This is a genomic window from Ruegeria sp. BG5 (assembly GCF_056538425.1).
Map to the genome: position 1 here is coordinate 55,854 of NZ_JBQFTC010000002.1, position 54,275 is coordinate 110,128.

The window sequence follows — 54,275 nt, forward strand, 5'->3', positions numbered from 1 at the left end:
GGATGCAACCGGGGCCGGAGATCAGTTCGCCGCAGGCTTCCTGTTTGGCATGGCGACAGGCCGTGATTACGAGACCTGCGCCCGCATCGGCAATGTCTGCGCCCGCGAAGTGATCAGCCATATCGGCCCGCGTCCCGAGGCCAACATGCAGGACCTGCTGCGCAGCGAGGGGTTGCTATAGCCGCGCCTTTATGACCCCGCCGCGGCGTCGTTCAGCGCCCAGTCGTATCTATAAGCCTTAACGCGTCGGACTTCTTGCAATCTGGCGCGCAATTCAGGGGCGGCTGCGGTCTGGATATAGGTCAGCACATCCTGCTCATTCGCTCCGAAATCCTCGCGGAACCAGATATAGATCTTGGACAGGATCAGCCCCCCGCGATCATCAAAACGCACGCCGCGCGGTTCGTTGATATAGGCCCGTTCGGCTGCGGCGAGGTCTTGTTCCAGGGTTCTGGCCTCCCACGCCCGATCCATCAGGTTCGGGCAGCCCACGGCGGCGCAGTTCAGCGCGTAGTGGATGCGCGGCTCATCAAATCCGGGGCGGATGATCCGGTGTTCGATGTCGTTCAGCGTCAGCCTCTGCCCTGCGACCGTGGCCAGGGGGCGATCCCATGGGCCAAAGGACAGCGGCCCGTCGGTGATGTCGCGGATCGAGTCGACCGGATAAGCCTCAAGGACCACATCCACGGTCAGCGCGTTATAGAGGTTGATCCAATAGGCCAGTTGCTGATCGCGTGTCAGGCGTGCCGGGTCAACGGATTGCAGTTGCCCCAGATACCCCTCCAAACGGTCACGATCAGACGCGGTGACGCTGGCATAGGCGACGCGGTTCACCCCCTGCGCATCGGGCGCGACATAGCGGGACAGGAACGCGCTCCAGTCGCTGTGATCCACGCGCTGCCCCGGCGGCGGGGCACTGCGGGTCAGGGCATTGCCCGGCAAGGCCTCGGCAGGTGGCAGCGCCAGCCGTTCGACACTGGCGCAGGCCGCCAGCAAGGGCAGCAGCAAGACGATCAGCAGCTTTTTCACGAGGCATCCTTTCGGTCCCGGCGGGTCAGACGCATCTGCCCCTTCAATCGCTTCAGCGGCGCATGGGCCGGGTCGCCCAGCGCAGGAATTTCCGGCCGCGACGACAACCCTCGCATCGCCGCGTTCCACCAATAGGTTCCCATCGGGCTGTCGATCCGATCCGGGGCGGCCAGATGCTGATCGCGCTGGGCATTGTGGACGCACATGGACAAGGGTCCGTTCCCGGTCGCCACCATGAACACGCATGAGGCGCAGCGATCCGCCTCTAACGCATCTGCCGCCATGAAGTTGTGGATGAACACCGCCTGCCGCCGCACCCGACCGCGGAGCAAGCCCGTGCCAAGCCGGGCGACCGAGGCCACCAAATGCGCCACCGACCGCATCGCCAAAACCGGATGCCGCAGCACCAACCGACGGACCGTGGACCGGATCACAAGATGCGCCTCGCGCCCCGTGTCCAACTGTTCCAACGCGGCGATCACCTGCTGCACCAGCTTAGCGTTCGACAGCAAAGAGACCGCTCGCCCCCCGGCGGTCAGGACGCTGGCGTAGCGGTTGCATGCAGAATGACCGACGGAAGCCGCATCAAAATCCAGCGTCGTGCCATATCCACGCTCGATCGCGCGCATGACACTGTCCTGCGTGATGGCATCCGGGCGGGCGCGCAGCACGCCGCGCCCTGTATCGGCCTGCATCTGGAACGAGACAAAGGCAACCTCGGGCTGGTCCCGGAAGAACCGCGCCAGATCGAGCAGATCGCCAAAGTTGCCGCCAAACACCGTCGTGTTGAACAGGACCCGCACACCCAAGCCACGGGCGCGGGCAAGGTATTTTTCGCGCACAGTGTTCAGTTCAGCCTCTGATCCGAACCCGTTGCGGTCCTGAGTCATATCGACATGGAACGCCACATCATCCAGACCGGCCGCCGCCAGACGGGTCAGAAACGCCCGGCTGGCGCGGATGCCGTTTGTCATCAGGCAGGACCGCATGCCCAACCGCTTGATCTCGCGGCACAGCGCCTCAAGATCTTCAAGCTTGCGCAGAGTCGGGTCGCCGCCGGTCAGCTGTACCGATGTACCCCGGCCATAGTGGCTGTGGATTGTCGCAATCCGCGCAAACAGGACCGACAGCGGCGGATCATAGGTCATCTCGGCCCGGTCCGAGAGGTAACACAGCGTGCAGTCCAGATTGCAGCGCTGCGTCACTTCAAGCGCAACGCAGGCCATCGGATAGAACCGGCCTGCTGTTTGAGTGGCCCCAAACTCACCGCACCCTTTCAAACCGTCGCGCAAGGGCGCGCGTCGGTCTGGGCCTTCAAATCGGCGTCCGGCGGGTTTGGCTGTGATCGGTTCGGGTAAGGTGTCTTTCATGGACCCCAAGCTAAAGGGGGTCTCAGGACGCGACTACGCCCCCTCACGCCAACGTGCGGGGCGGTGATCAGCCGAGGTGATCGGAAAACGCAGCCACCACCTGTTCATAGACGTCACGCTTGAAAGGCACGATTTCTTCAATCAGCCGGTCCGGGTCCTGCCACTTCCACTTGGTGAACTCAGGGTGTTCGGTTTCGATGTTGATCTGATCGTCGCGACCCGTGAAGCGCAGCAGGAACCATTTCTGCTCTTGCCCGCGATAGCGGCCTTTCCAGATCTTGGGCACGATGTCATGCGGCAGATCATAGGGCAGCCAGCCATCGGTTGCGGCCACAACCTCGACCAGATCAGAGGTGACGCCGGTTTCCTCCCACAGCTCGCGCAGCGCCGCATCGCGGGGGTCTTCGCCCTTGTCCACACCCCCCTGCGGCATCTGCCAGGCGTCCTTGTGGCGATCGTTGCGCTGACCGACAAAGATCTGCCCATCGGCGTTCATCAGCATCAGACCAACGCAGGGGCGATAGGGCAGTTTGGCGATCTGATCAGGGGTCATGCACGGCCTCGCAAGGTTGTTTTGCCCACCTCTAACAAGCGCCGCCACGGTAGCATAGGGGGTGACGTTAGGTTTCGCGTGACAAAGTTGACGTGCACGTCAATTTAAAATGCGGAGACGGGAGGGAGAGTTTCACCATGACTGCGTACCCAAACATGCTGGCCCCGCTGGATCTGGGCTTTACCACGCTGAAAAACCGCGTGCTGATGGGCTCGATGCACACCGGGCTGGAAGAGACCGGCGACTGGAACCGGGTGGCCGAGTTTTATGCCGACCGGGCGCGCGGTGGCGTGGCGCTGATGGTGACGGGTGGCATTGGTCCGAATCTGGAAGGCTCGGTTTTGCCGGGGGCGTCGATGATGACCAACGACAAAGAGGTGGCAAACCATTCCATCGTGACCGAACGTGTGCATCAGGCGGGCGGCAAGATCGCCATGCAGATCCTGCACGCGGGCCGCTATGCCTATGGCCCGAAATGCGTGGCCCCCAGCCCGGTGAAATCCCCAATCTCGCCCTTCCCGCCGCATGAGCTGGACGAAGAGGGTATCGAGAAACAGATCAGCGACATCGTGAATGCGGCCCGAATGGCCCAGAAGGCAGGCTATGACGGGGTCGAGATCATGGGGTCCGAGGGCTATTTCCTGAACCAGTTCCTTGTGACCCACACCAACAAGCGCACCGACCGCTGGGGTGGCTCGTATGAGAACCGCATGCGCCTGCCAATCGAGGTCGTGCGCCGCACGCGCGAGGCGGTGGGAACCGATTTCATCATCATCTACCGCCTGTCGATGATCGATTTGGTCCCCAACGGCTCGACTCATGACGAGGTGGTGCAACTGGCGCAAGAGATCGAAAAGGCCGGTGCCACGATCCTCAATACCGGCATCGGCTGGCACGAGGCGCGGATTCCGACCATTGCCACCAGCGTTCCCCGCGCGGCCTTTGCCTGGGTGACGAAAAAGCTGATGGGCAAGGTGTCGATCCCAGTTATCACCTCGAACCGGATCAACACGCCGGAAGTGGCGGAAGAGGTCCTGTCGACCGGCTGCGCTGATATGGTCTCGCTGGCGCGGCCGATGCTGGCGGATGCGGAATTCGTGAACAAAGCCATTGCCGGTCAGTCCGCGCAGATCGCGCCGTGCATCGCCTGTAATCAGGCCTGTCTGGACCACACGTTCAGCGGCAAGCTGACCACCTGTCTGGTCAACCCGCGCGCCTGTAACGAAACCGAACTGGTGATTGCTGCGGCTGATACCGTGAAAAAGGTCGCCATCGTCGGCGCAGGTCCGGCTGGCCTGTCCACCGCAATGACCGCTGCCCAGCGCGGCCATGACGTGACCCTGTTCGACCGCGCGTCCGAGATCGGCGGGCAGTTGAACATGGCCAAACAAGTGCCGGGGAAAGAGGAGTTCTGGGGCCTCGTCGACTGGTACCGCACCATGATGGACGAGCTGGGCGTGAACGTGGAACTGAACCGCGAGGTTGGTGCCGACGACTTGACCGGCTTTGACGAGGTGGTCATCGCAACCGGCGTCACTCCGCGTGATCCGCAGATTCCGGGACAGGATGGGGACAATGTCCTCAGCTATATCGACGTGCTGCGCGGCAAGGCCGAGGTTGGTAAATCCGTCGCCGTTGTCGGCGCGGGCGGCATCGGCTTCGACGTTTCCGAGTTTCTGCTGGAAGACGGCCACAGCGCCACCACCGATCTGCCGCTGTGGATGAAGGAATGGGGCGTGACAGACCCGGAAGACCACCGCGCGGGCCTTGCGCCCGAAGGCCCGCAGCCCGCGGCCCCTGCCCGTCAGGTCACCTTGTTGCAGCGCAAGAAACAGGCGCATGGCAAGGGCCTGGGCAAGACGACCGGCTGGATTCACCGCGCGACGCTGAAGATGAAAGATGTCAATTTCGTCGGCGGCGTGAACTACGAACGCATTGACGAAGACGGCCTGCATGTCAGCTTTGGCGAGGAACGCGCTGACCCGACCTTGATCGCAGCCGACAACATCGTGCTGTGTGCCGGTCAGGTCCCCGAGCGCAGTCTGGCAGACGCGCTGATCGAACGCGGCATCACTCCGCACGTGATCGGCGGCGCGGATGTGGCGGCGGAACTGGACGCCAAGCGGGCAATCAATCAGGGCACACGTCTGGCGGCCGGACTTTAGGCCCGGTCAGTCAGACAGCGCAAGCTTCACCCCAAGCGCGCCATAAGCCATTGCAAAGCAGCGTTTGATCCAAGCCATCACAGATGGGCGATGAATGATGTAATCCCGCGCCAGCGCGGCGCAGGCCCCGTAAGCGATGAAAACAACAAAGGTCATCGCCATAAAGGCAAGCGCCAGTTGCACCAGCGCCAGACCCGCATGCGCCGTGTCCGTGGGCAGGAATTGCGGCAGGAACGCAAGGAAGAACAGCGACAGCTTGGGGTTCAGCACGTTGATCAGCGTGCCGGTCGTCGCGATCTTCAGGTAGCCTGTGGTCGATTTCTCGGCACTCACTTCCATCGCGCCGCCCGCGCGGATGATGCCCCAGGCCATATAGAACAGATAAAGCACACCAAGGTATTTGAGCACCAGAAACGCCAGCGCACTGGTGTGCAGCAGCGCGGCCAGCCCGATAATGCTGGCCACAGCGGCGGGCACGATCCCAAGCGTGCAGCCTGCCGCCGCCGCAACGCTTGCGCGAAACCCCCGACCAAGCCCGATGGCCAGCGTGTAGATCACGCCTGTTCCCGGCAACAGCACGACGATCAGCGATGTAAGAAGAAACTCAAGCGACATGAAACCCTCCGATCACACGCCGGAGAGTTCCGTACATCAGCGTGAAAGTAAACAGGCGTATCTGGGCGTCTACTCGACCGTAATCGTAATCACCTCGGACACAATCGGCGGGTTGTGCGGTACATGACCCGCATCGCCCAGCACCAATTGCAGAGTGTGCTGGCCTGCGGGCAGGTCCAGCGTCACCTCGGTCTGGCCGCCGCCGAAATGCATATGATTGTCGTCAGCGGGCAGGCCATAGGCCAGCTCATCCGCACCGTCCTCGCCTTCGCCAATCGGCGGGCGGTTGATCAGCAGATGGTGATGGCCGGTATTCTCGGCCTCGGTCCCGGCTGGCGCGACGCCCATACCGCTCAGGCCAAAGACCACCGTCACCGGCGATTGAACCGTGTCCCCATCCGCAAGGTTCACGAAATAGACCTTGGCGTCAGGGCTGGATGGGGTCTGCGCTTGGGCCAGGGCCAGACCAGCGGACAGACAAAACGCGACAATGGCAAATAGTGATTTCATGATCTCCTCCCAGGACACAAAAATGCCATTCTCAGCATAGCACAAATGAAAAAATGTCCAGAAATCACCGTTTGACCGGGGTGTTATTGGATCGGAAACCATTGTTTCAACGTTTCTGAACTGCAAACGATCCGATTCAAAACCCTGATATTATCCCATGTCTGCCCCGTTTCCGCCCAGATTGAGCGTCAAAACTGACGTCGAACGTAAGACCTGGGGAACGAGTATGGATCGATTGACCGAAATGGAAGCCTTCGCCAACGTGGTGGACCAGGGTGGCTTCACCGATGCGGCCAAGAAGATGGGCATCTCCAAATCGGCCGTGTCCAAGCACGTCTCGAGCCTTGAGGCGCGTCTGGGTGCGCGGCTGCTGAACCGCACAACGCGCCGGGTGTCCCCAACTGAAATCGGATTGGCCTATTACGACCGCGCGCGCCGCGTTCTGAATGACGCGGGCGAGGCGGATGCACTGGTTACCTCGATGCAATCGGCCCCGTCAGGCCTGTTGCGGATCAGCGTCGCGACGGATTTCGGGGTCAATCACCTGTCCCCCGTTCTGTCCGAGTTCCTGTCCGCTTACCCGGATATCACCGTCAACATGGTGCTGAACAACCGCTATGTTGAGTTGATTTCCGAAGGGTTTGACGTGGCCGTGCGCATTGGTGAGCTGGAGGACAGCACCCTGCGCGCGCGCAAACTCACGGAAACCGTCAAACGCATGGTTGCGGCCCCCAGCTATATCGAGAAATTCGGACGTCCGCAGAAGATCGACGACCTGAACGAACACAAGTTGCTGCATTATTCCAGCCAGTCTTCGGGCAATGTCTGGAAACTGACCGCGCCATCGGGCGAAAAGCGTCAGGTGCGCACCGCCGGTTGGCTCAGCGTCAATGACGGGCAATCCCTGCTGAATGCTGCGATCTCGGGCCTCGGGATCGCTTATCTGCCCAGCTATCTGTATGCGGATGCGTTGAAATCCGGCCAGGTGCTGGACGCGATGCCGTCGCTGCCGGATGAGGTTCAGGGTGTTTACGCCGTCTACCCCCCCGGGCGTTTCACGCAGCCGAAAGTGCGGGCTTTCATTGATTTTCTGGTCGAGTCCTTCAACGAAAAGGGCCCGATGGATTGGTAAATTCTCCCGGTGAACTTTAGCGACCCGCGCTTTTTTGGTGCGGGTCTTTTTTTATGCGTCAGTTGACCAGCAATACAGCCTCGACCCGGCGATTGACATCGCGGCCCTCGGCGGTGGCGTTTGAGGTGATGGGGGCCAGATAGCCGACGCCCTGCGCCTCGATCCGGTCGGCGGCCACGCCATGCGCCTCGATCAGACGGGTTCGAACGGCCTCGGCCCGGCGCTTGCTGACTGCGATATTGGCCTGCAAGGCGCCGGTATCGTCGGTATGCCCCACAAGCGCCAGCCGCGTGTCCGGCTTATCCGTCAGGAACCCGGCCAGCAACGCGAGCGAGGCAAAGGGGCCTTCGCCCAGCGCAACCTCGCCGGTGCGAAAGTGCAGGTCGTCCAGAATGACATGACCGGTTTGCTGGAATTCAGCCAGCAAACCGCCGGCCCCATCCACACTCTGATCGATCACGACAGGTGCCGGGGCCGGCGCATCAACCGGAGTTACCCGGATCATCTGCACATAGCCATCCGGCGGATTCCGGCTGACCAGCAGGCTCAGCACCTCGGATCCCTTCTGCGCGGACAGAAACCGATAGTCCTGAATGGCGACATACATATCCGGCGTTGGCACCACTTCGGTGCCGAACCTAAAATCGAAGCCGCCGCAAATGCGGGCCTCGCATTCGTACAGAATGTCATACCCCTGCGCTTCGATCTGGTCGCGCAACGGGGCAAGCAATTGCAGCGTCGTGCTGGACCCGGCCTGCAACCGCCATGTGACCCTTTCAACCTGCCCCTCGACCGTTCGGGCCGGAACCGCTCCATCTGCGAATGGCCCGGTTGGCAGATCATAGCTGTCCAGCGGTGAAATCCGCTGACTGATCTGCTGTGCGGATTGCGGCAGCGTCAGTTCCTGCGCAACCAGCGGGCTGGCCAGGATCACGGTCAAAAGGCTTAGCGTTCGGATCATCTGTACTGTGCGTGATACTCGGGGTTTGGAACCATAGCCGTGGCGCTGGCCACGCGGTTGGACATGTTGAAGAACCCGGTCACGTTGGCAATGTCCCAGATATCCCGGTCAGAGAACCCGACATCGCGCAGACGCTGGCGGTCGGGCTCTTCAATTTCGGTACTGGCTTTGGTCATCCGGGCAGCGAAATCCAGCATGGCGCGTTGGCGGTCGTCCAGCGGCGCGACGCGGTAATTCATCACCAGCATCTCACCCAGCTTTGGGTCGCCCGACAACTGCCGCACGGCAGCCCCGTGGGCCACAAGGCAATAGAAGCACTTGTTGATGGATGAGACGACCACTGCAATCATCTCGCGTTCCAGCTTTGACAACCCGCTATCTGCCAGCATCAGGTCGTTATACATGGTGGTAAAGGCGTTCAGCTTGTCGATGTCAAAGGCATAAGCCTTCAGCACATTTGGCACCATGCCCAGTTTCTCGACGCAGATATCAAAGTATTTCTGCGTCTCGGGCGGCAGCGGGTCTACCATGGGCAGGTCCAGCGCGGTAGGCATGTCTTGATGTGTCACGAAAACCTCTGTGTTAGATAAGCTGACGGTAATGGTATTCGCCCGCGATCTCCATCCCGAGCGCTTGGTACAGGCCATTTGCCCCGTCGTTCACCTTGGTGCAGATCACGCTGAAGGTTTCGGCACCATGTTCGCGCGCCCAGATCGCGGCACCCCGCACCGCCCACTGGCCCATGCCCTGACGGCGGTGATCGGGCAGAATTTCCAGCGCATGAAGCATTGCAACACCGTCATGAATAGCAACAAAAGCGACCCCGCAGGGTTGATCCTGATGCCGCAACAACAGGCCGATCTTGGGGCCTTTGACGCGCTCCATCACGGCGATGCGTTCCGGCCCTATACCCCCGGTCGCCCAGAGATCCCGCATGATCGCAAGCGGCTCCCAGACGGTGAACACCATGACACGCGGGATCGGCTGGTCGGTCAGATGGGATACCGGACAGGAATAGATGTTGACCGGATCCAGCACCTCGTACCCTCGTGCGGCAAGCTGCGCGTCAAGCGCCTCGTCCCCCGGACGCAGGCAAAAGATGCGCTTTTGCCCCATCGCCAGCATCGCCTGTTCGGCTGCTTCAATATCCGTGTCGCTGACAGGGCCAAACGCATTGGCCGCCGACACCCGCGAGCCACCGCCCTGCCCTTCGCGCAATTGAAACGGGCCCAGCCGTTCATAGCGGGCCGCGGGCCAGGTGCCGTCGACAATGTCGGCCCAGTTGACGTTCACAACTCCAGCTCTTTCGCCAGTTGGGTCATGGCGGCGTCGATCCGGGTGCCCTCGGTACCGCGAATGACGACATTTGCGCCAAAGACACCGTTGATCTGGAACGGGTAGCACCCGATTGTCAGGTCATCATAGGTTTCGGCCAGCGCGGAGAGGGTCGCTGCGATATCGCCCTCGCCCCGATTCACCCGCAGGGTCTGCGACAACAGGGGGCTGCCACCGGTCAGCTTGGGCAAAACACTGGCCACCATGGCCTGAAACACCGACGGCACCCCGGCCATCACATGCACGTTTTCGATGGTAAAGCCCGGCGCGGTCGAGACCGGGTTGTCGATCAAAATCGCCCCGTCCGGGATGCGTGCCATGCGCAGGCGGGCCTCGTTCAGTTCAAGGCCGGATTTGTCGTAATGCGCCTGCAACAGCGCCCGCGCATCATCGCGAATGTCGATATGCGCCCCAAAGGCCCGCGCGATGCAATCGGCGGTAATATCGTCATGGGTCGGGCCAATGCCACCGCTGGTGAACACATGATCGTACCGGTCGGACAGCGCCTTTGCGGCCCCTTCGATCTCGGGCGCGTCGTCGCTGACGATGCGGACCTCTTTCAGGTCGATGCCCTGTTTGGTCAACTCTCCGGCGAGATAGTGCATATTCGCGTCGCGGGTCCGGCCCGAGAGAATCTCATCCCCGATCACCAGCATTGCAGCGGTTGGATTGGCCATGGCGCTCTTCCTCTTGATCGACCCCTGGGGCAGGTATAGGCCGTGGGGCATGCGATTTGAAACCCCTCTTGTCCCCGCCCGCCTGATCCGCCGCTACAAACGCTTTCTGGCCGATTGCACGCTGGAGGACGGGCGCGAGGTTACAGCCCATTGCGCCAATCCCGGCTCGATGATGGGGCTGGCCGAGCCGGGCCAGAAAATCTGGCTGGAGCCCAATGACGATCCGAAGAAAAAGCTGAAATATGGCTGGCGACTGGTCGATCACGAAAACGGGCATTTCACCGGGGTCGATACATCGGTCCCGAACAAGGCCTTGCGTGCGGCGTTGGAGGCGCGTGAAATCCCCGAACTGGCCGCCTATGAAACCGTCCGCCCCGAGGTGAAATACGGCGAAAACAGCCGCATCGACTTTCTGCTGAGCGCGCCTGGCCTGCCCGACGCCTATGTCGAGGTCAAAAGCGTCACCCTGTCCCGCCAACCCGGTCTGGCCGAGTTCCCCGACAGCGTAACCGCGCGCGGCACCAAGCATCTGGGCGAACTTGCGGCGATGGCCGCGCAGGGGCACCGGGCGATCATGCTGTATCTGGTGCAGCGCACCGATTGCGACCGATTTGCGCTGGCCGCGGATATCGACCCGGCCTATGCGGCGGCGTTTGAGGCAGCACAGGCGAAGGGCGTTGAGCGGTTGGTCTATGGGACACGGATTACGCCGGAAGGTGTTTGGGTAGTTGCCAACAAACACCTAACTGCTCCATCCAATTAAATGAGATCAAACAGCGTACAAAGGTAATTGAAGATGAAAATTTGGACAATTAGCTATTTGTTTTTCAACGTATTATTGGCAACCGAGCTTTCTGCTGATAGTGCCGCACCTTCTTCGATTTTGGACGATCCGATTGCACGGTATACAAAGGAAAACTTGGAAGTTGATCAGTTGAGTTTCTGGTCGGAGGAAATTGTCATGCAAATTGCAGGGCAAGTTTCTCCAGATACGGCATTCTACTCAGCCTCTTTGGCTAAGATACTTGCTGACAATGCCGGTAGCGATCTGCGAATGATGGGAGACCCTGATACATGGTTTCTTTCCCAAAACTCACTGAGTGGAGGATCGAACCTGATTTTGATATTCCAAAACCTCGAAACCGAAAATCGCGAGGTGAAGGATACACTATTCCCGCAAGACATTGATGTAGATTTTACCAACTCCGCGCTTCAGGTTCGTCGTGCAGTCGGCAACGGTCTGAAGATGAGTAGACCTGGTTGCTATGGGAATTGGTCAACCAGTAGCAGCAACGTCATTGAAGCAACTGTGCAAGTCATCGATGTCAATTTATCAAACGATGAACAGAAACGGTGTGCAAATACTCTTATGCACGCGTCTTTTGGAGTCGCACCGACTTTTACAACACTTACATTTTCGGATATTCCCGGTATCGACAGCGACAAGGTTTTTGTAGACTCTACTGAACCAACATTATTGTTGAGGATGTTGACGTTTTGTCGGGAAGAATTGAACACCACAACAATTCAGTGTCCAAAGGACATATTGGAAAACCTGTATATGGTGCATGCGAAACGCTTGGCCAATCAATAGCGCTTCAGTTTGATCCGTAAACTCTTCCCGCGACCCCGCACCCTCTGGAACTTTCTGCGCAAGCAGCGTAAGTAAGGGGCTGCGCGAAACATTTGGAGCTTAGCGTCGATGAAAGACCATCGTGGCCGTCTGACAAAAGACGGTATCCGCATCTACGAACAGGGTGACTTTGCCGGCATGCATGCGGCAGGGGCCTTGGCTGCGCGGATACTCGACGATATTGCCCAGCATGTGTTTCCCGGTCAGACGACCGGCGCGATTGATGAGCTGATTACCCAAATGGTCGAAGACGCGGGCGCGACCTCGGCGACCATCGGCTACAAGGGCTATCAGCACGCAAGCTGTATCAGCGTGAATCACGTGGTTTGTCACGGCATTCCGGGTGAGAAAAAGCTCAAGGATGGTGACATCCTGAACATCGACGTGACCGTCATCGTTGACGGCTGGTTCGGTGATACCTCGCGCATGTATGTTGCGGGCAAGCTGCCACGCAAGGCTGAACGTCTGATCCAGGTCACCCATGACGCCTTGTTCAAGGGCATCGAGATGGTCAAGCCGGGCAACACTTTCGGCGATATCGGTCATGCGATTCAGGCTTATGTCGAAGCGCACCGGATGAGCGTTGTTCGCGATTTCTGCGGTCACGGGCTGGGCCGGGTGTTCCACGCCCCGCCCAACGTCCTGCACTATGGCCGCCCGGGCACCGGGGCCGTGTTGGAAGAGGGTATGTTCTTCACCATCGAGCCGATGGTCAATCTGGGCCGCCCCGAGACCAAGACGCTGGCCGATGACTGGACCGCCGTGACCCGCGACAAGTCGCTGTCGGCGCAGTTCGAGCATTCGGTGGGTGTAACGGCGGATGGGGTCGAAATCTTTACCCTGTCACCCGGCGGCAAGTTCCACCCGACCTATTCTTCGTGATCGGCGGCCTGGTCGCGCAGCAGTTTCAGCAGCAGGGTTTCGTGACCCCAGGGCGTTAGCGCGTCGTTGATAAAAACCGGCGCGCGCATCGGCCTGCGCTCGGGGGCCGGGGTGGCGTCGGCATCCTGTGAGAATGCCCAGATCGAAGGGGTCAGTGCGCGGTCGATGCCCGCGACCCTAGCACGGATGGATCAAATTCCCAAAAGGCGCGGCACTTCCGCCATGTCGGTGAAGACCTCTGCGCCAATCTCTGCCAGTTTGGCGCCACCCCCTTCGGGCGCAAAGCCAAGACACCGCATGCCCGCGCGCATCGCGGCGGTAACGCCGTTATGGCTGTCTTCGATTACAACCGGAGCGGATGCGCCAAAATGCTGCGCGGCCAGCAGAAGCATCTCGGGGTCCGGTTTTGCCGTTCCCAGTTGGTGGGCCGAGAACATGGCACCCTGAAACCGGTCCCAAAGCCCGTTCTGGCCCAGCGTGATCGCCATTTTGTCCGGGCTGCCGTTCGAGGCCACGCAGAACGGGATGCCGTGATGATCAAGCCAATCCAACAGGTCCCGGATACCGGGCATCAATGCCACGCCCTGACGCAAACGCTCGTAGGTTTCCGCATAGACCTCATTGATCCAGTCATCCGGCAAATCGGCCCCCAACGCACGCGCCTTGTCCCGCACGCCAGCCATTGTCCCACCGAGGAAAAACCCGACGCTGTCTTCCAGTGTCAGGTCCAGGCCGTACCGGCCCAGATTGTCCACCAGAACCTTATTGGACAGCGGCTCGCTATCGACCAGAACGCCGTTGCAATCGAAGATGACCAGATCGTGCATGAAGCCTCCGCGGATTTTGCGCCCGGCTTAACCCAGTGCAGGCCCCTGCGCAAATCCACGCTCAGCAGCAATCCGCGCGCGCCGTTTCAATCTGAAACAGTCCGCCTTGTCAGAGTGTTGGGTCAAGTGCACCGAACCGGTCACAACCCGTTCAGGATGCCGAGCATGTGCCCCTGTCAAATTGCTGCCCCGCCCCTTTGACCATCATGTCATATTCCATGCTGTGATAATCGACGACAAAGGTGATCACTCCGGTCTCCTGCATCAGCAGGAATGTCATGCTGTCCAGGCCGGGGTAAATATCCGCCTCGCCCTGCACGTCAGTTGTCATGATGTAGCCCTTGTCGGATCCACCCGAACGCACCAGCGTCACACCCTCGCTGTTGACGTCTGAGATGCAGTTGACGAAGAAATCATCCATGTCGATCTGGGTTTCGGCCACACTGGCCGAGGCGGCGGCACAGCCGATCAGCAGGGCTGGAAGGGTCTTGGAAAACATTCAGGTACTCACTGTCCGGGTTGCTAAACTCAATTTCGGCTACCGGCGATTCTGGCCCAAAATGTGTCCCCAACCTCCGCAAAATAGGGCATTAACCATTCGGCAGGGTCGATCACGGGAATGTGAATCCAGCCTTGCTGCGGATCAGCGTCAGTTTTCCGGGCTGCGCCACATCAGCGAGATATGCGTGTCGCCATACTTGCGGGCGCTGTGCAGATCGAACCCGTCCGGCGCGGCCATGGGGGCGTTTTCCTCCCACACGATCAGCGCGTCCGGGGCGATCCAATTGCCCTCGACCGCCCTGGCGAGGGCCTTTTGACCCATGCCCTTGCCGTATGGCGGGTCCAGAAAGATCAGATCGTAAGGGGCATCCGGGTTGTCGCCCAGCCGCGTTGCATCGCGGCGGATCAGATCGGTACGGTCCGTGCTGCGGGTCAGGTCGATATTCTTGCGGATCAATCCCTGCGCCACCCGCCCGTCATCGACAAAGCTGACATGGGCCGCTCCGCGCGACAGCGCCTCAAGCCCCAGCGCGCCGGTGCCTGCGAACAGGTCCAGCACGCGCAGGCCGTCGAAATCGATCTGATGGGTCAGGACGTTGAACAGGCTCTCGCGCACCCTGTCCGTGGTGGGACGCAGATGCGCGCCTGCGTCCCCCTTGCCGACCGAGGCCAAAGCCCGGCCCCGGAATTCTCCGGCAATGATCCTCACGCCTTGAGCAGCGGTTTCAGGTTCGCATCCGGGTCGGCCACAATGGCCGGATCGGCGGTTTTTCCCATTTCGATCAGCCGTTTGGCGACCATATAGGCGCGCGGATCGTTCATCGCGTCCACGGCAATCAACCGGTCTCCGTCATAATACCAGAAGGACACACTCTGGCCTTCGCCCTGCCGGGTCACCACGCGGTCATAGCCGGTGTTCAGGCCCGCGATCTGCAGTTTGACGTCGAATTGATCCGACCAGAACCACGGTGTTGCCACATAATCCCTGGCCGCGCCCATCATGTTCTGGGCTACGATCTCGGCCTGATCGATCGCGTTGGGCACGCTTTCCAGACGGATACGCGTGTCGCCATGCGGGAAGGACGCGCAATCCCCGGCGGCCCAGATCGACGGGTCCGAGGTGCGGCCATGGGCATCGGTCTTGATCCCGTTGTCCAGCTCCAGCCCTGCCATCTCGGCCAGTTGGGTCGAGGGGGCGATACCAACGCCCACCACCACAAAATCCACCTCAAGCTCGGTTCCGTCGGTCAGAACAGCGCCAACCACCTTGCCATTGTCACCAACCAGACGATCCAGCCCGACGCCTTCGCGGATATCGGCACCGTATTCCGTATGCAGCGCGCGGAAATAATCGCTGGTCTCGGGGGCTGCGACCCGTTGCAGGATGCGGTCGGCCATTTCGACCAGAGTCACTTTCACGCCGCGCTTGGCGCAGACGGCTGCGGCCTCAAGCCCGATATAACCGCCGCCCACGATCAGGGCACGCGCACCGTCCGTGACGCGAGGCTCCATCTCATCGATATGGGCCAGATCGCGCACCACATGCACGCCCTGCAAATCGCCACCGATGGCAGCGGGCAGGCGGCGCGGGTCCGATCCGGTGGTCAGCGCCAGTTCGTCATACGAGATGACATCATCACCCACGGTCACGGTTTTGGCCTGCGGATCAATCGCCGTCACAGGCTGGCCCAGACGCAGGGTGATGTTGTTGTCGGCATAGAAGCTTTCGGGCCGCAGGAACAGGCGCTCCAGCTCCATCTCACCCAGCAGATAGGCCTTGGACAAGGGCGGGCGCTGATAGGGCAGATGCGGCTCGGCCCCGATCAGGGTGATGTCCCCGTCAAACCCATCATTGCGCAGACGCGCAACCAAAGATGCCCCGGCCTGCCCGGCACCGATCACGACAATATGGCTCATGTTCCTCCCACCCTGTCGAATTCCCGTGGTCTCATCCACGTGGTCACCTATATTGCGGCTGAACCCGACTCTGCAAATCCAATCAACAGGAGTGCTATAAATGATTTCGACAGGTGACCAGCTACCAGATGCGACTCTCACTCAACTGGGTGCGAACGGCCCGGAAGAGGTGCGGATTTCAGACAAGACCAAAGGCCGCAAAGTTGTGATCTTTGCCGTACCCGGCGCGTTCACTCCGACATGCCATTCAGCGCATGTGCCCAGCTTCATGCGCACCAAGGACCAGTTCGACGCCAAGGGCGTGGATGAGATCATCTGCGTGTCCGTCAACGACCCGTTCGTGATGAAAGCATGGGGTGAAGCCACCGGCGCGACCGAGGCGGGCCTGACCCTGCTGGGCGATGCAGCGTCCGAGTTCACCAAGGCGATCGGGATGGATTTCGACGCCCCGCCTGCCGGGCTGATCGCACGCTCCAAACGCTATGCCATGCTGGTCGAAGACGGCACCGTCACAGCCCTGAATCTGGAAGACAACCCCGGCGCGTGCGAGGTTTCCGCGGGCGAGGGGCTGCTGGACGTGATCTGAACCCTGACGGCCCCGGCATGGTCGGGGCCAGATGAACCCAAATTAACTTGATACAACGCCCCGTTGCGCGAATACTTGGCGCATAGAACACGGGAGTTGATTTATGAGCCTCAGATTTATTTCCCTAATTGCCGTCAGCGCGGGCGTTTTGGCCGCCTGCGGTCCGGCACCCACCCCGCAACAACAGGCCGCGCGCCAGCACGAGATTGCCTGCCTCAGTGGCACGTTGGGCGGCGCATTGATCGGCGGCGCAATCGGCAACCAGTTCGGCGGCGGGTCTGGCAAGACAATCCTGACGGCGGCGGGCGCTGCTGCGGGCGGTTTTGAAGGGCAGAGATTCGCATGTTGAGGGGATTGAAAATGAAACCACTTATTCTTGCCGCGACTGTCGCCCTGGCGGGTGCAGCCAGCGCGGAAACCGTGGCCGAGTTGCACGAAAAAGAACTGAACAACATTGACGCCAACAATGACGGGTTTCTGTCCAAGGACGAGTTCAACGCCTTTTCCGATTACGCCTTTCAAACGATGGACGAGGACAAGAACGGCACGTTGGGTCTGGACGAAGCCAAACCGTTTCTGGACATCAATCAGATCCGGGACGTTGACCACAACGGCGACGGCTTTATCTCAAGATCAGAGTACGACGCGCAGATGGGTCGCGACTTCACCTCTGCCGATCAGGACGGAAACGAACGACTGGACTAGGCCAACTCTGAACAGGAGCGCGCTATGAACAAATGGATCGCCTTTGGGGCGCTTGTTGCACTTGCGGCCTGTGATGTACCGCAAGCCCCTGTTGTCACGGGGCCGGACGGTCAACCCCGCATTCAGATCAATCTCAGCGGGCTGACCTGCTACAATACCAAATGCCTTGATATTAATCCGGCTGCACGCAGCGTGCGGCAGGTGGGCAACCGCACAACCCGCATCCCCGGAAATATCAATGTCAGCGACGGCACCGTCACCCCGGCCGAGTTCCAGCAGATGGGCGTTGCAGCCTCATTGGCCGGCGGAATGGGATCGCGCGGGGATCGGGGCTAGATCAGGCTGTCCATCTTGCGCGCCAGCTTGGCGTCCAGCGCGGACAACCCGCCGACGTCATGGGTGGACAGGGTCACCTCGACCGTGCGGTAGACGTTGGACCATTCGGGGTGGTGATTCCATTTCTCGGCCCAGATCGCCACCTGTGTCATCCAGCCAAAGGCGGCAACAAAATTGTCGAAAATAAAGGTCTTGGTGATCGCGTCCCGGCCTTCGACCATGGTCCAGCCATTGTTGAACAGCGGGTCCAGAAGGGGGCCACGGGTCTCGGTCGACAAAAGCTCGGTCATTGCTGTTCCTCCGGGTTCGATTTTCTGAACGGGCCGTAATCCGTCAGAATCTCAATCTCTTCTCCCACCGCGCGGCCTTCGGCGTCCAGATATTTTTTGACGGCATCGGCAAATCCCGGATCGCCGACCCAATGCAGGCTGTAGGTGCGCGCCGGAAGGTAACCGCGCGCCAGCTTGTGTTCCCCCTGCGCGCCCGCCTCGACCCGCTGCAGGCCCTGAGCGATGGCAAAGTCGATGGCCCTATAATAGCACAGTTCGAAATGCAGGCAGGCGTGATGTTCGACACAGCCCCAGTACCGACCAAACAGCGTCTCGCGCCCGATAAAGTTCAGCGCCCCGGCAATCGGATACCCGTCGCGCTCGGCCAGAACCAAGGCCATATCATCCGCCATTGTATCCTGAGCGATATCGAAGAACTGCCGCGTCAGGTAGGGCGAGCCCCATTTTCGCGCGCCGGTGTCCTGATAGAACCGCCAGAACGCATCCCAATGCTCGGGGCGCAGATCATCGCCGGTCAGCGTGCGTATCTCACCGCCAAACCCGTTTGCCTGCGCCCGTTCCTTGCGGATATTCTTGCGCTTGCGCGAGGACAGGGCGTTCAGAAACCCGTCGAAATCGGCATAGGTGTCGTTCAGCCAGTGGAACTGTTGCGATTGGCGCAGCATCAGGCCCATCTGTTCGCCCGCCAACGCCTCATCCTCGGTGCAGAAGGTCGCGTGGATTGATGAGACCCGATTGTCTGCCGCCAGTTGCACCGCACCCTGCACCAACGCCGACATGCCAATCGCTTCATAGCCCGGACGCACCAGAAACCGCCGCCCGGTTGCGGGGGTAAAGGGCACGGCAATCTGCAGTTTCGGGTAATAGCGCCCGCCCGCGTTTTCATAGGCATGCGCCCAGCTATGGTCGAAGATATATTCGCCCTGACTGTGCGACTTGGCGTACATAGGTGCCGCCGCAATCAGCATCCCGTCCAGATAGCAGGTCAGATATTGCGGCTGCCAGCCGGTGCCCCGCCCGACCGAGCCGCTGTTTTCCAGCGCCAGTAGAAACCGATGGGTGGTGAACGGGTCCAGCGGGCGCCCGCCATCGGCAGCTTCGGGACACGCGCAGGCATCCCACTCGGCCGCAGAAATCTGCGAAAGCGTGGCTACGACCTGAACCTCGATTTGCGCCTGATCCATGTGCCCTCCGCGTCTGACCTTTATCTGTGACGGTCGGGGGTGGGTTCAACCCGGATGCGGGGCCAAATACCCTTCGAAGGTCACATTGTCGGCAACCGTGCGGGCCTGTGCCTCTTGCTCGGGCGAGCGCACGGTCCAGCACAGAATAGGAACCCCTTCCGCCTTCAACTCGGCGACACGCGGGCGGTCCAGATCCGCGACCTCATGGCTGATGAAACTGGCACTAACCCTGTCGAAATCCGGAATGCCGCGCAGGTGGTCGCAGATTTCGTCAGACAGCGGCCAGTCCTGCGGATCATAGCTGCTGGTTACGATCCCGCGCGGCAGATGCGGGGCCAACCGGGCCAGTTCGGCCACGCTGTTGGGGTTGAAAGACATCAGCGCCACCGGACCTTCGTAACCTTGCAAGGCCCGCACGGCATCCGCCTCAAGCGGGCCGACATCGGCGCCCATCGCGCCATCCTGATCCTTGAACTCGATCAGCAGCGGCACTTTTCCGGCGACCATCGCAAGAACCTCGTCCAGCGCGGGGATACCGTCATCGCCGTGCAGCAATGGGGTGTCCGCCGCCTGCGCCGAGGTGATCCGCCGGATCGGGCCGGGCTGGCCGGTCAGACGCGCCATGTCATAGTCGTGAAAGACCATCGCACGATTGTCCGCGGTCAATTGCAGATCGATCTCGATCCCGTACCCGGCATCAATCGCCGCCTGAATCGCCGCCCGGCTGTTTTCCGGGCGGTTGTCCGACGTGTCATGCAGGGCCCGGTGCGCAATCGGGACCTGCAGGAATTCCGGTGGCAGCCTGGGGGTCATTGGACCTCGAATATTCCTTCAATCTCAACCGCGACACCCAGCGGCAGGGATGCGGCACTGACGGCCGAGCGTGAATGACGGCCTGCATCGCCCAGCGCCTCGACCAGAAAATCGGACGCGCCGTTGATCACCTGCGGCTGCGCGGTAAAATCAGCGGTCGAGTTCACAAAACCGGTCAGCTTGATCACGCGCACCAGCTTTTCGATATCGCCGCCACAGGCCGCTTTGACTTGTGCCAACAAGTTGATGGCACAGACCTTTGCCGCCGCCGCACCGGCCTCGACATCCATGTCGTCGCCCAGCTTGCCGGTGATCAGATCATCCGCCTTCGAAATCTGGCCCGACACGTAAACAATGTTGCCCATACGCACGAACGGCACATAGTTTGCCGCAGGCGCGGGGGCGTCGGGCAGGCTGACGCCCAGACTTTCCAGTTTTGCTGTGATACTCATGGGATCGTCCTTACCAATTGTCGACTCGGCCGGACGCTACCCGGTCAAGCGCGGCGGGGAAAGCGATAAACCGGCATTTTGCCGATCGGCTGCGATCTGGGCGTAACTTCTCTTATTCCGAAGTGTTGAAGCTATGTCACTTTACCGCGCAGTAGCAGACGCGCTAAACGCTAGATGTTTCATTTGAGACGCGAAACAACTATGTGACAACGACTTGTGCCAACGCGGCACTATATTATCGATTGAAAGCCCGACCCGCCGGGTCAGGTCACTTTGGAGTAGCTAAGACCGTGTTGAGCAGATTGCGCCTGAAACACCTTATTGTGCTGTCCCTTTTGCCGATCCTGTCGGCCTGCGCCACCCAGCCGCCCGAGCAGGCCGCCCGGGGTGAGGTGTTTGACCCCTACGAAAACACCAACCGGGGCATCCACAGATTCAATCTGGGCGTTGACCGGTTCCTGTTCCGTCCGGCCTCGAAAGGGTACGTGAAGATCGTGCCCGATCCGATGGTGACCAGTTTCAGCACGTTTGCCGAGAACATCTCGCTGCCCGGACAGGCGGTCGACTACCTTTTGCAGGGCAACCCCAAGCAGATGGGCAACGCGTTGCTGCGCTTTGTGGTCAACATGACCGTCGGCGGGTTTGGCCTGTCGGCCCCTGCGGACGAACTGAACCTGCCGCCGGTCGATACGGATTTTGGCGAAACCCTGCATGTCTGGGGGTTTGGTGAGGGGGCTTATGTCGAGCTGCCTTTCTACGGCCCCTCGACAACGCGCGATGCGGTCGGCGTTGTGGTCAACCTGTTCTCGAACCCGATCAATTTCACGCCGACCCGGCCCGCCGACAACCTTGGCGTCTATGCCGAGGTTGTGCGCCGCATGGGCGACCGGGGACGGTTTTCGGACACGGTTGACTCGATCCTCTATGAAAGCGCCGACAGTTACGCCCAGGCCCGCCTGATCTATCTGCAAAATCGCCGGTTCGAACTGGCGCGCGATGATGAGGACGCCTATCTGGACCTGTATTCCGATCCCTACGCCGAAATCGGAACCGACCCTGTCAGGGACCCCTACCTAGACCCTTACGAGGACCCCTATGCCGAGTAATTCTTTGAACCGTCGTCATTTTCTTTCTGCCGGTCTGGCCGGATTGGCACTGACCGCCCTGCCTTTGCCCGCGCTGGCCCAGACCGAAGCCAGCGCCAAAGCGCTGGTGAACAGCGTCGTGGCCGAGATCAACCGCGTCATCGCCTCGGGCAAGTCCGAGAACGCCATGCTGCGCGATTTCGAGAAGATCTTTGTGCAATACGCCGATGTGCCGATCATGGCGCGCTATGCGTTGGGGGCCGATGCCCGCTCGGCCAGCCCGGCACAGTTGAGGCAGTTTACCAAGGCCTTCCAACACTACATCTCGCGCAAATATGGCCGCCGCTTCCGCGAGTTTATCGGCGGTGAGGTCAATGTACGTAACGCCCGCAAAATCCGCGCCGGTTTTGAGGTCCGGACCATGGTCAAACTGCAGGGCTCATCCCCGTTCGAAGTGACGTTTCTGGTGTCTGACAAATCGGGGCGCGACAAGTTCTACAACATGTTCATCGAAGGCGTGAACCTGCTGTTGACCGAACGTACCGAGATCGGAGCGATGCTGGACGCCCGTGGCGGCGACCTGAACCGGTTGATCAAGGATCTGAACCGCACAGCCTGACCGGCTTTTCAGAAACATCTGGGCCGCGTTGTCGAACACAACGCGGCTTTTTTCGTTCAGGTAGGCGCTTTGAAGCCCTGCCTGACTATCTGAAAAGGGGCAGCACTAAGGCATGTAACTGCGCACCAACGCACTGGCGATCAAGGCCCAGCCATCGGCGATGACGAAAAACGCCAGCTTGAAGGGCAAAGATACAATTGCAGGCGGCACCATCATCATGCCCATCGACATCAGCACCGCCGCGACCACCAGATCGATGATCAGAAACGGCAGGAAGATCAAAAACCCGATCTGAAACGCGCGCGCGATCTCGGACAACATGAAGGACGGCATCAGAACGGACAGCGGGGCATCTGGCGACAGTTCCATCGCCTCACCCCCCGGGCGCAGCGCAGCCATGGCCTGAAACGTATCGCCATCCAGCCGCGCAGCCATAAAGGCGCGAAACGGCTGCAGCGCGCGCTCCAGCGCTGGTTCCACCTCCATCGTTTCGTCGATCATCGGGCGGATTCCGGTCGTCCAGGCCTCTGTAAAGACCGGGTCCATGATGAAATAGGTCAGAAACAGTGCCAAGCTGACGATCAGCATATTCGGCGGCGATTGCTGCAGCCCGATCCCTTGACGCAGGATCGACAGAACCGTGATCAGGAACGGAAAACAGGTGATCATGATCGCCAGCCCCGGCGCGAGGCTGAGGACCGTGATCAGAAGGATCAACTGGATCGTACGCGCCGAGAGTGATCCACCCTCACCCAAAGACAGCGAGACCTCCTGCGCGGCCACAAGCGACGGCATCAGAACCGCCGCCAAGACCAGCCCGATCAGCAGGCGCATCAACCAATCCCGTTTTGCAGATCGGCAATTTCCGTCAGTCGGACCGCCAGTTGACCCGCCCGGTCGCCCTCCATCTCCTCCAGCAGGCCGCGGGCAACCAACTGATCCCCGACATACAGATCCACCGGGTCTTCGATCCTTTTGTCCAACGTCAGCACAGCGTTTTCGCCCATGTTCAGCAAATCCCGGATCAGGGGGCGCGCGCGACCGACGGATACGGTCACTTCGATGGGCACCGCGTCAAAAGGGTTCGGTTTTTCAGAGTTTTGGGTCTGGGGGTCACTCATTTGACAATGCCTCTTTTGCCTCAAAAACATATGCGTCGAAGGCCCGCGTGACCGAGTCCAGCAGCGCGCTGCAATCCACCTCGCTGCGGGCTATGCCGACCTGCAACCGGGCCTGTCCCTGCTCGAGCGCGGGGTCTTCGATCACTTTCGGCCTCGGTGACAGGGTCGCGGGGATCAGGGCGTCCACCTCGGCCATACATCCGACCGGCACGATGACCTGCATCGGCTGCCCGATCTGTTCACGCGCCATCTCGGACAGGTGTTCGACCAGTTGCGCGGCAAAGCCCCGGTCGATCATGTCCGGTAAGACCAGATTGGTCAGGCTCTGGAACATCGGCTCCAGCGACAGCGACATGCGGGTGATCGCCTCGGTATAGGTAAAGGACATATCCTCAAGCGATTTACCCAACTCGGACGAGATTTGCCCCCGGCTTTGTTCCTGCGCCTGCAAGGCGTCTTCCCACCCCGCCCCATAGCCTTGTTCAAAGGCGGCCAGGCGCTGTTCCTCCAGTGCGTCTTCGTCCAGCAGATGAACCTGCCCGCCGTTGGCCTGAACGGTGAAATCTTCAAGAAGATGAGCAATTGTCATCACACGCGCTCCTCACCTTCTTCCAGCCAACTGCGCAGGATTTCGACCGTCTCCTCCTGTTTGTCGCCAATCATCGCGCGCAACCGGTCAACCGGATCCTGCGACGGGGCCACACCAAGCGCGGGCACTTCGGCCTGCGCGGCCAGCGGCGCGAAGTCCGAACTGCCATCCGGTGCGATTTCGCCGGTCAGCACAGGTGCGCCTTCGGTGACATCCCCGGCGCTTGCGGGCAGCAAGGCCGGTGCCGTCGCGGGTTTCATCAGGATCGGGCGGATGACGAACATGGCCAGAACCAGCGAGACCGCCGCCAATACAGCCATCTGGATCAGCGACATCGCGTCCAGATGAATGGACTGCCACATCGATGCCGACACCAACGTCCCCTGCGGGTCAACCGGCGGCAAATCCAGCGATTTCAGGGTGATCACATCCCCGCGGTCCGCGTCAAATCCAACGGCCGAGGCAACCAGCTCCTCTAATGCATCCAATTCGGTCTGCGGCAACGGCGCGAAACTTTCGGCCTCACTGGCGTCAACCGTGCGCGTTCCATTGACCAGAACTGCAACGGTCAGACGTTTGATGGCACCCGGCGCTGTGTGAACCTCCAACTCGGTCTCGGAGACTTCGTAATTTATCCGTTCGCGCGTCTGCGTTGCGGTCGAATTCGATTCGTCGCCCCCTGCCCCGTCGCCATCCGGCAGGTTCGAGGCGACCGTCACATCCGCAGATTGGTTGCGGGCGCTGTCCGAACGCTCTTCGACATCGGTACTGATCGCGACGCGTCCTTTGGGATCAAAACGCCGCTCGCGGATCGATTCGGTTTTGGTCACCGTGTCCACGCTGACCTCGACCACAGCGTTGCCGGCCCCAACACGCGCCTCGACCAGACGCAGAACACGCTCGCGCAGCTGTCGGGATTTGTCATCCGCCGTCTCGGCCGCAACCGCAGTGTCCTGCACGCCAATCACGGCCCCGTTCGAATCGACAACCGTTACATTTTCCGGCGCCAGGCCACTGACAGCCGAGGCGACCAGAAACCGGATCGCCTTGGCCTGATCGCCGGTCACATCCGCGCCGGACGGCACCAGATAAACCGAGGCCGTGGGCGCCACGCTGCGCTGAAACGGATTGGCCGATCCATTTGCGATATGCACCCTCGCCTGACTGACATGAGGGCTGCCGACGATCGTCCGGGCAAGTTCGCCTTCTTTCGCGCGCCAATAGGCGGCATCGAACATCTGAGATGTGGTGCCAAACCCGCTGAGGGAATCCAGCAGCTCGTACCCGCGATTGCCGTTCGCGGGCAGGCCTTCGCTGGCCAGCGTCATCCGCAGCTCATCCCGCTGCCCGCCGGGCACATAAATCGATCCGCCCCTGATTTCGTAGGGCACACCGCGCTGATCCAGTGAACGGACGATGTCACCAGCGGCACCGCTTTCCAGCCCCGCATACAGCAAGGTCATCGACGGCGCGGTCGCCAGCCGCGACATGCCAAGGATCCCGAGAAACACCAGCACAACCGCACCGGCAACGATGATTTGTTTTCGCCTGTCCAAACTTGCCCAGACAGTTCCGATCTGCTGCACGCTCACCTCCGACTCGCCGACATTCTGCCCGGCGCATCCCCTGTTTGGACGATTGCCCTTAACAATCGGTTAGTCCCTGAGGGGATATGACGGATTCACAGCAGATGGATGAGGACGTCATGGCCGACGCAACAGCAGAACAGGCGGAAACCCCTGAGAAAAAAGGGAAAAAGGGTTTGATGGTCGGGTTGATTCTGGCCGTGGCCGGGGCGGCAGGCGGCTATTTTCTGACGACATCAGGTCTGTTGCCGATTGGCGGCGGGGCTGAAAAATCGGCAACAGATGACCAAACGAAAGAGAGCAAGGCCAAACCCCTTGCGGATGTTGGATTCGTCGATTTGCCGCCGGTGATCATTTCTCTGATCGAAGGCCAGTCGCGCCATCTGAAATTTCACGCACAGCTCGAAGTTAACGCTCCGTACATCGCTGATGTGGAAAAAATACAACCGCGAATCATGGATGTGCTGAACGGCTATCTGCGGGCGGTCGAGGTGTCAGATCTGGAAGACCCGCTGGCATTGACGCGGATCCGGGGACATCTGCTGCGGCGGATCGGGATTGTTACGGGCGAAGGCCGGGTGCGCGACGTGCTGGTCATGGAATTTGTACTGAATTAGGAGGCGGGATTGGAGCTTATTGCGGATATTTTGCTGGTTGCGGGCGCTTTGGGCGCGGGTCTGTATTGCTTTGTCCTGTCGCGCAGGTTGCGGCGATTCACCGACCTTGAAAAAGGTGTGGGCGGCGCGGTGGCTGTGTTGTCGTCACAAGCGGATGAGCTGAAAAAGTCCCTCGACAACGCGCGCGCTGCCTCGGATCAGTCGGGCGATGTGTTGAAAGAGCTGACGCAACGCGCAGAAAGCGTGGCACAGCGGTTGGAATTGATGATGGCGTCCATGCATGACGTGATTCCAGCCGAAGAAGAAAAGGTTGAAAAAGCGGGTCCTAAGGCACCAAAGGTCGAGGCTTCAGAATCACCTGAGGCCGCGGATGAGACCACGCCTGAAGAGCAGCCGAACCAAGACTCCGAAGATATGGCGGAGGAGACCACGGCCAAGGCCCCGGAAGGCCTGATGTTCTTTCGGCACGGCCGCAAGATGAATGAGGCCACCTGATGGGCATCCGACGGGCGACCAAAAGACGAGACCGCCCTCGCGCCGGGGTGCTGACGGTGATCTCACTTCTGATGATCGGGTCTGCGGCCATCCGCGTCGGGTTAGAGGCGGGGCCTGCCCTTGCCAAATCTGCCGAGCCTGAACAGGCCAAAGCCACCCAAACCCCAACCGATACGCGCGACGTTCAGGTCGTTCTGACGGAACTGCTGCGCCGCGAAAAGCGGGTGAAACAGCGTGAAGATGTGGTGTTGGACAAGGAAAAGGCGCTCCAGATCGCAAGCGAGGCCATCGAAACCCGCTTGGCGGCGTTGCAGGAGGCTGAAGAGTCTCTGCGTGCGACCCTGGCGGTTGCGGACAAGGCGGCAGAGACCGACCTGACGCAGCTGACGGATGTCTACCAGAACATGAAACCCAAAGACGCAGCCGCCTTGTTCGAAACCATGGACCCGACATTTGCATCCGGATTTCTGTCCCGCATGCCGCCGGAAGTCGCCGCGAACATCCTGGCCGGTCTCAGCCCCGATGCGGCCTATACGGTCAGCGTCGTCATGGCGGGCCGTAACGCCACCGCACCGCAAGAGTAGACGGCCATGCAAACCAAACCTGTCCTGAACACATCTGGGGATCGCAAATGATTGGAATTGTTGGAATTGTCGTCATTTTCGTGATGGTGTTCGGCGGCTATCTGGCCGCCGGGGGCAAGATGACCATCATCCTGAAATCGCTCCCGTTCGAGATGATGATGATCGGCGGTGCGGCGGTTGGGGCCTTTCTGATCAGCAACGATATCGGCGGTGTCAAACACACGATCAAAGACATGGGAAAGGTCTTCAAGGGACCGAAATGGAAGCCCGAAGACTATCGCGATCTTTTGTGCCTGCTGTTCTCGCTGATCCGCATCGCGCGGGCCAATCCGGTCGAGGTTGAACAACATATCGAAGACCCCGAAAACTCCAGCCTGTTTTCCGCCTATCCCAAGATTCAGTCCGACAAAGAAGCCGTCGATCTGATCTGCGACACGATGCGTTCAGCCGCAATGAACTATGACGACCCACATCAGGTCGAGGAGGTGTTGGAAAAACGGATGGAGGCGAATTTCCATCACGCCATGCACTCGAGCCACGCGTTGCAAACCGTCGCGGACGGGCTTCCGGCACTTGGGATTGTTGCTGCCGTTCTGGGTGTGATCAAAACCATGGGCTCGATCGACCAGCCGCCCGAGGTGTTGGGCAAGCTGATCGGCGGGGCGTTGGTGGGGACATTTCTGGGTGTTTTTCTGGCCTACGGGCTGGTCGGCCCCTTCGCGGGTAAGCTCAAGACCGTTGTGGAAGAGGACAACCATTTCTATCAACTCATAAAAGAGGTGCTGGTCGCCAACCTGCACAACCATAACGCGGCCATGTGCATCGAAGTCGGCCGCCAAAACACCCCTACGCATAACCGCCCCGGTTTTTCCGAACTTGAAGAGGCGTTGAAAGAGCTCAAGCAGGCGGCGGCATGACCCGACTTTTAAAGCTGATTGCTGCCCTGATCGCGCTTGCGTCACCTGCATTCGCGCAAGAGGTGACGGTTCGGTCGGGTGAACACGCGGGCTTCACACGACTGGTGTTCAACGTGCCGCCCGACACGGGTTGGGTTTTGACCCATCGCAAGAACGGGGCGCGATTGTCGGTCGATCTGGAGGCTGCGACCTTCCAAACCAACGCGGTCTTTGGACGGTTGACCACAAATCGTCTGGCCGCAGTGTCGCAAAAGAAACCCGGGGACGGGCTGGATCTGGAATTCGGCTGCGACTGTGTTGCCTCGGCTTTCCTGTATCGGAAGTCGATGATTGTTCTGGACATCGCGCCGGGTACAGCGTTGCCTTCTTTGTTGGCCGATATCCCCCCGCCCCGGCCTGAACCACAGAAGAAACGCGCACGTCAAGACCCCGTGACATCGTTCGAATTGCCTTTACTGTCGATGAGCGGTCAAGCGTTCAAAGATCAGTTGTCGACCAGACTATTGCAGGGCGCGGACCGAGAGGTGCTGGACCTGAACCTGGCCGGAATCCGCCCAAGGCGGTCCTCCGATTTACCGGCTTTGCCCATGATCGACGGCTTGCAGTCGAATGTGCAGCTGTCGACCGTTCTGGACGACCTGAATGCCATTCTTGGTGCTGAATTCCCGCAAATCGATGCAAAACCGGCGTGTTTCACGACGGTCGAGCTTGGGTTTGAAACATGGTCGGATTCGCGACCGTTTCAGGAGCAGGTCGCGCAGCTGCGCGCTGGCTTGTTCAAAGAGTTTGATGATCTGGATGAGGACCGGGCAATGGCTTTGGCCAGGCTGTATGCGTTCCATGGTTTCGGTGCTGAGGCGGTTCAAATGCTAAAAATGCTGGCGGATCAAAACTCTGACGCGGACCGTGTCCAGGCAATCGCCCATATCGTGGACAATCGGCCGCTGTCGGCAACATCTCCGTTTCAAGGACTGCAACGCTGCGACAGCGATGCGGCCCTGTGGGCGGCGTTGGCTGAACAGGAATTGGCGCCGGAGGCAAGGGTTGAGGCGATCGAGCAGGGCTTTGCGCGGCTGCCTGATCACCTGAGACGCAGTCTCGGGCCTCGGTTGTCTTCGATTTTGGTCAACGCAGAAGAATTGGAAGCCGCCCGGCGGATCTTGCGGTCGGTGGACCGGGTTGAGGATGCAACCACCCCGGCACTCTCACACGCCAGGGCAAAAGTCGCCGAAGCCGAAGGCGATATGGCGGCTGAGGAGGAACATCTGTCCCAGGTCATCACCGCACCGGACGCGCCGGATGAGGCCGCATTGGCTCTGGCCCGGCTGGTCGAGAAGCGATGGACCGACCGGGGGGCCGTTTCCCCGCAGGAACTGGAATTGGCGGCGGCTTATGCGACGGAACTCCGCCAGTCAGAGATGGGGCCGATGATGACCAGAACGCATGCGGTTGCTTTGGCACTGACCCAGGAATTCGACGCTGCGTTTGACCTGATCGATACGCTGCCTGACGGTTCTGACGCGCCTGCGGTTTTGGACCGGCATCTGCAATTACTGGCTGAGCGTGCAGATGACATCACCTTTTTGCGGCAGGTTTTGACTTTGTCGGGCGATCAAACCAACGGTGTATCAACGCCGACGGCGATAGCTCTGTCTGAACGGTTGATGGGGCTTGGCTTTGGGTCCCGGGCTTTTGCATTTGCCAACCGGGACCAAGACCGCGCACGACGATCCGAACGGGCGCGGTTGCGGGCGCGGGCCGTGTTGCAGAATAACCGCCCGCATCAGGCGATGCTGGAGCTTGCGGATGACTCCTCGGACGAGGCCAGTGCTTTGAGGGCCCGCGCGCTGGAGGCCAGCCAAGAATTCGCAAAGGCCGCAGAAGTGTTGAGCGAACTGGGTGATCTACAAGCGGCCAATAGGTATTTCTGGCTCGCGGACCTGCTGGAGAAGACAGACGCGAACGCAGTAGGTAAATACGTAAAGCTGAGCGAAACCACGCAAGCCTTGAGAAACCCGCCCGAGAGGTTGGCGGATAAACCCCTTGCGGATGCGGCCAACCTGTTGAACGACAGCATCGAAGCGCGGCAGCAGATCAGCACGTTATTAAACGCCGTTGAGTCTGAGTGATCCAGTGCCGATCCACGCATCCTTGATCTGAGTGTCGCAGCCTATCGCTTTTTGGGCCTGATCCGTTCGTGACAAGGAACTGGTTCGAACAGCAAGGGGTCAGTATTCAGTGAATAAATTGTGCCCCGAGCAGGCCAACCTGCCTTATCCTCCGAGCGGTGGCTGATACAGCAACTCGGCCAGATCCGCGTAGCGAGAATGTGGATTGGTCCAGCCCAGTATTGCCGTGCGGATTTGCTCGGCGCGGGTTGCGCCGATGACCGGAGCGGCAAATTGCGTGTACTTCTCGATCACCTCTTGCCGCGAGATTGGCGATTCCGGCCCGCCTCGGGCATGGATGTCTCCGGAGAGCAGAACGCGCCCGTCGGTGGTTTCGATCTCGACATCCGCCCAGCGCCCTTCGGGGAAACGGGCAGAATGCCGATCACGTTCCGAGATCTTTATGCGCGACATGAACCGGGCGACAACCGGGTCAGACAGTCCGGTGCCCGAGATATGTTCGACGCCGATACGGCCATAAATAGCGTGAACAGCGGCGGCAAATGGCAGAGAGTATTGGGCTTGCGACGTTGTTTGCGGGACGCCTGCAAACAGGCAAGCCGCCTGATGGAAGCTGTTGATCTGCACCGATTTGATCTGGTCATGGGTCAAATCGTGGTCGATCATGACAGCCCTAAGCGCGTCGATAGCAGCATGCGCCCACCGACAAATCGGATAGGGTTTCACATATTGATGCTCGACCTGCCAGAACCTGCCCAAATCGTCCCAATGCGGGGCCGCACTGTCCGCCTCAATCGTGATCGCGGGGGCCCCGGTAAATCCACGCTCGGCCAGAACAGCGGCTGAAACACCGACCATTGCCCCCCAGCCCGAGCCGTCATGCAGCATGGTAGGGTTCGCAATCTCGCGCATCATCTGGCTGCGCGGCCCGTGGTATTCGGCAATGCCCAGCGCCTGCCGCAACTGGTCGTCATCATGCCCGCGCAAACGTGCGGCCATGGCGACCACACCCAAGGCATTCCAGGCGCCGGACGTGTGGTAATCACTGACGCTGTCATGCAGCGAAAGCCCCGCGCGGCCTGCGATTTCGTAACCGGTGATCACCGCAGCCAGGGCCTCGGGGCCCGTTAGATTGGGGCAATGTTCAGCCAAAGCCGCCAGCGCGGGCAGAACCACAACACCGATATGCCCCTTGGTCGGGTTATAGCCGTCATGCCCGTCCAGATTGTCGGTCTGCGTTGCCGCCGCATAAGCCGCGCCCGCCATGCTGACCGAACGGCCATCGAACATCATGCGCGCGCTGAAGGACGGATCGGAACTGGCATACAGCAGCGCTGCGGTGTCGCGCGCGATCACGCCCGCCTGCATCGGTCCCGCGGCGATCAGGATGCCCATCGTGTCCAGCATCATCAGCGCCGCAGCCTCCTGCGCGCTGGTCGGCATGTCGGCAGCCGCCCGCGTCAGCGCAAAATCGGCAACACGGGCGAAGCTGTTGGTCACGCCGCGCCCTCCATCACCGGTTTCACGTCACGCAAACGGTGGCCTGCCGGATCGAACGGGGGGTCTGACAGGATCTTGGCCTTGTGGGGTTTGCCAAGAATGTAAATCTCGACCGTATCGCCGGGTTTGGCCACCTTAGGGTCGGCATAGCCGATGGCCAGCGATTTTCCGACCGAATAGCCGTATGCGCCCGAGGTCACGCGGCCCACCGGCGTGCCATCCGGGGCAAAGATCGGCTCACCCCCGCTGGCGTCGGCATCTGCGGCGTCAACCTCGAAGTTCGACAGGACCTCACGCGCGGCATTGTCCTTGATGGACAGATACGCGTCTTTGTGCAGGAAGTCCTTGTCCAGTTTGATCAGGCCCGCAAGGCCAACCTCTTGCGGCCAGTATTCCTGAGAATATTCGCGCCCCCAGGAACCATAGCCCTTTTCGATCCGCAGCGACCCCAGCGCGCGGCCGCCAACCGGGCCGCCGCCATGGTCCTTCGCGGCCTCCAAAAGCGCTGAATAGAGCCTGATTTGGTCGGATTCAGCACAATGCAGCTCCCACCCCAGATCGCCCGTAAAGCTGACACGGATCGCCAGGCAGGTAACGCCTGCGACTTCGATGGTTTGCGAGCGCATGAAGCGGAACGCCTCGTTCGACAGGTCCGCGTTGGTCAGGCGTTGCAGGACATCGCGGGATTTCGGACCGGCCACGTTGAATCCGGCGATCCGGTCGGTCGCGACGTCCAGCGTGGTACCGTCGGGCAGGTCGACCATGTTGAAGAAACGCTGGTGATAGCGCTCGGCCATGCCCGAGCCGATCATCATATATTCGTCTTCGGCAACCTTGGTGATGGTGAAATCCCCGGCCACACCACCGCGCACCGAGATCAAAGGGGTCAGGCAGGACCGCCCGACCTCGGTCGGGACACGATTGGCGACCAGACGATCCAGCCAATCATAGGCGCCGGGGCCCTTGATCACGTAATTGGCAAAGTTCGAGATATCGATCACGCCGACCGCGTCCCGCAACATCTGAACTTCACGCCCGACCGGCTCCCACCAGTTCTGGCGGGTGAAGCCGTTGGTTTCGACAGTGCCGGGCTGGTCGGCAAACCACAGCGGATGTTCCCAGCCGCAGTTCAGGCCGAACACGCAGCCCATATCCTTTTGCATCTCATAGGCCGGGCGCACGCGGGCGGGGCGACCGGCGCTGCGTTCCTCGTTCGGGAAGTGGATGGCGAAGCGATGCGAATACTGATCTTCGACCCGCGCCCTGGTGAATTTTTTGTCGGCCCAATCACCAAAGCGGGCCAGATCCCAGGCGAACATGTCGTATTGCGGCTCGCCCTCGATCATCCATTGCGCCGCCAACAGGCCCAGCCCGCCGGATTGCGAAAAGCCTGGGATGATACCGGTGCAGCAGAAATAGTTCTGTAGCTCGGGCACCGGGCCCCAGATCGCGTTGGAATCCGGCGACCAGATCATCGGGCCGTTGATGACGCGTTTGACGCCCGCGGTGGCGGCAACCGGAACACGTTCGGTGGCGCGGATCACGTTTTCCATGATCCGATCCAGATCGTCGGGGAACAGATCATGCGCGAAATCCAGCGGCGTGCCGTTTTCAGCCCAGAACCGCATGTCTTTCTCATAGGCCCCGATCAGCAGGCCGTTGCCTTCCTGACGGAAGTAATACTCGCCATCTCGATCCGCGATCGACGGCAGACGGCGGCCCATATTGGCCACTTCATCGATGGCCTCGGTCACGAAATACTGATGCTCTGTCGGTTGCAGTGGTAATTCGATCCCGGCCAGCGCCGCAACCTCGCGCCCCCAGAGGCCCCCGGCATTGACGACCCATTGCGCGTGGATGTCACCCTTTTCAGTCCGCACGATCCACGAGCCGTCTGACTGTTGTTCAGTCCCTATTACAGGGCAAAACCGCTCAATCGTGGCACCCATGGCCCGTGCGCCTGCGGCATAGGCCATGGTCACACCGGACGGATCGACATTGCCACCATCGGGTTCGTACATGATGCAACGGATATCATCGAACTGCGCCAGCGGGTGCAATTCCTTGGCCTGCTCGCGGCTGATCTCATAGAAGTTCAGGCCGTAGAACCGCGCCTTGGCCTCCTGCAACCGCAACTGATGCTCGCGGTCTTCGGTTTGAGCCAGATAAAGCGAGCCCGGCTGGAACACGCCGCAGCCCTGACCGGTTTCCTTTTCCAGCTCTTTATACAGGTTCATCGTATAGTGCTGGATCCGCGTGACATTGTTGTTGTCATGCAGCCCGTGGATGTTGGCCGCCGCGTGCCAGGTCGAGCCTGACGTCAGTTCATCCCGTTCCAGCAGAACAACGTCAGTCCAACCGAGCTTGGCCAGATGGTAAAGGATTGAACAACCAACAAGGCCCCCTCCGATAACGACGGCCTGTGCGTGGGTTTTCATGGGGTCTCTCCTGTAAAGCGGTCGCGGTCAGAGCGGCACGGTTACAGGTAAGTCAGCCATAGGTTGGAAATGGCATGTGTTCTGTTCCCGACGCGAAATGTCGGGAACAGAATTTATTGGCATGAGCCTATCTCATGCGAAACTCACTTAGTACGGAGCCTCAACGTCGTTCATGGACACGTAGACCGTCTTCATTTCGCTGAAATGGTTGATCGCCAGCTTTGAATTCTCGCGCCCGACACCTGACATTTTTGATCCGCCAAAGGGCGCTTCGACCGGGGCCAGGTTATATGTATTAATGTAGCAGGTCCCCGCCTCGAACCCGGCGACGATGCGGTGGGCGCGGGTCAGGTCATTGGTAAAGACCCCGGCGGCCAGACCAAACTCGGTGTCATTGGCGCGGGCCAGAACCTCGGCCTCGGTGTCGAAATCCAGAACCGACATGACCGGGCCAAAGATCTCCTCGCGCGCGATGGTCATGTCGTCGGTGACGTCGGCGAAAACGGTGGGCTGCATGTAGAACCCGTCGCCCTCGATCCGCTTGCCGCCATAAACCAGACGCGCGCTTTCGGCCTTGCCCTTTTCGACATAGCCTAGCGCGATGTTCATCTGGTTTTCGCTGACCATGGGGCCGAAATTGACCTCTTCGTCCAGCGGGTCGCCGATTTTGGCAGTGGCCAGACGTTCGGACAGGCGGGTCAGGAACGCCTCTTTGATGCCCTTTTGCACAAACACACGGGTGCCGTTGGAACAGACCTGCCCCGAGGAATAGAAGTTGCCCAGAATCGCGCCCGAGACAGCGTTTTCGATATCGGCGTCGTCGAACACGATCATCGGGGATTTGCCGCCCAACTCCATGGTCACGTGCTTCATCCCATCTGCCGCAGCGGCATAGACCTTACGGCCCGTCGGCACCGACCCGGTCAGCGAGACCTTGGCCACGCGCGGATCGGTCACCAGCGAGGCACCCACATCGCCATAGCCCTGCACCACGTTGTAGACCCCCTTGGGCGCGCCCGCTTCGATCAGAATCTCGGCCACTTGCAGCGCCGACAGGGGCGTGGTTTCCGAGGGTTTGAAGATCATCGTATTGCCGCAGGCCAGCGCCGGGGCCCCTTTCCAGCAGGCGATCTGGGTCGGATAGTTCCACGCACCGATGCCAACGCAAACGCCCAGCGCCTCGCGGATGGTGTAGACGAAATCGCCGCCGCCCAACGGGATATGCTCACCGGTCAAAGACGCAGCCAGACCTCCGAAGTATTCCAATGCGTCGGCACCGCTGGTTGCATCGGCCACCAGCGTTTCCTGCAGGGGCTTGCCGGTGTCATGGGTTTCAAGGATCGACAATTCGCGATTGCACTCGCGCATGATATCGGCGGCCCGGCGCAGTACCCGGCCGCGCTCGGTTCCCGACATCGCCGCCCATTCCGCCTGAGCCGTTTTTGCGCTATTTAGAGCCATATTTACAATATCTGGCGTGGCCGAGTGCAGGCGTGCGATGACCTCTCCGGTCGCCGGGTAGATGACGTCAATCGGCGCGCCGTTGGTGTCTTCGACATAGACACCGTTGATGAAATGACTGGCCTTGGGTTGAAACTTCATACCGGGTTCCTCTTGGTCTGATGCGCCAATGCACGGCGCGAGGGGCAGTTTATCCCGGCCTATCGGTTGTTGATTGACCAGTCAATAAAAACCGCACAACGGCAAGATGACGCCTGCGCGCCAAGGGCTACCCTTGAAAATCTTGGTTAATGTTCTATTTATGTTCTACATAGTCAGAGGATCGACCGATGACCCAGAACACGCGAAATTCAGCCCTTGGAGGCTCGAGCAACGACTACCACCTGCTTCCGGTCACGGACCGGCAAATGCGCTATGCCCAAGCGATTGCTGAACGGTCGGCATTGGAAATCCCAGTCGACGTGCAGCGTGACCGAAAAATGCTGTCAGACTGGATATCGGCGCACAAACCCCGTGCGACCTCGCAATTCGACAACTACCCGACCGGCAAACAGGTCGCCTTTGCCGAGCGTATTTCGCGCAGCAAGCGACGCCCGATCCCGTCTGAGTGCTTTCGTGACAAGCGAATGATGTCGCGTTGGATTGATCAGAACAAATAGGCTCTAATTCGGGTCATTTTGACCGTGATTGCGCGCGTAAAGCGCAACCGCAGCAGCAACGAACATTCCCAGCAGAATGTATCCGGTCACCGCTTCGGCCACGGCAAGACCACGGCACAACCCCGTCGGGGACATGTCACCGTATCCGACGGTGGTGAAGGTCACGTAGGAGAAATACAGAATATCCGCCGGACCCTGCGCGCCAATCACGCAGTTGTCGTTGTATCCAAACGCACCATACACAGCGGCGAACAAGAACGGCACGACCTGAATGAACGAAACGCCCATCAGGAACAGCAGCCGACGCGGCGATTTCACCTGTGTCATGTAGTACCAGGATTGCGAAACGATCCAGAGCAGCAGACCGACCGAGGCAATCGAGCCGATGGTATCCCCGGCTGTTGCTTCACTCAGGCGCGACAACCCGAACCAGGCCAGAAAGCTAGCCAGCACCAGCCCCAGCGCGGCCAGAAGGGTGGATTTCCATTCAGCAAGGGTTGTGGGTTCGCGGTGCATGGACACTCCGTCAGGCTGGTCTGCCTGCGATCATCCGGTCTAAGCCGCGGGCCTGCAAGCCGAATTTAATCGGAACCCAAGTGTTCAACACCACGTTTGCGCGCCAGCAGGATCTGCTTTTGCCGTTCGCGAAAGCGCGCCTTGTCGGCCTCTGAAGTCTCATCGATACAGCGATGACAGGTCACGCCGTGTTCGTATTCGGGTCGCTTCATATCTTCGGGCAGGATCGGGCGGCGGCAGCCATGGCACAGCTTATGAGGGCCTTCGACCAGCCCATGCCCCACCGAGACGCGATTGTCGAACACAAAGCATTCACCCTGCCAGGTGCTGTCCTGCTTTGGCATCTCTTCCAAATAGCGCAGGATGCCGCCTTTCAGGTGATAGACATCCTCGACCCCCTGCCCCAGCAGGTAGTTGGTCGATTTCTCGCAGCGGATACCGCCGGTGCAGAACATGGCAACGCGCTTGTTGTGGAAGCGGTCCTTGTTTTCTTCCCACCAGGCGGGAAATTCGCGGAAACTGGCGGTTTCAGGGTCTATTGCGCCCTCAAACGTGCCAATCGCCACCTCGTAATCGTTACGCGTGTCGATCACCACCACATCGTCGGACCGGATCAGGTCGTTCCAGTCCTCCGGCTCGACATAGTTGCCGACGCGCGCGCGCGGGTCGACATCGGGCTGGCCCATGGTCACGATCTCTTTCTTCAGGCGCACTTTCATCTTGCCGAATGGCGGATGGTCTGCAGTCGCCTCTTTCCACTCAAGGTCCGCGCAGCCGGGCAGCGCCTTGATATGCGCCAGCACCGCATCGATCCCGGCGCGCGGGCCTGCGATGGTGCCGTTGATCCCCTCTTGCGCCAGCAGCAAGGTGCCTTTGACCGACTGGGCGCGGCAAAGCTCCAGCAGCGGGTCGCGCAGGGCGGCATGATCCGAAAAGCGGGTGAAGTGATAGAGGGCAGCGATCGTATACATGCGCGCGATCTAAACCCGCGCGCGCAGAGTCGCAAGGGACCGGATTGACGCCCCCCGCACCACGCCGTACCGATAGATCAAAGGAGACCGCGATGACCCACGCCCTGATCGTAATCGACGTCCAGAACGATTTCTGCCCCGGTGGCGCGCTGGCCGTCGCAGGCGGGGATGAGGTCGTGGCCCCGATCAACGCCATGATGGGTGATTTCGACGCCGTGATCCTGACGCAGGACTGGCATCCGGCGGGTCATTCCAGCTTTGCCAGCTCACACACCGGCAAATCCCCGTTCGAGGTGATCGAAATGCCCTATGGCCCGCAGGTCCTATGGCCCGATCACTGTGTTCAGGGCAGTCAGGGGGCCGAATTTCACCCCGACCTGCGGACCGATGCGGACCTGATCATCCGCAAAGGGTTTCGCAGTGCCATCGACAGCTATTCAGCCTTTTTTGAAAACGATCAGACAACGCCAACGGGCCTGAAAGGGTATCTGGAAACGCGGGGCTTGTCGCGCGTGACTCTGGTTGGGTTGGCCACGGATTTCTGCGTGCATTACTCGGCAGTGGATGCGGCGCGACTGGGTCTGGATGTCACCGTCCGGCTGGATGCCTGCCGGGGCATCGATATGGACGGGTCGATGGCGGCAGCCGAACAGGCGATGCGTCAGGCCGGGGTCAAACTGGTTTAACTCCCGGCACCCGCCGCTTCGAGGAATTTGAACAGCACAAACAGGATTACGGCCAAACCAAGGGCGAAGCCGATCCGCCCCGGAACCGCGCGCCGTTTGGACCGGCTGACCGGGGTTGGCATCGGAGGCTGAACAACAGGCTCGGATCGCATAACGCCCTGCACCGGGCGCGCCCGCTGGACGTGATCCAGAAACTGCATGAAATCGAACTCGCCACTGTATTCGCCCTGAACGCCCTGACTTTTGATACTGGCGAACAGCGCCGACAGGATGCGTTCGCGCTCGGGCTGGTCCGCAGGTGGGTAGACGTCAGGCGCAATTCCACTGTCATGCGCCGCCAGCCCGAAGCCCGCATCCTGAAACATCTTGCGGATCTTGGGCGACGCCCCGCGCAGCGCATCAGACGTCTTAACATCCCGAAACAGCGCAATCACCTGACCCCCGTCCGGACCAGAGGTCGGCGGCGCGTCAGGCGTTTGTTCGTCCAGTGCTTTCCTTACAATATCAAAGTCGTACCGAAGACTCATACACCACTAACAGCCTTATTCTTCCATCCCACACCCTCACTAATCGGTGATAAGACCAAACAATATGCCCGCTTTGTGACGTCAAGCGGGCATTGTCACCAGATCAGCGACTCTTGCCATTCCCCGTGCTGATTGATCTAACAACGGAAATCGCAGGAGTTCCCCATGGTCGATATCGCGACCCGTGTCTACAACCACAAATGGAAGATCGACCCGATTGTTCGGTCTTTGATCGACACAGATTTCTACAAACTGCTGATGTGCCAGTCAGTGTTTCGAAATAAGCCTCAAACAAATGTGGAATTTTCACTGATCAACCGGTCGAATCACGTGCCTTTGGCCAATTTGATCGACGAAGGAGAGTTGCGGGAACAACTGGATCACATCCGTTCGCTCAGCCTCAGCCGTGGGGAAAGTACCTGGCTGCGGGGCAATATGTTCTACGGCAAACGGCAGATGTTCCGGTCAGATTTCATGGAGTGGTTCGAGAACACACGCCTGCCGCCCTATCATCTTGAGCGGAAGGGTGATCAGTATGAGCTGACGTTTGAGGGCAAATGGCACGAGGTCATGTTGTGGGAAATCCCCGCTTTGGCCGTATTGATGGAACTGCGCTCGCGCGCCGTGCTGAACCAGATGCGCCGGTTTGAATTGCAGGTGCTCTACGCTCAGGCCATGACGCGGTTGTGGGAGAAGATCGCGCAGCTTGGCTCGATCGAAGGGCTGGGGATTGCGGATTTCGGGACAAGGCGGCGGCATTCCTTCCTGTGGCAGGATTGGTGCGTTCAGGCGATGATCGAAGGCCTGGGGTCATCCTTCACCGGCACTTCGAATTGCCTGATCGCCATGCGGCGCGAGGTTGAGGCCATTGGCACCAACGCCCACGAACTGCCCATGGTTTATTCCGCGCTGGCCGACACGGATGAGGAATTGGCGCAGGCCCCCTACGATGTCCTCAGCGACTGGCATGATGAGCATGACGGCAATCTGAGGATTATCCTGCCCGACACCTACGGCACCAAAGGGTTTCTGGATCGCGCACCCGATTGGCTGGCCGGCTGGACCGGGATCCGGGTCGACAGCGGCGATCCCGCTGCCGGGGCCGAAGTGGCCATCGACTGGTGGAAATCCCGCGGTGAGGATCCGACGCAAAAGCGGATCATCTTTTCGGACGGATTGGACGTGGACAAGATCAAGGAACTGCACGGCCAGTTTGCGGACCGCGCCAATATCTCCTTCGGTTGGGGCACTCTGCTGACAAATGACTTTCGCGGTCTGGTACCGGGCGACGCGCTTGCGCCGTTTTCACTGGTGTGCAAGGCGATCTCGGCCAACGGGCGACCGACGGTCAAATTGTCGGACAACCCGGAAAAGGCGATGGGACCGGCGGATCAGATCGACCGTTACAAACGGGTGTTTGGGGTTGGCGCGCAGAAGGCAATCGAGGTGATCGTCTAGCCGTGATAGGCCGCAACGGTCTTGAGTTGCGAAAAGCCATAGAGCGCCTCGAACCCTTTTTCGCGACCGTGACCGGATTTACCGACCCCACCAAATGGCAATTCGACGCCGCCCCCGGCACCATAGTTGTTGATAAACACCTGACCCGAGCGCAGACGTTTTGCCAACCGCATCTGCCGCGCGCCATCGCGTGTCCAGATACTGGCGACAAGGCCGTAGTCGGTGCTGTTGGCAATGGTTAGAGCCTCATCTTCCGTGTCGAACGGGATCAGAACCTGAACCGGGCCGAATATCTCATCCTGCGCCAAAACGTGATCGGGGGGCACGTCCGCGAACAGGGTTGGTCGGACATAGGCCCCGGCCGCTGGCGCGTTGGCGGTGATCTGCCCCTGCGCGGCGATGGTCAGATCCCCGCCTTTCGCCAGAAACCCCGAGACGATGGTCTTTTGCCGGTCCGAGATCAGCGGGCCGACCCGAAGGTCATCCATAGCGCGACCGACATTCAATTGATCATAGGCCTCGGCCATACGCGCCCTGACCTGATCATAGACGCCACGCTGCACCAGAATGCGGGACGAGGCCGAACAGGTCTGCCCGGCGTTCTGAATGCCTGCATTGACCAGAAAACGCAGGGCCGCGTCCAGATCGGCATCATCAAAGACCAGTTGCGGTGATTTCCCGCCCAGTTCCAGCGTCACGGGGATCACATTTCGCCCCGCCGCCTGCTGCACCAAAGCACCCGTCGCAACCGAGCCCGTGAACGAGATATGGTCAACGCCCGGATGCCCGGATAGCGCGGCCCCAGCCTCGGCCCCCAATCCGGGCACAACATTCAGCGCCCCGGCAGGCAGCCCGGCCTCGGTCGCCAGATGGGCAAAGGCCAGTGCGGTCAGGCAGGCCTCTTCCGCCGGTTTCAGGACACAGGCATTGCCCATGGCCAGCGCCGCCCCGACCGAGCGGCCTATGATTTGCATCGGATAGTTCCAGGGCACGATATGACCCGTCACGCCATGCGGTTCGCGCAGAGTGTAAACCGTGTAGCCGTCCAGATACGGGATCGTCTCGCCCATCACCTTATCCGCTGCACCGCCATAAAACTCGCAATAGCGCGCCAGGGCGACAGCATCCGCCCGCGCCTGAGTCAGCGGTTTACCAACATCCATCGCCTCCAAGGCAGCCAGATCCTCGACCCGTTCCTGAACCAACCGCCCCAGGCGGCTCAGGATGCGCCCCCGCTCGAACGCGGGCATTTGGCCCCAGTCGCCGTCCAATGCAGATCGGGCCGCCGTGACTGCCGCATCCATATCTGCGGCACCGCCCCGCGCGATGCGGCAAATCTCCGATCCATCGGACGGGTTGACCAAGGGCAGCGATTGTCCCCCGTCCGGCGACTGCCATATACCTCCGATCAGACAGAGGCTGGGATCAAACCAAATCGGGTCGGTCATCGAAAGCTCCTATTTCGGCTCTAATACGGGAAAACTCATGCGGCACCCTTCCCGATCTCAGGCAATTGCGGCGCGGCCGAGATCAGTTTTTGGGTGTAGGGATGGCGCGGGTGGGTGAAGACCTGCTCGGTCTCGCCCTGTTCAACGATCTTCCCGGCCTGCATGACCATCACCCTGTCCGTAATTGTGCGCACGACGCTCAGGTCGTGACTGATGAACAGGTAGGTCAAATCATAGGCCGAGCAAAGTTCGGCCAGCAGGTCCAGAATCTGCGCCCGGACCGAAACGTCCAAGGCCGAAACCGCCTCATCAAACAGGATCAGTTCTGGGCGGATGATCAGTGCACGGGCGATGGCAACCCGCTGCCGCTGCCCACCCGAGAATTCGTGGATGTACTTGTCGGCGTCCTCAGGACGCAGCCCCACGGCGGTCAGCATTTCGGCAATCCGATCCTGCCGCTCTGCCCCTTTGGGAGGGGTTTCGAGCAGGTGAAAAGGTTCCGTAATCAGCCGCGCAACGCGGTGGCGCGGGTTGAAACTGCCATAGGGGTCCTGAAACACCACCTGCATCTTGCGGCGCACCGCCGGGTTGGGTTTGTGGCCTGAAAAAACCGGCTGACCGTCCAGCCGGATGTCACCGGATTGAACCTCTTCCAACCCCAAAATAGCCCGTGTTAGGGTCGATTTCCCGCATCCGGACTCTCCGACCAGCCCCAACCGCTCGCCCCGGTTGAGGGTGAAGCTGACGCCATCCACGGCACGGGTATGGCCCGGCGCGTCGAACAGGCCTTTGCGGGGCAGGCGATAGTCACGCATCACCTGCGTGACCTCCAGCTGCGGCTGCGGCTGCTGGGCGTCGGGCAGTGTCACCTGATGGTTCGACGCCTCGAACAGCATCCGCGTATAGGGGTGCTGCATATTGCGCAGCAGATGATCCGTCGCACCGCTTTCGACCACCGCGCCATGGCGCATGACCACGATCTGATCCGCCATATCGGCGACAACGGCCAGATCGTGGGTGATCATCAGCAGGCCCATGCCGTATTCGGTCACCAACCCCTTGAGCAGCTCCAGAATCTGGGCCTGAGTGGTCACATCCAGCGCCGTTGTCGGCTCATCCGCAATCAGCAGTTTGGGACGCAGGGCTATGGCCATGGCGATGACCACGCGCTGACGTTGCCCGCCCGACAGCTCGTGCGGATATCGGGACAAGGGGAAGCGATCCGGTGGCAGGCCGACGCGCGTCAGAACTTCCTCCGCCCGCTCCCGCGCCTGCGCGGGGGGCATCGCTTTGTGGATCAGAATGGTCTCCATCACCTGATCGCCGATGGTCTTGACCGGGTTCAGCGCAGTCATCGGTTCCTGAAACACCATCCCGATCGAGGCACCGCGCAAGGCACACATCTCAGCCTCGGGTCGGTTCAGGATTTCCTGCCCATCCAGCAAAATCGAGCCGCCGCTGTCCGCCCCGTTTGGCAACAACTGCATCACGGCCAGCGCCGTCATCGACTTGCCCGAGCCGCTTTCCCCGGTCACCGCCACGATCTGACCGGGCGCAATCATCAGGCTGACCTGTTTCAGAATCTCGACCCCGTGGATACCCAGGGACAGGTTTTCGATCCGTAGCAAACTCATGCCCGCGCCACCCGGATTCTGGGGTCCAGCCAGTCGCGCAGCCCATCGCCCAGCAGGTTCAGCCCCAGCACGGTGACGATGATCGCCAGACCCGGAATCAGAGCCAAATGCGGGGCGAAACTGACCATTGTCTGCGCGTCGGCCAGCATCCGACCCCAGCTTGGCGTCGGTGGTTGAGCGCCCAGACCGACGTAACTCAGTCCAGCTTCGGCCAGAATGCCAAGCGAAAACTGAATGGTGCCCTGCACGATCAGCAGATTGGCGACGTTGGGCAGGATATGCTCCACCGATATCCGCGCCGCGCCCTTGCCCGAGACACGGGCGGCGAGGATGAACTCGCGCTCCCACAGCGACAGCGCGGCCCCTCGGGTGATGCGCGCGAAAACGGGGATGTTGAAGATGCCGATGGCGATGATCGCGTTGATGGCTCCGGCCCCGAAAACGGCCGTGATCAGGATTGCTATGACGAGCGAGGGGAAGGCAAAGACCAGATCATTGCCGCGCATAATGACCTCATCCAGCCACGACCCTTTGCGCGCCGCCGCTGTCAGACCCAGCGGCACGCCCAAGCCGATGCCAATCCCAACTGCGACCAGCGCCACCGCAATCGACGTTCGCGCACCGACCATGATCATCGAGAACATGTCGCGCCCGAAATGATCGGTGCCGAACCAGTGCTGCGCGCTGGGCGGGTGCAGTTTCTGCGGAATGTTCAGAGCCGCAAAATCATATGGCGTCCAGACAAAAGACACCAACGCCGCCAGCAGGACCAGCGACGACAGCGCCGCGCCAAGGATCAGGTTGCGGCTCATGTCCGGCTCCTTAGCCTTGGGTCAACGGCGGCATAGGCCAGATCGACCAGAAAGTTCACCGTGATGACAGCGAAGACCAGCAGCATGACCACCGATTCCACCACGATCAGGTCACGGGCCGAGATTGCCTGAAACACCAGCCGCCCGAGGCCGGGCAGGTAGAAGACCTGTTCGATGATGATCGACCCGGCCAGCAGGAACGAGAATTGCAGCCCTATAATGGTCAGCACCGGGATCAGGGCATTTCGAACCCCGTGCCGCCACAGCGCCTGACGGCGGGACAGACCCTTGGCGCGGGCGGTGCGCATGAAATCCTCGCCCAGAATGTCCAGCAAGGACGACCGCATCACACGCGCCAGAATGGCCGCTTGCGGCAGGGCCAGGGCAATCGCGGGCAGGGTCAGGGAATGCATACCGGTCCAGAACCCTTTGTCCCAGCCTGCAAACCCGCCCGCATTGAACCAGCGCAGGTTGATGGCGAAGATCAGCACCAGCATCATCGCGAACCAGAAGTTCGGCACGGCGATGCCCAGTTGCGTGGCCCCCATCACTGTCAGATCGCCCGGCTTGCCCCGGCGCGCGGCGGCGTAGATACCTGCCGGAAAGGCGATCAGGGTCGACAGGGTCAGCGCATACAACGCCAGCGGCAGGGATACCCAAAGCCGATCCGCAATCATCTGCGAGACCGGCGTGCGATAGGTGTAGGAGGTGCCGAAATCCCCCACCAGCATTCCACCGACCCAGCTGAAATACCGCTGTACTTTGGACCCGTCCAACCCCAATTCGGCCCGCAGGGCAGCCAGCGTATCCTCTCGCGCGTTCACACCCAGCATGAACGAGGCCGGATCGCCCGGCGCGATCTCGATCACCGCAAAGATCACCACCGAGGCGACAGCAAGGCTGATCATCAAAGAGATCAGTCGTTTGAGAGCGTATCGGAGCATTTCCGGCCTGTATAAAGGTCATATGTCTGGCAGGCAGATACGATGAGCCTGCCAGTCAGAAACACCAGTTTATTCGGCCCAACTGATCGCCGTCAGATCAATCGCCGCCGTGGGCGCGTTCTGCCACAGCCCCTGCACGCCAGCCTTGGCCACGCCCAGCTTGGCCAGTTGGAACAGGTATCCGTTGACATAGTCGCTGGCGATCAGGCGTTGTGCTTCGCCCATCAACCGGGTGCGTTCGTCCGGGTCGGTTGTGGTGTTCAGTAGATCCATCAGCGCCTGAAAATCGGTGCTGTCATACTGGAAATAATAGTCAGGCCGCGCATAGATACCGATATCCATCGGCTCGGTATGGCTGACGATAGTCAGGCCGAAATCCTTGCCTTTGAATACCGATTCCAGCCATTGCGCCCATTCGACATTGATGATCTCGGCGGTGATCCCAACCTCGGCCAGTTGTGCTGCGATGATCTCTCCACCCCGACGGGCATATGACGGAGGCGGCAGGTGCAAAGTGGTCTCGAACCCGTCCGCATATCCGGCCTCGGCCAGCATCGCTTTGGCCTTTTCCGGGTCATAGGCCGACTGACCCGTCAGATCGACATAGGCCGGGTGATGTGGCGCGAAATGAGTACCGATAGGCGTGCCATAGCCAAACATCGCCCCGTCGATGATGGCCTGACGGTCAATTGCATGGGCCAGCGCCTGCCGGACAAGAATATCGTCAAACGGGGCCTGCTTGTTGTTGGTGGACAGGATCGTTTCCCCCTCGGTCGAGCCGACAAGGACCTGAAAGCGCGGATCAGCTTCGAACTGAGGCAGATTCTCGGGCGCGGGGAAATTGTCGAACACATCCACATCCTCGGCCATCATGGCGGCAAAGGCAGCGGTCGGGTCCGAGATGAACTTGAAGGTAGCAGTCTCCAACGCGGGCTGATCGCCCCAATAATCGGGATTGCGGTTCAGTGTGATACTGTCGCCCTGCACCCATTCGCCAAAGGTAAAGGCTCCGGTGCCGACGGGGTTGGTCTTGATGTCCTCGATGCTTTCGGATGCGACGATCACCGCATCGCCCCAGGCCATGTTGAACAGGAAATTGCCGTTTGGCTCGGACAGGGTGACCTTGACGGTGAGCGGGTCCACGGCTTTGACGCTTTCGATCCCGGCAAATAGGGCTTTCTGCGCGTTGGCGCTGTCATCGGCATTGGCGCGGTCCAGACTGAACTTGACGTCTTCGGCATCCATCGTGCTGCCGTCATGGAAGGTCACACCCTCACGCAGCTTGAACGTATAGACCGTACCGTCATCCGAGATTTCCCAGCTTTCCGCCAGCCCCGGCACGACCGAGCCGTCACCCATGAACCGGGTCAGCCCTTCGAAGATATTGGTGTAAACCACCGAATCGATTGCCTGCGCAGCAGCACTGGTTGGATCCAGATGCGGCGGTTCCAACTGCATCGCAATCGTAATGTCGGACTTGGCCATCGCGCCCGTTGCCAGCAATCCGGCGCTCAGCGCAAGCACCGAGCCAAAGGTTCGAAACACCTGCTTTGTCATGAAAATCTCTCCCCGTTGAAGTCAACGTAACCGCGTTTGTGCGGGTTATTCCTGGGCCAGTGTTCCTTTAAACCTTGGGTCATTCAAGGAAATGTTCGCGCAACCGGGGTTTCTATGGCCCTGCCTGATCTGTTATGCCGCGCTGCAACATGAACCCCGCGAGGAGCGAGCATGAGCGCCACCGCCCGCAAGAAAGCCCCGAACGCCCAGGATATTCGCGCCCGAAAAGGCGGCGAGCCCCTGGTCAGCCTGACCGCCTATACCACGCCAATGGCCCGGCTGATGGACGCTCATTGCGACTTTGTTCTGGTCGGTGACAGCGTCGGCATGGTGCTGCACGGGTTGGAATCGACCCTTGGCGTGACGATGGAGATGATGATCCTGCACGGTCAGGCCGTCGCGCGCGGCTTGAACAGCGCGATGATGGTCATCGACATGCCCTTTGGCAGCTACGAGGAAAGCCCGGCGCAGGCGTTCCGCAACGCCGCCCGCCTGATGGCGGAAACCGGCGCGGGTGCGGTCAAGCTGGAAGGCGGCGTTGAAATGGCCGAAACCATCCGCTTTCTTGTCAAGCGCGGTATCCCGGTGATGGCGCATATCGGCCTGACGCCGCAGTCGATCAATACGCTGGGCGGCTACAAGGTGCAGGGCCGGGATGAGCAGGCACAGGCGGTTTTGGCCGATGCCCATGCGGTGACCAACGCGGGCGCATTTTCCGTCGTGTTAGAGAAGGTGCCGCAAGGTCTGGCCGATCAGATCACGGCCGAGGTCGCGATCCCGACCATCGGCATCGGTGCATCCGCCGGGTGTGACGGGCAGATTCTGGTGGTGGACGACATGGTGGGCTTTTTCACAGCGTTCAAACCGAAATTCGTCAAACGCTATGCCGAGCTTGGTCCACTGGCCGAGGCTGCAATCTCCGAATACGCCGCCGAGGTCCGCGCGCGCAGCTTTCCGGCAGCCGAGCATGTCTTTGCCGATCAGGCCCCCGCCAAAGGCCCCAAATCATGACCGCACCGATCCTGCGCCGTCTGGCCGACCTGCGTGCGCTGACCACCGAATGGCACCGCAAGGGCGAAACCATCGGCGTTGTGCCCACCATGGGTGCGCTGCATCAGGGCCACCTGTCACTGGCCGAGGCCGCGCGGGCGGGTACCGACCGGGTGATCGTCACCATCTTTGTGAACCCCAAACAGTTCAACAACCCCGAGGATCTGGCCAATTACCCGCGCACCGAACTTGAGGACGCGGAAAAGCTGGCCCCCTACGGCGTCGATGCAATCTATGTGCCCGAACCCGACGAGATCTATCCGCAAGGCTTTGCCACCAATGTCTCGGTCACCGGCCTGACCGACGTGCTTGAGGGTGAATTCCGCCCCGGCCATTTTGACGGGGTGGCCACCGTGGTCGCCAAGCTGTTCCTGCAAACGCAGGCAGACCGGGCGTATTTCGGGGAAAAAGACTATCAGCAATTGCTGGTCGTACGCCGCATGGCGCGCGATCTGGACATCCCCGTCGAAGTGATCGGCTGCCCTACGGTGCGCGAGCCTTCGGGGCTGGCCATGTCCTCGCGTAACCTGCGCCTGTCGCCCGAGGCGCTTGGGGTGGCCGCACATCTGAACAGGGTGATGCAGGACATCGCTGACGCATTGAAAACCGGCGCAGAGTTTGATCCGCTGGTGAAACAGGCGCAGGCCGATCTGCTGGCCGCGGGGTTTTCGCAGGTCGAGTACCTCAAGCTGCATTGCGCCGAAACGCTTGAGCCTTTGCCCCATCCGGATCGCCCCGCCCGGCTGCTGGCTGCCGCCTGGCTGAACGGAATCCGCCTGATCGACAATATTCCCGTCTGAACGCTCTGGCCCGAGCGTCATTGTTTGCGCTAAAGTCCCGCAAAACAGTTTGGGAGAGGCGCGCAGGCATGACCTATATTCTGGCAATCGATCAGGGCACCACGTCCTCACGCGCGATATTGTTCGATGCGCAGATGAACCGTGTCGGAACGGCGCAGCGTGAATTTCCACAGCATTTCCCGCAGGAAGGCTGGGTTGAGCATGATGTCGAGGATATTTGGGACAGCGTCCTGACCGTCTGCCGCGAGGTGATGGAGACCAGCAAGGTCTCAGCCGACCAGTTCGCCGGGATCGGCATCACCAACCAGCGCGAAACCACCGTGGTCTGGGACAAGACCACCGGTAAGGCGATCCACAACGCCATCGTCTGGCAGGACCGTCGCACCGCCGAGATCTGCGCCCGCTACAAACAGGCCGGGTGCGAAGATGACGTGACCGCCCAGACCGGCCTGCTGCTGGATCCTTATTTCTCGGGCACCAAGGTCAAATGGCTGCTGGACACCGTCGATGGCGCGCGCGACCGGGCCGAGGCCGGAGAGCTGCTGTTCGGCACCATCGACAGCTTTCTGATCTGGCGTCTGACCGAAGGGCGCAGCCACGTGACCGACGCCACAAACGCCGCCCGCACCCTTTTGTTCGACATCCACAAGGGCGCGTGGAGTGCAGAGATTTGCGAGCTTCTGGATGTGCCGTTGGCGATGCTGCCGCAAGTGCTGGATTGCGCGGCGGATTTCGGCAGCACGTCGCTGCTGGGCGGCAATATCCCAATCCTGGGCGTCGCGGGGGATCAGCAGGCCGCCACCATCGGGCAGGCCTGTTTCCAACCCGGCATGATGAAATCGACCTATGGAACGGGATGTTTCGCGCTGCTGAATACCGGCACGCAGCCTGTCGCCTCGAAGAACCGCCTGCTGACCACCATTGGCTATCAATTGGACGGGCAGAGGACCTATGCGCTGGAAGGGTCAATCTTCATCGCGGGGGCTGCGGTGCAGTGGTTGCGGGACGCGCTGAAAATCATAGATGCCGCCCCACAAAGCGGCGATCTGGCAGCGCAGGCCGATCCGACCCAGCATGTAGTGCTGGTACCTGCCTTCACCGGGCTGGGCGCGCCCTATTGGAAACCCGACTGCCGGGGCGCGATGTTCGGACTGACCCGCAACTCGGGCCGTGCCGAAATTGCCCGCGCCACACTGGACAGCATCGCCTTTCAAACTCGCGATCTGTGGCACGCCATGCAAGGCGACTGGGGCGCCGAGGCCGATGTGATCCTGCGCGTCGATGGCGGGATGAGCGCATCGGACTGGACCATGCAAGGGCTGTCAAACTGTCTGGGCGCGCCGGTGGATCGCCCGGTGATGCAGGAAACAACCGCTCTGGGCGCGGCGTGGCTGGCCGGGATGAGAGCCGGCGTTTACCCCGATCAAGCCGGATTTGCCGAGACATGGCAACTGGACAAACGCTTTGAACCGGAGATGGCGCAAGAAGCCCGCGACGCCGCCTATGCCCGCTGGCAACGCGCGGTACAGGCAGCGATGGCATTTTAATGGGATGAGCAAGGGTGGCGGTTGGTTTCTGCGGCTCTATCCTTGTGCTTCGGGCGATACCGGTGAAGCAAAACCTGAATGACGTTTACCCATAAAACCTGGAGGCCGAATTGACGCGTATTTTTGCAGCATTTTATATCGTGACCGCCCTGTTAGCAGGGCCGTCAGCGGCGCATGAACGGTTTGCTTTGGTGATTGGGAATGCCGGATACACAAATGTCCCGGCGCTCGACAACCCCGTGAACGACGCGCAATTGATGAGCGATGAACTGCGCGACGCCGGTTTCTCGGTCACAACGCTGACAGATGCGAACCGCGCAGAGATGATGCGCGAAGTCGAAACCTTTTCCAGCAAAGTACGCGCGGCGGGGTCCGAGGCGTTGGCCGTATTCTATTTCGCGGGACACGGGGTGCGCAGTGATGGTTTCAACTATCTTCTTCCGCTGGGTGTGAACATTCAGTCCGAGGCTGACGTAGCGGGCGAAGCTGTCCCGGCAGAATGGGTTTTGGATCGCTTTCACTCGCCACAGGCTGTAAGCGTTATGATCCTTGACGCCTGCCGCGACAATCCGTTCAGCAGCCAATCGGATGTGGTTCTGGATGTGGGCGACGGGCTGGCGCGTATGACCGCCCGCACGAACAACCTGATCGCCTATGCCACAGGCCCCGGTGACGTTGCACTTGATGGGACCGGAACCAACAGTCCTTATACAGCAGCGATTGCGCGCGGGATCAGGACCTCGGGCCTGTCGCTTGATCAGATGTTTGATCAGGTGCGCTCGGATGTTATCAGCGAAACGGATGGCGTCCAGTCCCCCTGGGCGCGGTCGTCGCTGAACCTTAGGATCGGTATGAGAGACCCGACGTCCAACTGATTTAGGCTTTCAGCCCAGGGCTTTGCAGTGGTCGGGGTGTCACCCACCCTAGCTGTGATCTTTCATCAAACGCTGCTTTTGCCGTGACCAGTCGCGCTTGGCCTGCGTTTCTCGCTTGTCGTGCAGCTTTTTACCCTTGGCGATGCCGATCTTCAGCTTGGCCCGGCCCTTATGGTTAAAATACAGAACCAGCGGCACCAGCGTCATACCCTTGCGCTGGGTCGCATTCCACAGGTTGGACAACTCCTTGCGTGAGACCAGCAGTTTGCGGCGGCGGCGTTCTTCGTGTTTGAACACCTTGGCCTGCTCATACGGTGCAATGTAGCTGTTGATCAGCCACAGCTCTCCATCATCGACCGAGGCATAGCTTTCGGCAATGTTCGAACCACCGGCCCGCAGGGATTTGACCTCGGAGCCTTCCAGCACGATGCCGCACTCGATATCCTCTTCGATTGCGTAATCGAAGCGGGCGCGCCGGTTTTCGGCGATCACTTTGTAATTCGGGTCGGTCTTCTGCTTGGCCATGACGCGTTGATTTAGGCCGCTTGCAGCAGCCATGCAAGACAAGGATATGCCCTGCGCCTCAGGATTTTGCGAAAATGATCAGGTCGGGGCCAAAAATCGTGTCGGCATGGTTGTGCAGATAGATCTTCAGCCAGGGCGTGAACCGGTCCGGGTGGCGCTGCACCTCGGCCAGCAGGTCGTGATAGTCGATCCAGCGGATCTCCATCACCTCGTCCGGGTTCGGCTCGATCTTCAGCGGGCCGCGCACATGGGCCAGAAAGACATCCACCACCTCATGCTCGACCATGTCGTTGCCGACATCGGCGTGATATTCCAGCCGGTGGCGGTATTCCGGGTAAAGACCGGTGATCCCAAGCTCTTCCCGCAAGCGGCGCACGGCACACGTCGAGGCGTTTTCGCCCCAGTCGGGATGGGTGCAGCAGGTATTCGCCCACAGGCCGGGCGTGTGATATTTGCCCAGCGCGCGCCGCTGCAGCAAAATCTCGGTCCCGCGAATAACGAAAACCGACACCGCCTTGTGCCTGAGGCCTTTCTGATGTGCCTCCAGCTTGTCTACTGGGGTCAGTTCGCCATCAACCCAGGCCGGGATCATGATTCCCATCGGTCGTCTCCTGCTCCCGATCCGTAGGACGGGGGAAGTAAAAAGAAAAGCTAAGGCCGGATCGGCTTGGCGTCGCGGCCCCGTCGGAGTGTTGTTTCGCCACGTGAGGTCAAACTGGCAACGTTAAGGCCAGTTATCAAGCGCACGAAAGGCCGCAGGGGCTGCGGCCTTTCGTCATGTCACCCGTTATGAACGTGTGAATTTATTCGCCAGAGACGCTGACGATATAGGCAAAAACGTCCTCGGCCCCGGATTTCAGCTTGAAGGTCATTTTCGACTTGGCCGCGGTGTCATCCAGATAGTCTTTCAGGAACGCCTTGGGGTCCTGCGAATAGGCGACAAAGGTTTCCTCGTCCCAGACCAGCCCGTTTTCACCGGCGGCGACGATGCTGTCGCCATATTTGAACCCTTCATAGGTGCCAGCGGTCCGGCCTGCGACGCCGTAGAGGTTGGGTCCGGTCTTGCCGCCTTTCACGATCACTTCGCCGGCAGGGTCAGCGATCAGGTGGCAGGATTTACACTTGTTGAAGGCTTTCTTGCCGGCCTCGGCATCACCTTCTGCATAGGCTGGCAGGGCCAGCAGGCCGACAATTGCGGTAGCGAGGATACGATTCATTGTCTTAGCTCCGATACGAAATTGGCTGCACCGAATGGACCGTCGGTACAAAAAAGAGTCAACCGGCAGATTGCCGCGTGACGACACTCTGCCACTGCGACATAGAGGCTGTCCTTAACTTAAGTCATGTAACACGGACCAACAGGGCAACAGATCGCCTTGTGCCGGGGTCGCCAGATAAACCGCGCGCGCAATGGCACGTGCAAGGCAGATCGAAGCCGCGTGGCCGATCATCCCAAGCTCGGCGTCAGTGGACAATGCCCTTGCCCCGGTACTGACCCCAAAGACCAGATCCCCGTCGCCCGGCGTATGCGCCGGCAGCACAGCGCGGGCGATGCCGTCATGGGCCGCCACGGCAACGCGCTGGCACTGAGGTTTCGACAAAGCCGCATCGGTGGCGACTATCGCGATCGTGGTGTTGGTTTTCTCGGGATCGCCGCGCATCGCCTGTGCCTTGCGACTGGGGGGCGGACGGCCCAGACCGGCATTGGGATCAGGGCCTAAACCGCCGAATTCATCCCCGATTTCAAACGGCGCCGCCCAGAAATGACGCTCACCCGGCGTGGTGACGCTGCCCAGCGGGTTGGCCGCAACCAGCGCGCCAACGGTGATTCCGTTGTCCAGCACCAGCGAGGCTGATCCCAGCCCGCCCTTGTGCATCGCCGCCAGAGCACCCGTACCCGCGCCAGCCGTGCCCAGAACGAAATCCCCACCGGCGTTGTCGAACGCTCTGCGCCCCAATGCGCGATAGGGGTTTTCCTCCCACTCCTTGTCGCCGCCATTCAGCAGGTCGAACAGGATCGCCCCCGGCACGATCGGAACCACAGTCTCCCCGACCGGAAACCCCCGGCCCTGCACCCGCAGCGCATCGGAGACGCCCGAACACGCATCCAGCCCGAAGGCCGAACCACCGGACAGCGCAATCGCATCAACCCGTGTAACCGATTTGTCCGGCGCAAGCAGATCGGTTTCGCGCGTTCCCGGCGCGCCGCCCATCACATGGACCGAAGCTGTGAAGGCCGCATCCGCCGTCAGGACGGTTGTGCCGGATTTCAGCGTGCCATCCTGCGCGTTGCCGACCCGCAGGCCAGGGACATCGGTGATCAGGTTTCTGGGTCCAGGGGTCATTGATTTTGTCGAGGTTGGGGCCGGGAAGCGCGCAGGCGCGCTGCCTCCGGCGGGGATATTTTTAGCCAGATGAAGAGCGGATCAGATGCAACGGCCACCGTCGACCTCCAATGCGGTTCCGGTGATCATGCTGGCTTCGTCCGAGCACAAGAACAGGGCGGCGTTGGCCATGTCCTCGGGGGTCGAGAAGCGGCCGAGCGGGATTGTTGAGAGAAACTTGGCGCGAATCTCGGGCGTGTCTTCGCCCATGAAGGATTTCAATAGCGGGGTTTCACCCGCCACCGGGCAGATCGCGTTCACCCGCACA

61 protein-coding genes (2 of these 61 cut by a window edge) are annotated in these 54,275 nt (G+C 60.4%); 24 read left to right on the forward strand and 37 right to left on the reverse strand.

What is annotated here, in order from left to right:
• Positions 1 to 181, forward strand: partial view of an adenosine kinase gene (locus ACR0KX_RS10735; RefSeq protein WP_170521279.1) — the final stretch only. 809 nt of this gene lie to the left of the window's left edge; 181 of the gene's 990 nt are visible here — the last part of the coding sequence; the start codon falls outside the window, past its left edge; its stop codon occupies positions 179 to 181.
• Positions 182 to 189: 8 nt separating this feature from the next.
• On the opposite strand, the gene ACR0KX_RS10740 is transcribed toward ACR0KX_RS10735, so the two are convergent.
• The 3 genes from ACR0KX_RS10740 to ACR0KX_RS10750 all read right to left on the reverse strand — a co-directional run bounded on the left by ACR0KX_RS10740 (position 190) and on the right by ACR0KX_RS10750 (position 2,952).
• Positions 190 to 1,029, reverse strand: coding sequence for a DUF547 domain-containing protein (locus tag ACR0KX_RS10740; RefSeq protein ID WP_170521277.1), 840 nt, complete (start codon positions 1,027 to 1,029; stop codon positions 190 to 192).
• Entirely contained in the window at positions 1,026 to 2,399 is a 1,374-nt protein-coding gene (locus ACR0KX_RS10745; RefSeq protein ID WP_170623244.1) for a radical SAM protein, read from the reverse strand. The genes ACR0KX_RS10740 and ACR0KX_RS10745 overlap by 4 nt, the downstream gene beginning before the upstream one ends.
• 67 nt (positions 2,400 to 2,466) lie before the next feature.
• Positions 2,467 to 2,952 carry an RNA pyrophosphohydrolase gene (locus ACR0KX_RS10750; protein ID WP_170623246.1) on the reverse strand — a complete coding sequence of 162 codons (486 nt, stop codon included), beginning with the start codon at positions 2,950 to 2,952 and terminating at the stop codon, positions 2,467 to 2,469.
• A gap of 137 nt (positions 2,953 to 3,089) precedes the next feature.
• On the opposite strand from ACR0KX_RS10750, the gene ACR0KX_RS10755 reads away from it, so the two are divergent.
• Complete coding sequence (locus ACR0KX_RS10755) at positions 3,090 to 5,117, forward strand: NADPH-dependent 2,4-dienoyl-CoA reductase (protein WP_170623249.1); 2,028 nt, start codon at positions 3,090 to 3,092, stop codon at positions 5,115 to 5,117.
• A gap of 6 nt (positions 5,118 to 5,123) precedes the next feature.
• Here the strand turns inward: ACR0KX_RS10755 and ACR0KX_RS10760 are convergent, their stop codons facing one another.
• Positions 5,124 to 5,732 (reverse strand): LysE family translocator, encoded by a 609-nt coding sequence (locus tag ACR0KX_RS10760; RefSeq protein ID WP_170623251.1) that lies wholly within the window; start codon positions 5,730 to 5,732, stop codon positions 5,124 to 5,126.
• A gap of 69 nt (positions 5,733 to 5,801) precedes the next feature.
• Positions 5,802 to 6,242 carry a DUF4399 domain-containing protein gene (locus ACR0KX_RS10765; protein ID WP_170521267.1) on the reverse strand — a complete coding sequence of 147 codons (441 nt, stop codon included), beginning with the start codon at positions 6,240 to 6,242 and terminating at the stop codon, positions 5,802 to 5,804.
• Positions 6,243 to 6,468: 226 nt separating this feature from the next.
• Here ACR0KX_RS10765 and ACR0KX_RS10770 point away from each other — a divergent pair, with 226 nt between their 5' ends.
• Complete coding sequence (locus ACR0KX_RS10770) at positions 6,469 to 7,374, forward strand: LysR family transcriptional regulator (protein ID WP_170453610.1); 906 nt, start codon at positions 6,469 to 6,471, stop codon at positions 7,372 to 7,374.
• Between the two features lie 58 nt (positions 7,375 to 7,432).
• Here ACR0KX_RS10770 and ACR0KX_RS10775 read toward each other — a convergent pair whose 3' ends face one another.
• Genes ACR0KX_RS10775 through ACR0KX_RS10790 form a run of 4 tightly spaced genes read right to left on the reverse strand, consistent with a single transcriptional unit; the run spans position 7,433 to position 10,347 of the window.
• Positions 7,433 to 8,335: an OmpA family protein gene (locus ACR0KX_RS10775; RefSeq protein WP_170623253.1), complete on the reverse strand. Its 903-nt coding sequence runs from the start codon at positions 8,333 to 8,335 to the stop codon at positions 7,433 to 7,435.
• Positions 8,332 to 8,889, reverse strand: coding sequence for a peroxidase-related enzyme (locus ACR0KX_RS10780; protein ID WP_480583912.1), 558 nt, complete (start codon positions 8,887 to 8,889; stop codon positions 8,332 to 8,334). The genes ACR0KX_RS10775 and ACR0KX_RS10780 overlap by 4 nt, the downstream gene beginning before the upstream one ends.
• Before the next feature lie 28 nt (positions 8,890 to 8,917).
• Positions 8,918 to 9,628, reverse strand: coding sequence for a GNAT family N-acetyltransferase (locus ACR0KX_RS10785; protein WP_170623255.1), 711 nt, complete (start codon positions 9,626 to 9,628; stop codon positions 8,918 to 8,920).
• Entirely contained in the window at positions 9,625 to 10,347 is a 723-nt protein-coding gene (locus ACR0KX_RS10790) for a molybdopterin-binding protein (RefSeq protein WP_170623257.1), read from the reverse strand. The genes ACR0KX_RS10785 and ACR0KX_RS10790 overlap by 4 nt, the downstream gene beginning before the upstream one ends.
• Positions 10,348 to 10,396: 49 nt before the next feature.
• On the opposite strand from ACR0KX_RS10790, the gene sfsA reads away from it, so the two are divergent.
• From sfsA to map, 3 genes are all read left to right on the forward strand, one after another.
• Positions 10,397 to 11,110 (forward strand): DNA/RNA nuclease SfsA, encoded by a 714-nt coding sequence (gene sfsA / locus ACR0KX_RS10795; RefSeq protein ID WP_480708407.1) that lies wholly within the window; start codon positions 10,397 to 10,399, stop codon positions 11,108 to 11,110.
• A 33-nt stretch (positions 11,111 to 11,143) separates the two neighbouring features.
• On the forward strand, positions 11,144 to 11,941 hold the full coding sequence (locus tag ACR0KX_RS10800) for a hypothetical protein (protein ID WP_480708408.1): 798 nt from the start codon (positions 11,144 to 11,146) through the stop codon (positions 11,939 to 11,941).
• A 108-nt stretch (positions 11,942 to 12,049) separates the two neighbouring features.
• The gene (gene map, locus ACR0KX_RS10805) at positions 12,050 to 12,862 is read left to right on the forward strand and encodes a type I methionyl aminopeptidase (RefSeq protein ID WP_480708409.1); all 813 of its coding nucleotides are present in this window, start codon (positions 12,050 to 12,052) and stop codon (positions 12,860 to 12,862) included.
• Positions 12,863 to 13,053: 191 nt separating this feature from the next.
• On the opposite strand, the gene ACR0KX_RS10810 is transcribed toward map, so the two are convergent.
• The 4 genes from ACR0KX_RS10810 to ACR0KX_RS10825 all read right to left on the reverse strand — a co-directional run bounded on the left by ACR0KX_RS10810 (position 13,054) and on the right by ACR0KX_RS10825 (position 16,107).
• Complete coding sequence (locus ACR0KX_RS10810; protein ID WP_480708410.1) at positions 13,054 to 13,689, reverse strand: HAD family hydrolase; 636 nt, start codon at positions 13,687 to 13,689, stop codon at positions 13,054 to 13,056.
• Positions 13,690 to 13,840: 151 nt separating this feature from the next.
• Positions 13,841 to 14,188: a hypothetical protein gene (locus tag ACR0KX_RS10815; protein ID WP_170521254.1), complete on the reverse strand. Its 348-nt coding sequence runs from the start codon at positions 14,186 to 14,188 to the stop codon at positions 13,841 to 13,843.
• Between the two features lie 150 nt (positions 14,189 to 14,338).
• On the reverse strand, positions 14,339 to 14,899 hold the full coding sequence (rsmD, locus tag ACR0KX_RS10820) for a 16S rRNA (guanine(966)-N(2))-methyltransferase RsmD (protein ID WP_170453600.1): 561 nt from the start codon (positions 14,897 to 14,899) through the stop codon (positions 14,339 to 14,341).
• Positions 14,896 to 16,107, reverse strand: coding sequence for an FAD-dependent oxidoreductase (locus ACR0KX_RS10825; protein WP_170453599.1), 1,212 nt, complete (start codon positions 16,105 to 16,107; stop codon positions 14,896 to 14,898). Before ACR0KX_RS10825 ends, rsmD begins: the two co-directional genes overlap by 4 nt.
• A gap of 100 nt (positions 16,108 to 16,207) precedes the next feature.
• On the opposite strand from ACR0KX_RS10825, the gene ACR0KX_RS10830 reads away from it, so the two are divergent.
• The 4 genes from ACR0KX_RS10830 (at position 16,208) to ACR0KX_RS10845 (ending at position 17,734) form a co-directional block, all read left to right on the forward strand.
• Complete coding sequence (locus tag ACR0KX_RS10830; RefSeq protein WP_170453598.1) at positions 16,208 to 16,693, forward strand: peroxiredoxin family protein; 486 nt, start codon at positions 16,208 to 16,210, stop codon at positions 16,691 to 16,693.
• Between the two features lie 103 nt (positions 16,694 to 16,796).
• The gene (locus ACR0KX_RS10835) at positions 16,797 to 17,042 is read left to right on the forward strand and encodes a glycine zipper 2TM domain-containing protein (protein ID WP_170453597.1); all 246 of its coding nucleotides are present in this window, start codon (positions 16,797 to 16,799) and stop codon (positions 17,040 to 17,042) included.
• Positions 17,043 to 17,053: 11 nt separating this feature from the next.
• Complete coding sequence (locus ACR0KX_RS10840) at positions 17,054 to 17,398, forward strand: EF-hand domain-containing protein (protein ID WP_480708411.1); 345 nt, start codon at positions 17,054 to 17,056, stop codon at positions 17,396 to 17,398.
• A 24-nt stretch (positions 17,399 to 17,422) separates the two neighbouring features.
• On the forward strand, positions 17,423 to 17,734 hold the full coding sequence (locus ACR0KX_RS10845; protein WP_170453595.1) for a hypothetical protein: 312 nt from the start codon (positions 17,423 to 17,425) through the stop codon (positions 17,732 to 17,734).
• Here ACR0KX_RS10845 and ACR0KX_RS10850 read toward each other — a convergent pair.
• Genes ACR0KX_RS10850 through ACR0KX_RS10865 form a run of 4 tightly spaced genes read right to left on the reverse strand, consistent with a single transcriptional unit; the run spans position 17,731 to position 20,473 of the window.
• Positions 17,731 to 18,024 carry a 4a-hydroxytetrahydrobiopterin dehydratase gene (locus ACR0KX_RS10850; protein WP_170453594.1) on the reverse strand — a complete coding sequence of 98 codons (294 nt, stop codon included), beginning with the start codon at positions 18,022 to 18,024 and terminating at the stop codon, positions 17,731 to 17,733. The two genes, ACR0KX_RS10845 and ACR0KX_RS10850, sit on opposite strands and share 4 nt — an antisense overlap.
• A complete protein-coding gene (locus ACR0KX_RS10855) occupies positions 18,021 to 19,208 on the reverse strand; it encodes a GNAT family N-acetyltransferase (RefSeq protein WP_170623272.1) in 1,188 nt (395 codons plus the stop codon). The genes ACR0KX_RS10850 and ACR0KX_RS10855 overlap by 4 nt, the downstream gene beginning before the upstream one ends.
• A 45-nt stretch (positions 19,209 to 19,253) precedes the next feature.
• Positions 19,254 to 20,021, reverse strand: a complete 768-nt coding sequence (locus ACR0KX_RS10860; protein WP_170623274.1) for a glycerophosphodiester phosphodiesterase family protein — start codon at positions 20,019 to 20,021, stop codon at positions 19,254 to 19,256.
• Complete coding sequence (locus ACR0KX_RS10865) at positions 20,018 to 20,473, reverse strand: RidA family protein (protein WP_170521241.1); 456 nt, start codon at positions 20,471 to 20,473, stop codon at positions 20,018 to 20,020. The genes ACR0KX_RS10860 and ACR0KX_RS10865 overlap by 4 nt, the downstream gene beginning before the upstream one ends.
• A gap of 290 nt (positions 20,474 to 20,763) precedes the next feature.
• Here ACR0KX_RS10865 and ACR0KX_RS10870 point away from each other — a divergent pair, with 290 nt between their 5' ends.
• Both ACR0KX_RS10870 and ACR0KX_RS10875 read left to right on the forward strand, forming a co-directional pair.
• A complete protein-coding gene (locus ACR0KX_RS10870) occupies positions 20,764 to 21,579 on the forward strand; it encodes an MlaA family lipoprotein (RefSeq protein WP_170521239.1) in 816 nt (271 codons plus the stop codon).
• Complete coding sequence (locus tag ACR0KX_RS10875) at positions 21,569 to 22,177, forward strand: ABC transporter substrate-binding protein (protein ID WP_170453589.1); 609 nt, start codon at positions 21,569 to 21,571, stop codon at positions 22,175 to 22,177. The genes ACR0KX_RS10870 and ACR0KX_RS10875 overlap by 11 nt, the downstream gene beginning before the upstream one ends.
• 105 nt (positions 22,178 to 22,282) lie before the next feature.
• On the opposite strand, the gene fliP is transcribed toward ACR0KX_RS10875, so the two are convergent.
• From fliP to fliF, 4 genes are read right to left on the reverse strand one after another with little or no spacing between them, the layout of a single operon-like run.
• Complete coding sequence (gene fliP, locus ACR0KX_RS10880) at positions 22,283 to 23,011, reverse strand: flagellar type III secretion system pore protein FliP (RefSeq protein ID WP_170453588.1); 729 nt, start codon at positions 23,009 to 23,011, stop codon at positions 22,283 to 22,285.
• The gene (locus tag ACR0KX_RS10885; RefSeq protein WP_170453587.1) at positions 23,011 to 23,298 is read right to left on the reverse strand and encodes a FliM/FliN family flagellar motor C-terminal domain-containing protein; all 288 of its coding nucleotides are present in this window, start codon (positions 23,296 to 23,298) and stop codon (positions 23,011 to 23,013) included. Before ACR0KX_RS10885 ends, fliP begins: the two co-directional genes overlap by 1 nt.
• Entirely contained in the window at positions 23,291 to 23,887 is a 597-nt protein-coding gene (locus tag ACR0KX_RS10890) for an ABC transporter ATP-binding protein (RefSeq protein WP_170453586.1), read from the reverse strand. Before ACR0KX_RS10890 ends, ACR0KX_RS10885 begins: the two co-directional genes overlap by 8 nt.
• A complete protein-coding gene (gene fliF, locus ACR0KX_RS10895; RefSeq protein WP_170623276.1) occupies positions 23,887 to 25,473 on the reverse strand; it encodes a flagellar basal-body MS-ring/collar protein FliF in 1,587 nt (528 codons plus the stop codon). Before fliF ends, ACR0KX_RS10890 begins: the two co-directional genes overlap by 1 nt.
• Before the next feature lie 86 nt (positions 25,474 to 25,559).
• On the opposite strand from fliF, the gene ACR0KX_RS10900 reads away from it, so the two are divergent.
• The 5 genes from ACR0KX_RS10900 to ACR0KX_RS10920 are packed head-to-tail and all read left to right on the forward strand — an operon-like array spanning position 25,560 to position 30,215.
• Positions 25,560 to 26,090, forward strand: a complete 531-nt coding sequence (locus ACR0KX_RS10900) for a flagellar basal body-associated FliL family protein (RefSeq protein ID WP_480626561.1) — start codon at positions 25,560 to 25,562, stop codon at positions 26,088 to 26,090.
• A gap of 9 nt (positions 26,091 to 26,099) precedes the next feature.
• On the forward strand, positions 26,100 to 26,585 hold the full coding sequence (locus tag ACR0KX_RS10905) for a DUF6468 domain-containing protein (protein ID WP_170623278.1): 486 nt from the start codon (positions 26,100 to 26,102) through the stop codon (positions 26,583 to 26,585).
• Entirely contained in the window at positions 26,585 to 27,169 is a 585-nt protein-coding gene (locus tag ACR0KX_RS10910; protein ID WP_480626560.1) for a MotE family protein, read from the forward strand. Before ACR0KX_RS10905 ends, ACR0KX_RS10910 begins: the two co-directional genes overlap by 1 nt.
• A 47-nt stretch (positions 27,170 to 27,216) precedes the next feature.
• Entirely contained in the window at positions 27,217 to 28,086 is an 870-nt protein-coding gene (motA, locus tag ACR0KX_RS10915) for a flagellar motor stator protein MotA (RefSeq protein WP_170453583.1), read from the forward strand.
• Positions 28,083 to 30,215, forward strand: a complete 2,133-nt coding sequence (locus ACR0KX_RS10920) for a hypothetical protein (protein WP_480708412.1) — start codon at positions 28,083 to 28,085, stop codon at positions 30,213 to 30,215. Before motA ends, ACR0KX_RS10920 begins: the two co-directional genes overlap by 4 nt.
• A 144-nt stretch (positions 30,216 to 30,359) precedes the next feature.
• Here the strand turns inward: ACR0KX_RS10920 and ACR0KX_RS10925 are convergent, their stop codons facing one another.
• The 3 genes from ACR0KX_RS10925 to betB form a co-directional block, all read right to left on the reverse strand.
• Entirely contained in the window at positions 30,360 to 31,715 is a 1,356-nt protein-coding gene (locus ACR0KX_RS10925; RefSeq protein WP_480708413.1) for an MmgE/PrpD family protein, read from the reverse strand.
• Complete coding sequence (locus tag ACR0KX_RS10930; RefSeq protein ID WP_170623282.1) at positions 31,712 to 34,153, reverse strand: FAD-dependent oxidoreductase; 2,442 nt, start codon at positions 34,151 to 34,153, stop codon at positions 31,712 to 31,714. The genes ACR0KX_RS10925 and ACR0KX_RS10930 overlap by 4 nt, the downstream gene beginning before the upstream one ends.
• Before the next feature lie 147 nt (positions 34,154 to 34,300).
• The gene (betB, locus tag ACR0KX_RS10935; RefSeq protein ID WP_170623284.1) at positions 34,301 to 35,755 is read right to left on the reverse strand and encodes a betaine-aldehyde dehydrogenase; all 1,455 of its coding nucleotides are present in this window, start codon (positions 35,753 to 35,755) and stop codon (positions 34,301 to 34,303) included.
• A 188-nt stretch (positions 35,756 to 35,943) separates the two neighbouring features.
• Between betB and ACR0KX_RS10940 the strand changes: the two genes are divergently transcribed.
• The gene (locus ACR0KX_RS10940) at positions 35,944 to 36,273 is read left to right on the forward strand and encodes a hypothetical protein (protein ID WP_170623286.1); all 330 of its coding nucleotides are present in this window, start codon (positions 35,944 to 35,946) and stop codon (positions 36,271 to 36,273) included.
• A gap of 3 nt (positions 36,274 to 36,276) precedes the next feature.
• Here ACR0KX_RS10940 and ACR0KX_RS10945 read toward each other — a convergent pair whose 3' ends face one another.
• Both ACR0KX_RS10945 and trhO read right to left on the reverse strand, forming a co-directional pair.
• Entirely contained in the window at positions 36,277 to 36,789 is a 513-nt protein-coding gene (locus ACR0KX_RS10945; protein ID WP_170623288.1) for a potassium channel family protein, read from the reverse strand.
• Between the two features lie 65 nt (positions 36,790 to 36,854).
• On the reverse strand, positions 36,855 to 37,760 hold the full coding sequence (gene trhO, locus ACR0KX_RS10950) for an oxygen-dependent tRNA uridine(34) hydroxylase TrhO (protein WP_170453576.1): 906 nt from the start codon (positions 37,758 to 37,760) through the stop codon (positions 36,855 to 36,857).
• A gap of 92 nt (positions 37,761 to 37,852) precedes the next feature.
• Between trhO and pncA the strand changes: the two genes are divergently transcribed.
• Complete coding sequence (gene pncA / locus ACR0KX_RS10955; RefSeq protein ID WP_170453575.1) at positions 37,853 to 38,446, forward strand: bifunctional nicotinamidase/pyrazinamidase; 594 nt, start codon at positions 37,853 to 37,855, stop codon at positions 38,444 to 38,446.
• Here pncA and ACR0KX_RS10960 read toward each other — a convergent pair.
• Positions 38,443 to 38,973 carry a hypothetical protein gene (locus ACR0KX_RS10960; protein ID WP_170453574.1) on the reverse strand — a complete coding sequence of 177 codons (531 nt, stop codon included), beginning with the start codon at positions 38,971 to 38,973 and terminating at the stop codon, positions 38,443 to 38,445. The two genes, pncA and ACR0KX_RS10960, sit on opposite strands and share 4 nt — an antisense overlap.
• A gap of 165 nt (positions 38,974 to 39,138) precedes the next feature.
• Here ACR0KX_RS10960 and pncB point away from each other — a divergent pair, with 165 nt between their 5' ends.
• Positions 39,139 to 40,431, forward strand: coding sequence for a nicotinate phosphoribosyltransferase (gene pncB / locus ACR0KX_RS10965; protein WP_170623290.1), 1,293 nt, complete (start codon positions 39,139 to 39,141; stop codon positions 40,429 to 40,431).
• On the opposite strand, the gene ACR0KX_RS10970 is transcribed toward pncB, so the two are convergent.
• The 5 genes from ACR0KX_RS10970 to ACR0KX_RS10990 all read right to left on the reverse strand — a co-directional run bounded on the left by ACR0KX_RS10970 (position 40,428) and on the right by ACR0KX_RS10990 (position 46,826).
• Complete coding sequence (locus ACR0KX_RS10970) at positions 40,428 to 41,879, reverse strand: aldehyde dehydrogenase family protein (RefSeq protein WP_480708414.1); 1,452 nt, start codon at positions 41,877 to 41,879, stop codon at positions 40,428 to 40,430. The two genes, pncB and ACR0KX_RS10970, sit on opposite strands and share 4 nt — an antisense overlap.
• 35 nt (positions 41,880 to 41,914) lie before the next feature.
• A complete protein-coding gene (locus ACR0KX_RS10975) occupies positions 41,915 to 43,513 on the reverse strand; it encodes a dipeptide ABC transporter ATP-binding protein (protein ID WP_170623294.1) in 1,599 nt (532 codons plus the stop codon).
• Positions 43,510 to 44,325, reverse strand: coding sequence for an ABC transporter permease (locus ACR0KX_RS10980; protein ID WP_480708415.1), 816 nt, complete (start codon positions 44,323 to 44,325; stop codon positions 43,510 to 43,512). Before ACR0KX_RS10980 ends, ACR0KX_RS10975 begins: the two co-directional genes overlap by 4 nt.
• Complete coding sequence (locus ACR0KX_RS10985) at positions 44,322 to 45,269, reverse strand: ABC transporter permease (RefSeq protein ID WP_170623298.1); 948 nt, start codon at positions 45,267 to 45,269, stop codon at positions 44,322 to 44,324. The genes ACR0KX_RS10980 and ACR0KX_RS10985 overlap by 4 nt, the downstream gene beginning before the upstream one ends.
• Before the next feature lie 69 nt (positions 45,270 to 45,338).
• Positions 45,339 to 46,826, reverse strand: a complete 1,488-nt coding sequence (locus ACR0KX_RS10990) for an ABC transporter substrate-binding protein (protein ID WP_170623300.1) — start codon at positions 46,824 to 46,826, stop codon at positions 45,339 to 45,341.
• Between the two features lie 171 nt (positions 46,827 to 46,997).
• Between ACR0KX_RS10990 and panB the strand changes: the two genes are divergently transcribed.
• The 4 genes from panB (at position 46,998) to ACR0KX_RS11010 (ending at position 51,098) form a co-directional block, all read left to right on the forward strand.
• Positions 46,998 to 47,837, forward strand: a complete 840-nt coding sequence (panB, locus tag ACR0KX_RS10995) for a 3-methyl-2-oxobutanoate hydroxymethyltransferase (RefSeq protein WP_170453567.1) — start codon at positions 46,998 to 47,000, stop codon at positions 47,835 to 47,837.
• A complete protein-coding gene (gene panC / locus ACR0KX_RS11000; RefSeq protein ID WP_170453566.1) occupies positions 47,834 to 48,676 on the forward strand; it encodes a pantoate--beta-alanine ligase in 843 nt (280 codons plus the stop codon). The genes panB and panC overlap by 4 nt, the downstream gene beginning before the upstream one ends.
• A gap of 68 nt (positions 48,677 to 48,744) precedes the next feature.
• Entirely contained in the window at positions 48,745 to 50,223 is a 1,479-nt protein-coding gene (gene glpK, locus ACR0KX_RS11005; RefSeq protein ID WP_480708416.1) for a glycerol kinase GlpK, read from the forward strand.
• A gap of 140 nt (positions 50,224 to 50,363) precedes the next feature.
• Positions 50,364 to 51,098 carry a caspase family protein gene (locus tag ACR0KX_RS11010; protein ID WP_480708417.1) on the forward strand — a complete coding sequence of 245 codons (735 nt, stop codon included), beginning with the start codon at positions 50,364 to 50,366 and terminating at the stop codon, positions 51,096 to 51,098.
• A gap of 48 nt (positions 51,099 to 51,146) precedes the next feature.
• Here the strand turns inward: ACR0KX_RS11010 and smpB are convergent, their stop codons facing one another.
• The 5 genes from smpB to ACR0KX_RS11035 form a co-directional block, all read right to left on the reverse strand.
• Positions 51,147 to 51,623, reverse strand: a complete 477-nt coding sequence (smpB, locus tag ACR0KX_RS11015) for an SsrA-binding protein SmpB (RefSeq protein WP_170453563.1) — start codon at positions 51,621 to 51,623, stop codon at positions 51,147 to 51,149.
• 58 nt (positions 51,624 to 51,681) lie between these two features.
• A complete protein-coding gene (gene idi, locus ACR0KX_RS11020) occupies positions 51,682 to 52,224 on the reverse strand; it encodes an isopentenyl-diphosphate Delta-isomerase (RefSeq protein ID WP_480708418.1) in 543 nt (180 codons plus the stop codon).
• A 202-nt stretch (positions 52,225 to 52,426) separates the two neighbouring features.
• Positions 52,427 to 52,840, reverse strand: a complete 414-nt coding sequence (locus tag ACR0KX_RS11025; RefSeq protein WP_170453561.1) for a cytochrome c family protein — start codon at positions 52,838 to 52,840, stop codon at positions 52,427 to 52,429.
• 114 nt (positions 52,841 to 52,954) lie between these two features.
• Positions 52,955 to 53,968 (reverse strand): P1 family peptidase, encoded by a 1,014-nt coding sequence (locus ACR0KX_RS11030; protein ID WP_170623306.1) that lies wholly within the window; start codon positions 53,966 to 53,968, stop codon positions 52,955 to 52,957.
• Between the two features lie 81 nt (positions 53,969 to 54,049).
• A protein-coding gene (locus ACR0KX_RS11035) for an SDR family oxidoreductase (RefSeq protein WP_170453559.1) crosses the window boundary here: on the reverse strand, positions 54,050 to 54,275 show its end. 521 nt of this gene lie beyond the right edge of the window; the window shows 226 of its 747 coding nt (coding positions 522–747); its start codon lies beyond the right edge, outside the window — the gene reads right to left on this strand; it ends in the stop codon at positions 54,050 to 54,052.

What these genes read in the sequence shown, in the direction of transcription:
- ACR0KX_RS10960 (WP_170453574.1), bottom strand. Translation starts at nt 38,973, where the DNA reads ATGAGTCTTCGGTACGACTTTGATATTGTAAGGAAAGCACTGGACGAA.
- ACR0KX_RS10945 (WP_170623288.1), bottom strand. Translation starts at nt 36,789, where the DNA reads ATGCACCGCGAACCCACAACCCTTGCTGAATGGAAATCCACCCTTCTG.
- pncB (WP_170623290.1), top strand. Translation starts at nt 39,139, where the DNA reads ATGGTCGATATCGCGACCCGTGTCTACAACCACAAATGGAAGATCGAC.
- ACR0KX_RS10920 (WP_480708412.1), top strand. Translation starts at nt 28,083, where the DNA reads ATGACCCGACTTTTAAAGCTGATTGCTGCCCTGATCGCGCTTGCGTCA.
- ACR0KX_RS10980 (WP_480708415.1), bottom strand. Translation starts at nt 44,325, where the DNA reads ATGAGCCGCAACCTGATCCTTGGCGCGGCGCTGTCGTCGCTGGTCCTG.
- ACR0KX_RS10850 (WP_170453594.1), bottom strand. Translation starts at nt 18,024, where the DNA reads ATGACCGAGCTTTTGTCGACCGAGACCCGTGGCCCCCTTCTGGACCCG.
- ACR0KX_RS10810 (WP_480708410.1), bottom strand. Translation starts at nt 13,689, where the DNA reads ATGCACGATCTGGTCATCTTCGATTGCAACGGCGTTCTGGTCGATAGC.
- glpK (WP_480708416.1), top strand. Translation starts at nt 48,745, where the DNA reads ATGACCTATATTCTGGCAATCGATCAGGGCACCACGTCCTCACGCGCG.
- ACR0KX_RS10975 (WP_170623294.1), bottom strand. Translation starts at nt 43,513, where the DNA reads ATGAGTTTGCTACGGATCGAAAACCTGTCCCTGGGTATCCACGGGGTC.
- ACR0KX_RS10900 (WP_480626561.1), top strand. Translation starts at nt 25,560, where the DNA reads ATGACGGATTCACAGCAGATGGATGAGGACGTCATGGCCGACGCAACA.
- ACR0KX_RS10800 (WP_480708408.1), top strand. Translation starts at nt 11,144, where the DNA reads ATGAAAATTTGGACAATTAGCTATTTGTTTTTCAACGTATTATTGGCA.
- panB (WP_170453567.1), top strand. Translation starts at nt 46,998, where the DNA reads ATGAGCGCCACCGCCCGCAAGAAAGCCCCGAACGCCCAGGATATTCGC.
- betB (WP_170623284.1), bottom strand. Translation starts at nt 35,755, where the DNA reads ATGAAGTTTCAACCCAAGGCCAGTCATTTCATCAACGGTGTCTATGTC.
- ACR0KX_RS10865 (WP_170521241.1), bottom strand. Translation starts at nt 20,473, where the DNA reads ATGAGTATCACAGCAAAACTGGAAAGTCTGGGCGTCAGCCTGCCCGAC.
- ACR0KX_RS10815 (WP_170521254.1), bottom strand. Translation starts at nt 14,188, where the DNA reads ATGTTTTCCAAGACCCTTCCAGCCCTGCTGATCGGCTGTGCCGCCGCC.
- sfsA (WP_480708407.1), top strand. Translation starts at nt 10,397, where the DNA reads ATGCGATTTGAAACCCCTCTTGTCCCCGCCCGCCTGATCCGCCGCTAC.
- pncA (WP_170453575.1), top strand. Translation starts at nt 37,853, where the DNA reads ATGACCCACGCCCTGATCGTAATCGACGTCCAGAACGATTTCTGCCCC.
- ACR0KX_RS10890 (WP_170453586.1), bottom strand. Translation starts at nt 23,887, where the DNA reads ATGACAATTGCTCATCTTCTTGAAGATTTCACCGTTCAGGCCAACGGC.
- ACR0KX_RS10860 (WP_170623274.1), bottom strand. Translation starts at nt 20,021, where the DNA reads ATGACCCCCAGGCTGCCACCGGAATTCCTGCAGGTCCCGATTGCGCAC.
- ACR0KX_RS10760 (WP_170623251.1), bottom strand. Translation starts at nt 5,732, where the DNA reads ATGTCGCTTGAGTTTCTTCTTACATCGCTGATCGTCGTGCTGTTGCCG.
- ACR0KX_RS10745 (WP_170623244.1), bottom strand. Translation starts at nt 2,399, where the DNA reads ATGAAAGACACCTTACCCGAACCGATCACAGCCAAACCCGCCGGACGC.
- ACR0KX_RS10930 (WP_170623282.1), bottom strand. Translation starts at nt 34,153, where the DNA reads ATGAAAACCCACGCACAGGCCGTCGTTATCGGAGGGGGCCTTGTTGGT.
- ACR0KX_RS10755 (WP_170623249.1), top strand. Translation starts at nt 3,090, where the DNA reads ATGACTGCGTACCCAAACATGCTGGCCCCGCTGGATCTGGGCTTTACC.
- idi (WP_480708418.1), bottom strand. Translation starts at nt 52,224, where the DNA reads ATGGGAATCATGATCCCGGCCTGGGTTGATGGCGAACTGACCCCAGTA.
- ACR0KX_RS10790 (WP_170623257.1), bottom strand. Translation starts at nt 10,347, where the DNA reads ATGGCCAATCCAACCGCTGCAATGCTGGTGATCGGGGATGAGATTCTC.
- ACR0KX_RS10845 (WP_170453595.1), top strand. Translation starts at nt 17,423, where the DNA reads ATGAACAAATGGATCGCCTTTGGGGCGCTTGTTGCACTTGCGGCCTGT.
- ACR0KX_RS10775 (WP_170623253.1), bottom strand. Translation starts at nt 8,335, where the DNA reads ATGATCCGAACGCTAAGCCTTTTGACCGTGATCCTGGCCAGCCCGCTG.
- ACR0KX_RS10750 (WP_170623246.1), bottom strand. Translation starts at nt 2,952, where the DNA reads ATGACCCCTGATCAGATCGCCAAACTGCCCTATCGCCCCTGCGTTGGT.
- ACR0KX_RS10830 (WP_170453598.1), top strand. Translation starts at nt 16,208, where the DNA reads ATGATTTCGACAGGTGACCAGCTACCAGATGCGACTCTCACTCAACTG.
- ACR0KX_RS11025 (WP_170453561.1), bottom strand. Translation starts at nt 52,840, where the DNA reads ATGAATCGTATCCTCGCTACCGCAATTGTCGGCCTGCTGGCCCTGCCA.
- ACR0KX_RS10780 (WP_480583912.1), bottom strand. Translation starts at nt 8,889, where the DNA reads ATGCCTACCGCGCTGGACCTGCCCATGGTAGACCCGCTGCCGCCCGAG.
- ACR0KX_RS10765 (WP_170521267.1), bottom strand. Translation starts at nt 6,242, where the DNA reads ATGAAATCACTATTTGCCATTGTCGCGTTTTGTCTGTCCGCTGGTCTG.
- smpB (WP_170453563.1), bottom strand. Translation starts at nt 51,623, where the DNA reads ATGGCCAAGCAGAAGACCGACCCGAATTACAAAGTGATCGCCGAAAAC.
- panC (WP_170453566.1), top strand. Translation starts at nt 47,834, where the DNA reads ATGACCGCACCGATCCTGCGCCGTCTGGCCGACCTGCGTGCGCTGACC.
- ACR0KX_RS10835 (WP_170453597.1), top strand. Translation starts at nt 16,797, where the DNA reads ATGAGCCTCAGATTTATTTCCCTAATTGCCGTCAGCGCGGGCGTTTTG.
- ACR0KX_RS10910 (WP_480626560.1), top strand. Translation starts at nt 26,585, where the DNA reads ATGGGCATCCGACGGGCGACCAAAAGACGAGACCGCCCTCGCGCCGGG.
- ACR0KX_RS10825 (WP_170453599.1), bottom strand. Translation starts at nt 16,107, where the DNA reads ATGAGCCATATTGTCGTGATCGGTGCCGGGCAGGCCGGGGCATCTTTG.
- ACR0KX_RS10990 (WP_170623300.1), bottom strand. Translation starts at nt 46,826, where the DNA reads ATGACAAAGCAGGTGTTTCGAACCTTTGGCTCGGTGCTTGCGCTGAGC.
- map (WP_480708409.1), top strand. Translation starts at nt 12,050, where the DNA reads ATGAAAGACCATCGTGGCCGTCTGACAAAAGACGGTATCCGCATCTAC.
- ACR0KX_RS10840 (WP_480708411.1), top strand. Translation starts at nt 17,054, where the DNA reads ATGAAACCACTTATTCTTGCCGCGACTGTCGCCCTGGCGGGTGCAGCC.
- trhO (WP_170453576.1), bottom strand. Translation starts at nt 37,760, where the DNA reads ATGTATACGATCGCTGCCCTCTATCACTTCACCCGCTTTTCGGATCAT.
- ACR0KX_RS10970 (WP_480708414.1), bottom strand. Translation starts at nt 41,879, where the DNA reads ATGACCGACCCGATTTGGTTTGATCCCAGCCTCTGTCTGATCGGAGGT.
- ACR0KX_RS10855 (WP_170623272.1), bottom strand. Translation starts at nt 19,208, where the DNA reads ATGGATCAGGCGCAAATCGAGGTTCAGGTCGTAGCCACGCTTTCGCAG.
- ACR0KX_RS11030 (WP_170623306.1), bottom strand. Translation starts at nt 53,968, where the DNA reads ATGACCCCTGGACCCAGAAACCTGATCACCGATGTCCCTGGCCTGCGG.
- ACR0KX_RS10940 (WP_170623286.1), top strand. Translation starts at nt 35,944, where the DNA reads ATGACCCAGAACACGCGAAATTCAGCCCTTGGAGGCTCGAGCAACGAC.
- ACR0KX_RS10770 (WP_170453610.1), top strand. Translation starts at nt 6,469, where the DNA reads ATGGATCGATTGACCGAAATGGAAGCCTTCGCCAACGTGGTGGACCAG.
- ACR0KX_RS10885 (WP_170453587.1), bottom strand. Translation starts at nt 23,298, where the DNA reads ATGAGTGACCCCCAGACCCAAAACTCTGAAAAACCGAACCCTTTTGAC.
- ACR0KX_RS10875 (WP_170453589.1), top strand. Translation starts at nt 21,569, where the DNA reads ATGCCGAGTAATTCTTTGAACCGTCGTCATTTTCTTTCTGCCGGTCTG.
- fliP (WP_170453588.1), bottom strand. Translation starts at nt 23,011, where the DNA reads ATGCGCCTGCTGATCGGGCTGGTCTTGGCGGCGGTTCTGATGCCGTCG.
- ACR0KX_RS10985 (WP_170623298.1), bottom strand. Translation starts at nt 45,269, where the DNA reads ATGCTCCGATACGCTCTCAAACGACTGATCTCTTTGATGATCAGCCTT.
- motA (WP_170453583.1), top strand. Translation starts at nt 27,217, where the DNA reads ATGATTGGAATTGTTGGAATTGTCGTCATTTTCGTGATGGTGTTCGGC.